Raw genomic sequence first — 56,205 nt, forward strand, 5'->3', positions numbered from 1 at the left:
GGTCAGGATTTCGTATCCGGGATCGGCGTTTTCGTGCGCGACCTTGTTCGCTTCCTCATAGGACAGAAACGACGTGGCTTCCTTAATTTCCGGTGCCATGCCGATATCGCCGTCCTCCGCGGTGCAGAGGAATTTCTCGCCGGTCTTCACGACGTAGACGGTCGTCATGTCTCCCTCCATGGCTTGCAGGGGAACTTCCAGTCTAGCAGGCCTGAAGAACCGCACGCGGTTCGCGGAGTCGTCAAAAAGCGCTCCCGAACGACCTGACAGCCTGAACGTGCGGGCGGCCCGTCACCGATCGCCGCGAGCCGGCTGTTGCGTCGAATTCGCCAGCAGGTCCCGCAGCTTCTCCAGCGACCACGGCTTGCTCAGATGATGATCGAAGCCGGCGGCAAGCGCCTGGCTGCGGTCCGAATCCGACGAATAGCCGGTCAGCGCGACGAGTATCGTCCCGTTCAGTTCAGGGTTCGCGCGAATTCTGCGTGCCACCTCGAAGCCGTCCATCACGGGCATCGCCACGTCGACGATGGCGAGTTCCGGCCTGGTTCGCGAGATCAGCTCGATGGCCGCGCGACCATTGTCGACCGCCGACACGCGATAATCCTCGAGGTCGAGCAGCACGCACAGAACGTGCAACGCGTCGACGTTGTCGTCCACCAGCACGATGCGCAGCGGTCTCGACTCGCTACCTTTGTCGATGGATTCGCCAGGCGCCGCTCGCGGCGGCGTTCGCCGTATCGGCAAACGCAACGTGACCCGGGTGCAGACCGGAACAAAGGCCTGCCACCTCGAGCCAGCGGAAGCACCGGCTGTCGGCTACCCCCTCCACCAGACTGATGCCAGCGCTTCCCGCGCAGCATAAAGCCAGCGCCTCGCGTGCAATCGCGTTAAGCAGGTCTTCACGCGAACCGGTTTGCGCGCGCGCGAGCCGCAACAGCGACTGGTTCTCGCGCGCGTAATCCGTCTTTTTGGCTGGACGGCTCGCTAATTCGTCGGCACCGGGAGCCATGACGTGGCCTAGCGCGCCGCGCTCAAGCGTCTGGCGTCCGCGATGCCGACCGCGGCGCGCAAATCGTCCGGATGAACCATCAATTCGCGCACCTCGCGCAGCGTCGCGTACTGGTCGAGCACGGTCCGCCATCTCGGCGACTCGAGCAACTGACGCCACACCGGTTCCAGGTCCGCGCAATCGGCGTCGCGGCCGTGCGCCAGTGCGCCCGCGAAATCGAGGCTGGCGTGGGCCGACAGCAACTGCATCCGGCTCGCGGGACTCAGCACCCGCGGCGCCGCTTCGACCGGTGCGTCGCAGCAATAGAGCACGGTCCTGCGCAGACCGGCCCGGTCGCTCGTCAGCGCGGCCAGCGACGCGCCGCTCAGACGCACCGTCCCCTGCTGCGTGCGGAACGAGTAGACGGTGTGCGGATCCGCGTGCGCGAGCAGCGTCAGTCCGCGCACGAGCCGCGGCAGATCGGTGGTGGCCGCGTCGACCGAGGCCTTCGCTTCGACCAGCAGGCACACGTCCCACGCCGCCGCGTCGGCCGGGGGTCTCGCCTGACGCAGCAGCACCACGTCCCATTCGGTTTTCGCGCGCTCGTGGCTTGCGGGTATCGCGGCCGGCACGCGCATCGAGTTCACGACACGGTACGTGGCGGCCCCACCCTGCGCATCGTTGAGGCGCTGTGCGAGTGCTTCGAGCGCATCGGCGGCCGACGCTTCGACCGCGGCGCCGCGCTGCTTCGAACTCAAGCCTCGCGCGACGGCGGTCGAGCTTCCCGGGCGCGGCCCCTGGCGATCCCACAGCGTCTGGTAGTCACGCACGCGCTCGTCGAAGGTGAGCGCGTGAAGCCGCTGCAAGCGCTGCAACGCGGCACTCGGCAGCAATTGCGCGAGGCCGCGTTGCAGCGCCGCGTCGTGCGCGATTTCCGGCATATCGATGCAAGCCTGCACCGCTTCGGCCAGTTCGGGCCACGCTTCGGCGAACGCCAGCGCGTGCAGGCGCGCCAGCGCGTCGCGTTGCGGGCCGGGTAGCAGCCGCTGCTGTTTGGCCGGATGAGCGATCGCATTGACGGCCGCGTAGATCAGCCGGCGATCGACGCTCGCGTGCGCGGCCAGCGACGCGTACTCGCGCACCACCGCGCTGCGATGCCTCAGCAGCATCGCCTGAAACACCGGGTCGCCGGCTTCCTCGCGCATCGCCTCCCGAATCATCCGCGCGAGCGCCTCGATGAAGAAGCGCTGGTTCGCCGCATCCGGCTCTTCGCCACGCGCGCACGCCTCGCGAGCCCGCTCGATCGCGAGCGCGAGCACGGTGGCCGGACTCGCCTGCTGCGTCGGTACGCAGACGGCCGCGAGCGCCGGCAGGCGAAACCGACGCGCGACAGCGTCGAGCGTCTCGTCGAGCAACGAAGGCGTTGGCGTCACGGACATAGCGATATGTCGATAAGTTAGCTAAGTAACTGTACCTGAACGTTCGATGCGGCGCGCGAACCGGGAGCGGCCGCCCCGTCAAAACGCCATTGCCATAAACTTGCTGAAAAATGGCTCTGGAGAGTTGCTATAAACATTACAAAAAGAGCGATAAATCGAACGGCTAATTACATTTACCCGACATTAAACATGCACTGAGAATTCAGCACGAAAATTGCTGTCCGGATTAACACGGAGAAAAGCGGCTTGAACCATGCAGACGCTTAATGCTCGGCGTACACTGGCCGGCAAGCGCTTGCCATAAGGCGCAAGGGCGACGATGCCGCCCGCGGTCGAACGCGGGTTTGTGGAGACTCAGGAGAACAACCAATGAGCTGGACCCGGGAACAGAGAAACGTCACGATCGCCGCCTATCTAGGCTGGACCCTCGACGCATTCGATTTCTTTCTGATGGTGTTCGTATTGAAAGATATCGCGCAGGAATTCAATACGGACATTCCGTCGGTCGCGGTCGCGATCATGCTGACCTTGATGATGCGCCCGCTCGGCGCATTGATTTTCGGCTGGCTCGCCGACAAGTACGGCCGCCGTCCGACGCTGATGGTCAACATCGCGTGCTTCTCGTTGCTCGAACTGCTGTCCGGTCTGTCGCCCAACCTGATGACGCTGCTCGTGCTGCGCGCGCTGTTCGGTATCGCGATGGGCGGCGAATGGGGTGTGGGTGGCGCGCTGACCATGGAAACCGTGCCGCCGAAATCGCGCGGCATCGTCTCGGGTCTGCTGCAAGCCGGTTATCCGAGCGGCTACCTGCTCGCGTCGATCGTGTTCGGCGTGTTCTATCAATACATCGGCTGGCGCGGCATGTTCTTCGTCGGCGTGCTGCCCGCGCTGCTCGTGCTGTACATTCGCGCGCACGTGCCGGAGTCGCCCGCGTTCCAGACGCTCGAAAAGAAGGTCCGTCCTGGCCTCGTCGCAACGCTCAGGCAGAACATCGGCCTGTCGCTCTACGCGATCGTCCTGATGACGGCGTTCAACTTCTTCTCGCACGGCTCGCAGGATCTGTATCCGACCTTCCTGCGCGTACAGCACAAGTTCGACGCGCACACGGTGTCGCTGATCACGATCACGCTGAACATCGGCGCGATCTGCGGCGGTCTGTTCTTCGGCTGGGTGTCGGAGAAGATCGGCCGCAAGCGCGCGATCTTCATCGCCGCGCTGATCGCGCTGCCGGTGCTGCCGGTGTGGGCCTTCTCGACCACGCCGGTGCTGCTCGCGCTCGGCGCGTTCCTGATGCAGATCTCGGTGCAAGGGGCCTGGGGCGTGATTCCGGTGCACCTGAACGAAATCTCGCCCGATGAAATCCGCGCGACCTTCCCCGGTCTCGTGTATCAGCTGGGCAATCTGATCGCCTCGGTCAACGGTCCGCTGCAATCGAAAGTCGCCGAACTGCACAACAACGACTACGCGCTCGTGATGGCGGTCGTGATCGGCATCGTCGTGATCGTGATCTGCGCGCTGATTCCGTTCAGCCGCGAGCGCCGCGGCATCGATATGACGCAGTCCGCGCGTGAAGCCGCCGGCGCGGGCTCGACGGGCGGCGCGGTCGGAGGACAGCGCGTTTGACGGCTCGAGCGTTCGACCCGAGCGCCTGTCGTGCCGATGCGTTCTGACGCACGACGCTAATTTGCTTCGACGCGTCGAAGCCGGGTGAACCCGGTCGAGCGCGAGGCCAGATTGCATCGCAACGCAATGCGAGGCCGTTCCGATTCGTTCGGAACGGCCTTTTTGTTTTCCGTGGGGCATCACGCGCCGCGCATTGCAAGCACAACGCGCAAGCACAAATTTCGTCAGATCTTCTAGAGGAGTTAGTCCAGCCTGTCCACTTGATCGCACCGACCCTCCTTTCTTATCCTAAAAAAAACGGTCGTTTCAAATATCAACTTGAATCGCTTGTTTGCGAGCCGGCAACGCCGGCAACTGGGAGACGCAACATGGCAGTTCGCACAACAGGCCGGCATGCCGGCGATACGAAGTCGCGCATTCTCGACGCCGCGGAGACGCTGTTCATCGAATGCGGCTATGAGGCGATGTCGCTGCGCCAGATCACTTCGCGCGCCGAAGTCAATCTCGCGGCGGTCAACTATCACTTCGGCAGCAAGGAATCGCTGATTCACTCGATGCTGTCGCGCCGGCTCGATCAGCTGAACCAGGAGCGCCTGAAGCTGCTCGACCGCTTCGACGCGATGCTCGGCGCGCGCCTGACCTGCGAGCACGTGCTCGGCGCGATGTTCATTCCGGCGCTGCGTCTGTCGCGCGATCCGCGGGTCGGCGGCAAAGCGTTTCTTCGTCTGCTCGGGCGCGCCTACACCGATCCGTCGGCGTTCATCCGTGACTTTCTGAACGCGCATTACGAGTCGGTGGCCATGCGCTTCTTCGACGCGTTCCAGCGCGCGCTGCCGCATCTGCCGCGCGAGGAGCTCGGCTGGCGGCTGCACTTCGCGATCGGCGCGCTGTCGGGCGTACTCGCCGGCACCGATACCGACAGCCTGATTGCCGAGTTCTCGCAAGGCAAGTCGATGAACGATCTGCAACTGATCGCGCGTCTTGCGTCGCTGATGGTCGCCGCGCTGAAGGCGCCGCTGCCGGACGGCACACAACTGGCCGCGTTCGCCGCGGTGCTCGGCGATGCGTCCGACTGCGCCGCGGAAGGCACGCTCGCCGGTGCGCCACACGACACCAGCGAGGCAACCTCGTGCGCGATGACATGCGATACGTGGGGCGCGACGCACCGCGGCACGTCGGACGGCGAAAGCCGTGGCGGCAATCTCGAGGCGGCGCCCGTGAGCTATCGGCATGTGCTGCAACGCAGCGCCTGACGACGTGGCCCGGCGATTGCATCACCGCAGGCAAGGCAGACAAGGCAGACAACCGATCGACAGAACGTGAGCCGGCCGCGCCCGCGGATACATTCGCACGCAGATGCGATTTTTGATGCGATCGGAGCAAGGGCTAAAGCCTCAACTCCGATCGACCAAGGAGGAAACGTCATGCCGTGGTTCATCCTGGCGCTCGTCATCGCCGCCTTCGCCCTCGTCTACGTTCAGGCCCGCGCTTCGTGGTGGCTCGCCGCGCTGATCGTCTGGATCGCGGCCGCGCACCTGAGCGGCGCGGCTGGCCCGCTGCTGACGACCCTGCTCGCGATCGTGTTCGTCCCACCCGCCCTCGTGCTGACGCTCAAGCCGCTGCGCCGCGCATGGCTCGCGAAACCGGTGCTCGACACGTTCCGCAAGATCCTGCCGCAGATGTCGCCGACCGAGCGCGATGCGATCGAGGCCGGCACGGTCTGGTGGGACGCCGAGCTGTTCTCGGGCCGCCCGCATTGGGACACGCTGCTCGGCTACGGCCCGGCCACGCTCAGCGCCGAAGAGCAGGCGTTTCTCGAGGTCGAATGCGAGCAGCTGTGCGACCTCGCGAACGACTGGGACACCACGATGGTCTGGCAGGACCTGTCGCCGCAAACGTGGCAGTTCATCAAGCAGCACGGCTTTCTCGGCATGATCATTCCGCAGCAGTACGGCGGCAAACAGTTCTCCGCGTACGCGCATTCGCAGGTCATCATGAAGCTCGCGACGCGCTGCTCGGCCGCGGCCGTGTCGGTGATGGTGCCGAACTCGCTCGGCCCCGCCGAGCTGCTGATGCACTACGGCACCGACGCGCAGAAGAACCACTACCTGCCGCGTCTCGCGCGCGGCGAGGAGATCCCCTGCTTCGCGCTGACGAGCCCGTATGCCGGTTCCGACGCCGCCGCGATTCCCGACGTCGGCATCGTCTGCCAGGGCATCCACGAGGGCCGCGAGACGCTCGGCTTTCGTGTTACGTGGGACAAGCGCTACATCACGCTCGGGCCGATCGCGACCGTGCTAGGCCTCGCGTTCCGCGCGCTCGATCCCGACCATCTGCTCGGCGCGAACGACGAGCCCGGCATCACCTGCGCGCTGATTCCGACCGACCACCCCGGCGTCGACATCGGCCGCCGTCACTGGCCGTTGAACGCCGTGTTCCAGAACGGCCCGAACTCGGGCAAGGACGTGTTCATTCCGCTCGACTGGGTGATCGGCGGACGCGCGCAGGTCGGCAACGGCTGGCGCATGCTGATGGAGTGCCTGGCGGCGGGCCGCGCGATCTCGCTGCCGTCGTCGAACGTCGGGATGGCGAAGCTCGCGGTGCGCGGGACCGGCGCGTATGCCGCGATTCGCCGCCAGTTCCGCACCGCCGTCGGCAACTTCGAGGGCGTGCAGGAAGCGCTCGGCCGCATGGGCGGCAACCTGTACGTGATGGACGCCGCGCGCCGCCTGTCCGCGCAGGCGGTCGATCTGGGCGAAAAGCCGTCCGTGATTTCGGCGATCGCCAAGTATCACATCACCGAGCGTGCGCGCATGGTCATCAACGACGGCATGGACGTGGTCGCCGGCAAGGGTATCTGCATGGGGCCGTCGAACTTTCTGGCGCGCGCTTATCAACAGGTGCCGATCTCGATCACCGTCGAAGGCGCGAATATCCTGACGCGCTGCCTGATCATCTTCGGCCAGGGCGCGATTCGCTGCCATCCGTACGTGTTGAAGGAAATGACGGCGACGCACGAGCCAGATCAGGCGAAGGCCTTGCGCGAATTCGACGCGGCGTTCTTCGGTCACGTGAATTTCACCGTGTCGAACGTGCTGCGCAGCGCCGTGTATGGGATCACCGGCGGCGCGCTGATCGCGAAGCCGCACCGTGCATACGCGCCGCTCCATGCATACTATCGCGCGGCGACCCGACTGTCGACCGTGTTCGCATTGCTCGCCGATGTGTCGATGCTCGTGCTCGGCGGCGATCTGAAGCGCCGCGAACGCATCTCGGCACGCCTCGGCGACGTGCTGTCGCAGCTGTTCCTGATCTCGGCGACATTGAAGCGTTTCGAGGACGAAGGCCGTCAGCAGGCCGACCTGCCGCTCGTGCGCTGGGGCGTCGAAGATGCGCTATACAAGGCGCAGCACGCGCTCGACGGCGTGCTCGCGAACTACCCGAACCGCGCCGCCGCGACGCTCGTGCGGCTGCTCGCGTTCCCGTTCGGCCTGCCGCATGGCGAGCCGTCGGACCGCCTCGGCAGCGAAATCGCCGAGCTGATGCAAACGCCCGGCGCCGCGCGCGAGCGGCTCGTCGCCGACTCGTACGTGCCGCATCCGGACGTCGACGCGCTCGGCTACGGCGAGCTCGTGTTCGCGCTGAATCCGCAGTTCACGCTAATCGAGCAGAAGCTGCGCGACGCCGTCAAGCAGGGGCTGCTCGAACCGCTGCCGCAAAGCCTGCCGCAGCTCGCCGCCTGGACCGACGCGGCGCAACGCCAGGGGCTCATCGACGCGGACGAGCGGCGCGTGCTCGACGACTACGCGCGCTACGGCGCGCACGTCGTCAAGGTCGACGATTTCCCCGCCGATTTCGACATGCTCGCGAATTTGCAGCAGCGCAAGCAGGCGCTCGAAAAGGCGCTGGAGCAGGCGGCCTGATGCGCGCGCGCTCACGCAGAATAAACTACCGACGCGGCGTGGCAAACCGTACCCGAGTCACACAACTCAAGGCACACTGACACACGTCCGACGCCCCTGAAAAAAACCAGAGGCTGGCGGCGGCGCGTCCAGCGGAGCAACCGATAACATGAACGACTCCTACCTGAAGTTCGTCAACTCGCCGTTCGGCGGCCGCCTCGCGCGCTCGCTCGGACTGCCGAATCCCGAGGTGCTGCGGCGCTATCGCGCGGACCGGCCCGAGTTCGACGGTCTGATCGCGATCGGCGCGGGCCGCGAGCCGCGCCTGTTCGACGCGCTCGCGAGTCTGATCGCCAGCATCGGCATGACGAGCGTCGCGCACGAAAGCGCCGGGCTCTGGGTGCCGCTCGCCAATCGCCACGGCTTGATGACCGGCCGCTTCGAGCCGGCCGAAGCCGCTTCGCCGGGCAAGCTCGCCGCGCTGCTGTTCGACGCGAGCGGTATCGACGACAGCAGTCAGCTCGAAGCGCTGCACGGCTTTTTCCACGACACGCTGCGCTCGCTCGGCAAGTGCGGGCGCATCGTCGTGCTGGGCCGGCCGCCCGAGGCCTGCGCGGGCCCGCGTCAATGGACCGCCCAGCGCGCGCTCGAAGGGCTCGTGCGCTCGCTCGGCAAGGAAGCGCGGCGCGGCATCACCGCGAATCTCGTGTACGTCGAGGACGGCTCTGAAAGTGCCGTCGACGCGACGCTGCGCTTTTTCCTGTCGCCGCGCTCGGCCTATGTGTCGGGTCAGGTGGTGCGAATCTCGGCCAATCGCGACGGCGCGAGCCCGCACGACCCTCTCCCGTTCGACTGGCGCCAGCCGCTCGCCGGCCGGCGCGCGCTCGTCACGGGCGCCGCGCGCGGCATCGGCGCGGCCATCGCGAGCGTGCTCGCGGCCGAGGGCGCGCAGGTGATCGGCCTCGACATTCCGTCCGCGCGCGACGCGCTCGACGCGACCATGCGACAGCTGAACGGCAGCGCGCTCGCGTTCGACATCGCCGCGCCCGAGGCGCCCGCGCAGATCGTCGCCGCGCTCGACGAGCTCGGCGTCGACATCGTCGTGCACAACGCCGGCATTACGAAGGACAAGACCATCGCGAAGATGACCGGCGCCGCGTGGCAAAGCGTGATCGACATCAACCTGAGCGCGCAGGAGCGCATCGACGACGCGCTGCTCGCGGGCGGCATCCTGCGCGACGGCGGGCGCATCGTCGCGGTGTCGTCGATCAGCGGCATCGCGGGCAATCCCGGCCAGACCAATTACGCGACGTCGAAGGCCGGCGTGATCGGACGGGTGCAGAGCATGGCGCCGCAACTGCGCGCGCGCGGCATCACGATCAACGCGGTCGCGCCCGGCTTCATCGAAACGCAGATGACCGCGAAGATTCCGCTCGCGATCCGCGAGGCCGGCCGCCGCATGAACTCGATGAGCCAGGGCGGCCAGCCGGTCGACGTCGCGCAAACCATCGCGTGGCTCGCGCATCCGGGCTCGGCCGGCGTGACGGGCCAGGTCGTGCGCGTGTGCGGTCAAAGCCTGATCGGCGCCTGAACGGGAGCATGGGCATGGACGAACCGCGTGATCCGTTCGGCAGCCGTCATCTCGCGCCCGCGCCGGGCGGCGACGGCGCGCGGCCGAAAACCGTCGTCATCGACACGCTGCCCGCGCCGGCGAAGCTGTACGGGCGCGCGCTGACGGGCATCGTCAAGCGCGGCCGCGACTCGCGGCTGCCGCCGTTGCGGCTCGTGCGCCCCGCCGTCGCGCTCGAGCCCGGCCCCGTGTGGCGCTATGCGCGCGTATGCGGCTTCATCCCCGAGCACGGCGTGCCGCTCACCTACCCGCATCTGCTGGCGTTTCCGTTGCATCTGCTGATGCTGACCGACCCCGCGTTTCCATGGCCCGCGCTCGGCCTCGTGCATCTGGCCAATCACGTGCGGCTGCGCCGGCCGCTCGCGTACAAGGACCTGTTGCGCATCGAGGTCGAATTCGGCGCGCTGCTGCGTCACGACAAGGGCCAGGCGTTCGTCGTGCATACCCGCATCTATCGACGCGGCGAGGCGGTGTGGGACGGCGACAGCGTTTATCTGAAGCGCGCGGTGCCGGCGCTCGGCTATCCGCTCGAAGCGCTGACGCTCGGCCCCGAGCGGTTGCAGCGGATCGCGCGCTGGCAGCTCGCGCCGCAACTGGGCCGCGATTACGCGAGCGTGTCGGGCGACTACAACCCGATCCACATGAGTGCGTTGTCGGCGAAGGCGTTCGGCTTTCCGCGCGCGATCGCGCACGGCATGTGGACGCTTGCGCGCGCCGCGTCGTCGCTGCAGCCGCCCAAGCCGCTCGCCGAAGCGACGCTCGCCGCCGAGTTCAAGGTGCCGATGCTGCTGCCGGGCGAAGCGTCGCTGTGGAGCGCGTCGCCGTCGTTGATCGAGCGCGATCTCGAGGTGCGCGATATTGCCGGGGAGAAGCCGCATTTGCGCGGGCGCATGCAGTGGCGGCTGCTGTGAGGTGTGAGCGCGCCGTTCGCAGCGTGTGCAGCGTGTGCATCGACCAATAATCTGGGAACGACCCAAAGGAGCCGAGCATGTCCCACCCGCAACCCGCCGTGCGCCGCGTCGCCATCGTCGGGGGCAACCGGATTCCGTTTGCCCGCTCGAACACCGCGTATGCGAGCGCATCGAATCAGGACATGCTGACGTTCACGCTGCAAGGGCTGATCGATCGCTACGACCTGCACGGCGTGCGTCTGGGCGAAGTCGCGGCGGGCGCGGTGATCAAGCACTCGCGCGACTTCAACCTGACGCGCGAGTCCGTGCTGTCCACCACGCTCGCGAAGGAAACCCCCGCCTACGACGTGCAGCAGGCCTGCGGCACCGGCCTCGAAGCCGCGCTCCTCGTCGCCGGCAAGATCGCGCTCGGGCAGATCGACGCGGGCATCGCGGGCGGCGTCGATACCACCTCCGACGCGCCGATCGGCGTCAACGAGCGCATGCGCAAGATCCTGCTCGAAGCGAATCGCGGCAGGAGCACGGGCGAGCGTATCGCCGCGTTCAGCAGGCTGCGGCCCGGCATGTTCTTCAAGCCGCTGTTGCCGCGCAACGTCGAGCCGCGCACGGGGCTGTCGATGGGCGAGCATTGCGAGCTGATGGCCAAGCGCTGGAACATTTCGCGCGAGGCGCAGGACGTGCTCGCGTTCGAGAGCCATCGCAAGCTCGCCGATGCTTACGCGCGCGGCTTCGTCAACGATCTGATGACGCCGTACAAAGGCCTCGCGCGCGACAACAACCTGCGCGCCGACCTGTCGCTCGAAAAGCTGTCGAGTCTGAAGCCGGTGTTCGACCGCGACGCCGGCACGCTGACCGCCGGCAATTCGACGCCGCTGACCGACGGCGCGTCCGCGGTGCTGCTCGCGAGCGAAGCGTGGGCGGCCGAGCGCGGCCTGTCGGTGCTCGCGTATCTGAGCTGGTCGGAAACCGCGGCGGTCGACTTTTTCGACAAGCGGGAAGGCCTGTTGATGGCGCCCGCCTACGCGGTGCCGCGCATGCTCGCGCGCGCCGGACTCGCGTTGCAGGACTTCGATTTCTATGAGATCCACGAAGCGTTCGCGGCCCAGGTGTTGTGCACGCTCGCGGCATGGCAGGATGACGAATATTGCCGCACGCAGCTTGGCCTCGCCGGCGCGCTCGGCGCGATCGATCGCGCGAAGCTCAACGTGAATGGCGGCTCGCTCGCGACCGGCCATCCGTTCGCGGCGACGGGCGGACGGATCGTCGCCGCGCTCGCGAAGATGCTCGCGCAGCTCGACAAGCCGGCCGGCAGCGCACGCGGGCTGATCTCGATCTGCGCGGCGGGCGGCCAGGGGGTCGTCGCGATCGTGGAACGCTAGCGCGGCAGCGGATACCAACACTTCAGGAGACAACCGATGACCGAGCCCACCCAAGCGCCGTTGCACGTGCCGGACGCAGGCAGCGCGCGCGCACCGAACACCGACGGCATCTGGTACGCGTCCTACCCGGACGACGTGCCGCGCGACATCGACGTCACGCAATACGAGTCGATCGATCAGTTCTTCGACGAATGCACCGCGCAGTTCCGCGAGCGCGTTGCGTATGTGAGCGTCGGCGCGAACCTGACGTACGGCGAGCTGGGCCGCAAGGCAAGCGCGTTCGCGGCGTACCTGCAAAGCATCGGCGTGAAACCGGGCGAGCGCGTCGCGATCATGCTGCCGAACACGTTCCAGTATCCGGTCGCGCTGTTCGGCACGATCAAGGCGGGCGCGGTGGTCGTCAACGTGAATCCGCTCTACACGGTGCGCGAACTCGCGCATCAGCTAAAGGACAGCGGCGCGCAGACCATCGTCGTGTTCGAGAACTTCGCGAAGACGCTCGAAGATGCGCTGCCCGGCACCAAGGTGCGCAACGTGATCGTGACCGGCCTCGGCGATCTGCTCGCGGACGGCGCGAACCTGAAGGGACACCTGCTCAACTTCATGCTGCGTCATGTGAAGAAGATGGTGCCCGCCTTCAGGCTGCCGCAGGCGGTGCCGCTCCTGAAAGCGCTTTCGGCCGGTTATTCGCTGCCGCACACGCCGGTGCGCGCGAGCCACCAAGACATCGCGTTCCTGCAATACACGGGCGGCACGACCGGCGTCGCGAAAGGCGCGATGCTCACGCACCGGAACATCATCGCCAATCTGTTGCAGGCGAAGGCGTGGGCCGCGGGGCAGTTGTCCGGCGAAGTCGAAACGGTGCTCACGCCGCTGCCGCTTTATCACATCTACTCGCTGACCGTGAACGCGCTGATCTTCATGGGGCTCGGCGGGCGCAACATCCTGATCGCGAATCCGCGCGACATGAAGCGCGTGATGATGATCATCCGTCACGAAAAATTCACCAGCATGACCGCGGTCAACACGCTCTATAACGCGTTCCTCGACAACGAGGAATTCTGCCAGCGCGACTTTTCCGACCTGAAACTCGCGATGGCGGGCGGCATGGCGACGCAGAAAGCCGTCGCCGAGCGCTTCAAGGCGGTGACGGGCAAGCCGATCGTCGAGGGCTACGGGCTCACCGAGTGTTCGCCGATCGTATCGATGAATCCGGTCGATCTGACCAACCTGCGCGACTTCGAAGGCTCGATCGGTTTGCCCGCGCCGTCCACGCAGGTGCGCTTCAGGAAAGACGACGGCCGCTGGGCCAATATCGGCGAGGCGGGCGAACTGTGCGTGAAGGGTCCGCAGGTGATGAAGGGCTACTGGAACCGCCCCGAGGAAACCGCCAGGGTGATCGACGACGACGGCTGGCTCGCGACCGGCGACATCGGCGTGATGGACTCGCGCGGCTTTATCCGTCTGATCGATCGCAAGAAGGACATGATCCTCGTGTCGGGCTTCAACGTGTATCCGAACGAAATCGAGGACGTGATCGCCGCGCATCCGGACGTGCGCGAAGTCGCCGCGATCGGTGTGCCCGATGCCGTGCAGGGCGAGCGCGTGAAGGTCTTCATCGTGCGGCGCACGCCGACACTGACTGCCGAGCAGGTGATCGCGTACTGCCGCAAGAATCTGACTGGCTACAAGGTGCCGAAGCTCATCGAGTTCCGCGACGAGCTGCCGCAAACCAACGTCGGCAAAATTCTGCGCCGCGCGTTGCGCGACGAGGAACTCGCGAAGCAGAAGTCTGCCTGACGGGAATAAGCGTTGCTTCGAAGCGTTATTGCTGTGTTGCTTCGCTTTTTCCTTTCTGCCTTGCACGTTGCATGAGCGGCTGCGTCACTTTCTGGAGAAATTCATGAAGCATCGCCTGTCCGCCCGTTCGCATCGCCGGCGGCAATGCTTGCTGCCGGGTGCGCTGCTCGTCGCGACCACCCTGCTGTCGATGCCGGCGGCCTTCGCGCAGAATGACGACCGCCCGCCCCCGCTCGACGCCGCGAGCGTCGTCAAGCCGCCCACCACGCCGGCCGCTCAGGTCGGCAAGCTGACGCTCGACCGGCAGGTCAAATGGCTGCGCGCCGCCCAGCAAAGCGGCGCGCTCGAACAACTCGACGACGCGCAACTGGTCGCGCTGTTCCAGTCGCTGGATCCGCTGACGCTGCCGCGCTATATCAAGGAGGGGCCGAACGGCTATCCATCGTACGAGTTCACGATGTCGCGCTCCGAACGCATTCGCGGCATATGGCCCAACAAATCCGATCACATGCTCGTGCGGGTCGCGCACGACCCGCTGCGCATCTACGCGAAGTGGCTGCCCGACGGCGCGCACGCGGGACAGGAAATCATCTACGACGAATCGAAGCGCAGCGACGAAACGTACGGCCACCTCGGCGGCGTCATGAGCGTGATTCCCTTGTGGACCTCGCTGACCGGCGTGCTCGCACGCTCGCAATCGAATCACACCGTACGCGATCTCGGCACCGAGTACGTCGCCGATCAATACCTGAGCGAAGGAAAAAAATACGCCGAGGCCGGCTTGCCGCGTTCGACGCAGATCGAAGTGAAGACGATCGACGGCGTGCGCGTCGTCGCGTTCACGTTCGAAACGCCGGTCGGCCAGCCGCAGTTCTACGCGAAAAAGGAAACGCTCGGGCTCGATCTGCGGCATCCGTTCTTTCGCAGCGTCGAGTCTTACGACAACGACGGCAAGCTGTTCGAGCAGATCGTGTTCGAGAGCATCACGCCGAAGACCTTCGACGCTTCGACCTTCGATCCGAAGAACAAGAACTATAAGTTCTAGCCGCGCGGCGTCAGCGCGAAGGCCACGTGGGCGGGTTGAGCATGCAGCCCCGCGCGCGCTTCGTGCCGATGCTCGACGAAGCGGCCCGTGCGAAGCGCGAGGTGTTGCAGGACGAAGTAATCGGACGCGCGCGTGAAGCCGATCAGTGCGGGCGGCGCGTGCGGGGTGCGGCCATCGCCTAGCAGCGGCGCGAGTGTGGTGAACCAGAGCGCGCCGGCATCGTCGCCGGTTTCGAAGGTCGGCAAGCGAAGATGCGCGGCATAGCGTGCGAACGACGCGCCGCATTCGAGCGTCGAGTCGACGATCGCGAACGCGCGTGCATCGTCGGCGCACGCGGCGGCTTGCGCGAGCCACGGCCATGCGCCGCCCGCGGCCGTCGCGAGCCATGCGCCGGTGAGCATGAAAGTGCGTCGATCCATTGATCGTGTGCGTCCCTTTTCGTTGCGGTTCGGTTTGCGGTTCGGTTTGCCTTGCCAGTACGCACGTGTCGCTCACGTGTACCCTCGCCGGTCGCGCCATGCCGCCGGCCAGATGCCCTGCTTGCCCGGCGCGAGAATGCCGTTCGGGTCGAGCGTATCTTTCAGCGTTTCCGCGAAGCGCAGCAACGCGCCGTCGTTGAAGCTGTATTGCGCGGCCGCGAAATCCATGTACGCGAGATGCGCGCGATATTCGCCGTAGCCGGCCGCGCGCGCATCGCTCATCAGCGAGCGCAGCAGCGCGCCGGCCTGCTCCACCTGGTTCGCGTCGTCACGATCGAAGATCGCCGCGAAAATGTGATGCAGATGCCGCGCACCCGCCGTGAAGCCGCCGTAGTAATCGAAGCCGTATTCCGCGGCGCGCGCTTTCACCATCGTGTACTGGCGCATCGCGTCGCGCCCCGTCGCCGGACAGATCGGCGCGAAGTCGACGTGCGCGCCCGCGCCGCCGCGCCAGTCGAGCATGCGAAACGCGGTCATGGCGGGAATGCCGGCCATGTTGCGGTCGCCGCCGCCGGTCGGCTGCGCATCGCCCGCATAACGCGCCGCCGCGAGCCGCGCCTCGGGCACCCGCGCGAATGCGCGCTCGATCAACGCGTAGCGCGCGTCGATCAACTCGGGCGTGCCGTACAGCGCGAAATGCAGGTTCCAGCGCCCGACGCCGAGTTTGTCGAGCATCGCCTGCACCGCGCTCTCGGGCATCGCGCCCGTGCCGTCGTACCACTGTCGGCGTGGCGACAGGCTCGCCGCGCGCCGCAAGCCGCCCTCGATCACCGCGTGATTACGGATCGTGCCGTCGAGCCGCAGCGGCCGCAGCGTCTCGACGATCGCCTCCAGATCGGCCTCGCGTCGAAACTGGATTTCGCCGAGCAGGTACGCGGGCGGCGCGGGCATCAGCCACACACCGAGCTTCGTGACGATGCCGTAGTTCGACTGCATGAACATCGCATCGAACGACGGTCCGTAGCCCGGCTGATACAACTGCCACGCAGTGCCGATCTCGATGCCGCCCATGCCGGTGCGCAGCACGTCGCCGTTGGCGAGCACCACCTCCATGCCGCATTGCGCGGCCGCGTGGTCGCCGTAGTCGGTATAGCCGAAGCCGCGCTCGAGCGTGTTGCCGACCACGCTGCCCCAGCCGGCGGCCGGTGGATCGACCCACAGCTTGTAGCCTTTGTCGCGCAGATGCGCGTACAGATCGAAGTAGCTGACGCCGGGTTCGACGAGCGCATAGGCGAGGGTTTCGTCGACTTCGAGAATGCGGTTCATGCGCTGCAAGTCGAGCACGACCGAGCCGGTCAGACGCGGCGCGGCGCCGCCGTACGCGAAGTTGCGCCCGGTCGACACGGTCCACAGCGGAATCCGGTATTGATTGGCGACGCGCAGCACCGCGCGGATTTCATCGACCGACGCGGGCAGCAGCGCGGCGCTGGCGGCAAACGCGGCTCGCTCGCCAGGCGCGAACGGATCGACATAGGCGGCGAGGCCGGCGGCGGAACTCAGCACATGCGCGTCACCGACGATCGCGCGCCAGCCGGCGAGTGCGCGGTCGAACTGTGCGGCGGACAGGTTGGGCGGCAGCGTCTGGGGCAAGGCGTCTCCTTGTCGGGCGACCGGCTGCGGGCGACCGGCATCGGGCAACCGGCTGCGGACGGCTGCGGACGGGCGGCTGCGGGTGGCGCGTGCGGCCCGCGCAGGCAGCAATTCACGCGTCGCCGCTGACGGCCTTTACGACACGCTACCGCCTGCTACTGCTGCCACGTCTCAGGCTTTCCACCGAGTGCGCTGCACACGTCCATCGCGATCTCGCGCAACTTGCCTTCCGCGATCGCGCCGGACAGCGCGTAACCCAGGCCGTCGCTGATCCAGTAGAAGGTGCGGCGATTGCCATCGCGAAACAGGCGGAACATGGTTTCGTCGCGCGTGACGCCGGTCACGTACAGCGTCAGGCGCGCACCGGCCTGGTTCTCGTACATGAACTGCGCGGCCGGTCCGGCCTCGCCCGGCAACAGCCGGCCGCCCACCAGCGAATAACCATACTCCTGCAGAGACGGCACCGACAGCGGCCGGTTCAGCCGCTTCGACAGCCACGAGATCAGATGCTCCTCTTCGCTCGCGGCGACTTCGACCGGATGACGCCGCTCCGGCGAGTACACCGCGTATGCGATATCCGCGCGCTGCGCAAATCCGGCCGGTTGGCCGCCGGAACCGCTCCACGCGGCGCCGGTCAGCCGCGGCGCGAGCGGACCGAGCGCCAGCGCGAGCCCGGCACCGGCCGCGAGCCAGCAGGCGGCGAGACCCACGCGCTGCCACCATGGCCGCGTACGCCGTACGACGATGAAAGCGGGCTCCTCCGCATCCGTGGACTGGCTGCCTGCATAGGATCGCTCGACGCGCTCGGCGGCTTGCTGTTCATCGTCCCACTCCCCTGCTTGCGCTTGCCGCGCATCCCCGACCGGCACGCCGCACAGCGCCCGCAGCGCCGCCTTCTGCGCGCGCCACGCGGCGACGCGCGCGGCGGCCTGCGGATGCTCGCGAAGCTGCCTTTCGATCGCGGCGCGCCGCTCTTCCGGCAATTCGCCATCGACATAGGCCGACAGCGCGCGCGGATCGAGCTCGTCGGGCAAGCCAGAATCGAAATCGTCGTTGTTCATTATCGGTTTCTCACCACTTTCAGCGGCGCGACCTTGTGGGCCGCCCGCGGCGCAGCGGGCTGCGGTCCGTGCATCGGCCCCGGCGGCTCCTCGCCCAGCAACGCGCGCATGTGCTCGCGCGCCCGCGACAGCCGCGACATCACCGTACCGATCGGCACCCCCAGCGCGCTCGACGCCTCCTGGTACGTCAGCTCCTCGACACATACCAGCAGCAGCACCTCACGCTGCTCGAGCGGCAGGCAGTACAGCGCGCGCTGCACGTCGCGCAGCATCAGACCGTCGACCTCGCCGCGCGGCGCCTCGAGATTGCGCCACGGCGCGCTTTCCTCGTCGACGGCGATTTCGCGGCGCCCGCGCAACTGGTCGATGTACAGATGCCGCAGGATCGTCAGCAGCCACGCGCGCAGGTTGCTGTTCGGCCGGAACGCCGACCAGCGCGCGAGTGCACGCTCCGCCGTATCCTGCACCAGATCGTCGGCCCAGGCGCGGTCACCCGTCAGTGCGCGCGCATAGCGGCGCAGCTGGGGCAGCCACGCGATCACTTCCGCTTCGAATGTCACCCGGTGTGCCAGGCTCGGTCGCGGCGTTAGTAGCCGCCGCCGCTGCTGTTGCTGTTGCTGCTCGAGCCCGACGCGGCGTTGTCGGGATCGGCCGCGTGCGCGAAGGAGCCGCACGCGAGCGCGAGCAGGACGAAGAGCGCTGACAGAATACGGGATGCTTTCATGGTGAGCCTCCTGGCAGATGCCCGGCATGCGGTCGATCGACCGGCGCGGCGGGCGGCAGGCCGCGTCATGCGGTACTGCCATACTGGACTTAACGCCGCGATCGCCTGGTTTATTCCACCGCGGTCGCGGCGCTTTTCGCTGCGGTGTTTCGACGGGCTTCTTTTGCGGCACTTCGACGCCGTCGCGGTACGCAACACGCCCCTATGTTCTTCCTTTTCCGCCAACCCTGCCGGCAATGCCTGGAGAGACCGGAAGAAGTCGCCATTGACCAGCAGATTCGTAACTCAACGTTACAGTGCCGCGTTATCGGATGCTTATGTGCTCACAAGTCGTTATAGTGGACAAAATTCGCCCCGTCGACGCGTTCTGCCCCCGCATAGGGCAGAAAGGGTAAAATCGCAGCGAACCACCGTCTATCTAACCTGAATTGTCCATGGCTTCCGCAGAATCGCATCCGCAAAACGACTTCATGAACGCTGCGCGCAAGGAACGAAAGCGCGTCGAGATCTATCTGGTCAACGGCATCCGCCTGACCGGATGCATCGAGTCGTTCGATCAGTACCTGGTGATGCTGCGCACGCCGGTTGGCCTGCAAGGCATCTACAAGCGCGCGATCTCCACGATCCAGCTCGACACCGGCACGCGGCCGGCGCCGCGCGCCGGCCGAACGTCGCATGGCGAACATGGCGCGCGCGGTCCGCATGGTTCGCGCGAACATCGCGAGCCGCGCGAGGGGCGTGAATCGTATGGCGCGCCGTCGGCAGAACGTGCGCCGGGCGAGCGCGGCGGCAACTCCGAGGGTCCGGTGGTCGTCACGCGGCGGCGGCGTCTGTTCGGCACCGGCGGCGAAGGCGGCAATCATGGTGGCAACAACCACGGCGGCGGCAGCGCCGGCGGCAATCACGAATAAATACGACGAAGCGGTAACGGCCGCGCCTCGCTACTCCGTGGACGGATCGAGGCGCCGCAGAATTTTCTCCAGTTGGATCAGCTGCCGCTCGGTCAGCTCGAATCTCCCCTTGACTGCCAGCAAGCGGCGCCGCCAGTAGCCGGCGTCGAACAGGTGCAGCGCAGGTTGCCGCGTCGCCCAATCGAGATGTTCCAGTTCGGCTTCCACGACGTGGGCTGCAAGCACGCGTCGCGTACCCGCCGGCTTTTTCCCGTTCATGTGATTCGCTGTGTGATGGATCGGTGGAGGTGTCGTTCGCGGCCCGGGCGCGGTTCAAGCTCGGTTCAAGCGCGGCCGGGACACTCGGAGAACGAATCGATGCGGGCCGGTTTCAAACGATACGCGTGCGCCATTCGGCCGACGTTCGCCGACAGCTGCGATGGGCTATGCTGAATGATTGAAGTTCGAATCGATGGAGCGAGCCATGACCAGCAAAAGCCAGCATGCCTCCCGCCCTGCGCGAACGCGCCGGACGCCGCCGACGTCCGCCGATACGCGGCTCGACGAAGCGCTGATGGAAAGCTTTCCCGCCAGCGATCCGATCGCCGTCGACGTGACCGAGCCGTCTCGCGAGCGGATGCGCAAAACTCAGACGGATATGCGTAAGCGGCATTGAAGTCACGCCGTCTTGCGTCGCACGACGACGACGCGCAACGGCGCGGCAACGAGCCGTGCTGGCTCGCGAAAATGCCCGGCGGAAGTGCCGAAGCGCCCGGCGGCTAAAGTGCGTTGCGCCGGTTGGCGGGGCGCAGAAAGCACCCGTCAAACATAACGACCGTAACGCCCGCGAACGAGCCGGATGGCGCATCGATTTACGCGCCATCCCGCCCCTCTACGACGCTCACACCGTCGTGCTCAATGCACCGGCAAGCCGCTTTCGAGCTGACGCTGCAGATCGCGCACCTGACGCTGCGCGACGCGCAACTGATCCTGCGCGGCTGCCTTCTGCTGTGCCAATTCGGTCGCCTCGGCGCGCTTCTGCTCCTGCTGGCTCGCGACGATGCTCTGCTGCTGACGCGCGATATCGAGGTCGGCCTGGAGCCGGCCGGCGCGCTCTTGCGACAACGCGATCATGCGCTGCGTGAACGCCTTCTGCGCTTCGAGTTGCGTACGGCGAATCTCGACTCCCGACAACTGCATCGTCTGCCGCGCGAAGTCCTTGTAGATCAGCTCGGCGCGCGCGGCGTCCTGCGTCTTGATTACGCGCCAGAAGTTTTTCTGCTGGAACAGCGCGACGTAGTAGGTCATCTCCTTGCCGTAGAACAGCATGCTCGCGCCGTAGCTGCCGTTATACGTGGTGCGCAACTCGCTCAGATCCGAGCCGTGAATCATCTGCTGCAATTCAGCCACGTTCCCGGTGGCGGATTGCCGGGTTTCATCCGGCGTCAGTGCAGTGGTCTCCGTCTGGCCGGCCTGCGACGTGTCGGGCAACGCGCTCGTCGTACCCGGCTGTGACGCGACCGGGCTGCTTGCGTCACCGTTCTGCAGAGTCTGTGCATCCGCGCCCCGAAGGGCCCCCAATACGATGCATGCGGCCAGAGCAATCTCTCGTAGCTTTGACTTTCGGTCCATTTGATACCTGTTGAACAGATTTTGTTTTAGTAGAAACCGGGGAATTATTACTTACTTTCGCGGGTTTCGGGCTTTTCGTCGAAAATTTGCCACTTGTGCGTTGACTCCCATGGAACATGGCACAAGCGTAGTGCCGCCTGACCGGCGCGGCGCCACGCGGCAATCTGCTCGAGTCGCCGCCGCGGATCGAGACGTCCGCCGCGGTATGCACGTAACCGTGCAGTTCGGGGCCGTGACGTCGACGCCGTCCGACGAAGTCGCGCAACGATTCGCACCCCGTCGTCAAGGACATCACGATCGGCCAATTGATCGAAGTGGCCAACGACGTCACGGAGGCGTCGAAGGCGCCGCGATGCCCGTGACGGTCCATCTCGCGCCGCATGGGAGCGCGCTGATTGGCAGCAACCGGCTCGCCAGCAATATCGCCGCTACCGTATTTGCCTCGGCAATCCTGCCGACAATTCTCACCCGCCCTCATATGTGCAACGCGCGGCTATCAGCGACAAGCTGAGTGGTTCGCTCTCCTATCGGTCGCTGCCGAGTGGCTCACGCAGCGTATTCGGTACCGCGTCTGTCGATGCGACGAGCAACGCGGTCCGCCCGCACAACGCGCAAGCCGGCGCGCGCATCAACTGGAGGAGGCTCGAAGTCAACAGCCTGATCACGCACGGCTTCAGGTATCTGCGCTCGCTCGCGCCGCATCTGTCGTTCGAGGGTGCCCGCGGCCGTCTGCACGCGGCACGCCGTCGCGGTTGTGGTCGATCGTGGTCGGCTGCCGCGTTTCGGATGCGCGCTACTGCAGCCTCGATCTTTCCGCCGCGAAAGCGCCCGGCAATGCGCCGGTGGCGAGCGCATCGACGCGACGTTCCCCGACCAGCCGAATTGACAAGCTTGCGATGCGTCGCGCGCTGATTAGAAGCTCCACTATCGGACCTCTTTAGCGTGGGCAAAGCCGCGCCGGTATGGGGTTCCGTGGATTTAGAGCGGTGATTCCCCGCAACAATCCCCGTTTCTCATTGGAGTCTGGAATTTACCTCTTGAGCAGCGCCTTCTCATTTTTCTTCGCCTCAGCCGGGCAGACGCCTTCCGCGATCAGCCGCCACGCGGCCAGGTGCTTTTCTCGTGCTTCCTCAACCCCGACATATGGATACTGTCCAAAGGTAACTTCTTTGCGCTTGCCTTCGAAGTTGTACCCATAGCACCACGTTTTAGAGCCGCTGGCGCTTACCCTCAGAAATAGGCCGCAGCCATCCGCAACTTTGTAAGGCTTCTCCTTCGGCTGGAGAGCATCGACCTTGGCAACGCTCAGCGTGTAGTTCTTCGCGTCGCTCGTGTAGTTGATCCGTCTCTGGACTGGCTCCACGGCCACTAGATTCATCAGAACCTCGCGCGGCGTTCCGTCCATGAACTGCTGCTCGAATCCGTCCAGATCGTCCTCATCGAACACGCAGAATATCGGCTCAAATTTGAACCCTGAAGTTCCGTACTTTGCCGCTGAGTGATTCAGTATCGCGTTCTGGTGCCTTCCTTGTTCCATCTTGTTCTTGTGGCCGCGCAAACGCTGGCTCATGTTAACCGACTGCCCTATGTAAATTCTGTCGTTTGGGCTGGTGATCCGATAGATTCCGACTTCGCCCCTGACCCGCTTCGTTGCCATCTCATATCCCCGAAATTTGACTTCGGGGATTTTCTTGTCTCGCGGTGTCCTCTACGGTTCACGGCAAGTAAATTGGTGTCAAATCGAGCCGCGCGAACACTTTGGACGCGGGCCGATGGTCGCGCGCCGCGACAAGCGGGTGTCTAGGTGTGTACGGAAAGGAGCGCGGACCGAAGAAAAAGGCCGCTGCGCCCTTTCGAGACGCGCGGCCTTGGTTCGGTACTCAGGTGATGCTGCGGTGACGAAAGGTCACTCTTGGTGAGGTCTCAGCGGCATCCGAGCTTCTGGAGTCGGCGCGGCAGAGTCGGCATCTGCTTACCGAACATTGCATCCACTTTCGCTACCGCAGCGGCGAACTCCTTCTTGCGTTTCTCCTTCTCCAAACGCTCAGCCTCGCGTTCAGCCGCCTGCTGCTGTTCAAGCAGAATTTTCATGGCGCTATTGAAGGACATAGCTTTCGCGCTCCCCAAGAATCTCTTCGATCATGTACTGATGGTCTCGCGCGATCCGCATGTTGATGACGTCCGGGTGATCGCTCCCTAGCTCGCGGGTCTTCTCGTGGATCGCTTCTTCAATCGACACGATGCGGTCGCCGTGCTGATCGTAGAAGTACGAACCCGCGCCGATCAGCAGCAGGATCATGTTCCGTGCATCGCGCTTGTCGGCTTCGGTCGCGTCAATGCTGCGCGCGATGTCCGCGTAAGCGAGGATCAATTTGTTCCGGGTGATGGGCAACGTAACTTTCATTTCTCTCTCCAGTTCTTCACTAAGCGCGCCCACAGTCGCCGCGCGGCTGTTACGCAAGGTTCGATCAAGGCCATGACCCGGAACGCGCCCCACGCGGCGAACAGAAGGTCGCGAACATCGTTTGTCTGTTGCGGCTCCATTCAGGCGGCCACCAGTTCGGTGCGCTTGAATTCCTGCTCGGTGTCATACGACAGCAGCTTCAAGGACGCCGCGCGGAACTCTGGCCACTCCGCTACGAACTCCACCCGGTTGTCGTATTTGCCCTTATTCGTGAAACGCGAGGTAAGCCGCTCAAGGCGTACATTAATCTCCCCTGTTTCGATGAGGAATGAAATGATCGCTAGGAAACCAAGGATGTGAGAGCGCTGATGCTTGACATAGCCATAAGTGGCCAACTGCCCCAAGCTCGTGTCCATGTCGCCGCGTCCGCTGAAGCTCAAGGCGAAAGGCATGATTGCCGTTCCATCGGGCGTGACGAACGTGCCTGAGAAAAGACGCATGCGGCCAACATCGTCACGGAGCGTCGTGCTTACAAGCTTCGTTTCTTCGAAGTCGGGCTTGACACGCGCTGCGCTCTTCTCGAAGCACAACGCGCGGTAGAGATTAGCGAACAGGAGTTTTTCGGCAGATTGTCTGGAGACTTTCATAATGATTAGTAAACCTGAATTAATTTCATGGAGAGCCGCGCCGTTTGAATCGATCAGCGCGGCTGTAGAGGCTGGGGATTAGCCGCGCGGCTTAAATTTCCACTCAGCCGGTCGGCCCAGCTTCATCAGGTCTTCATCCGTCGCAGGACGTTCGTCCATACCGAATCGAGCGCGAACGATGTCACCCGCATCGCCGATGGCCTCAGCAATGCGAAGTCGTGCGAGTTTGGCGCGAGCCGCTTCCACGCGCGCGAGGTCTTCAGCGCCGAGGATCGGGCGGGCTGTGTCCTGCCCATTGGCCAGAGCTTGAATCCGGTGGACACGCTCTTCCTGCGACATACGGTGGTTGCTGAGCGATGAGGAAGTCAAGGGCTTCTCGCCGCTGCCCGTGATCTCGTCCACCTCGCGCCCGATCTTCGCGACCACGCGACCGATCACGGCCATGAACTTAGGGTCGTTCACGAGCGCTGCGAGTTCGGGGTTTTGTTCCGCCTCTTCCGAGTCGCGGATTGTGTTGAGCGTTTTGAGTGCGTCGGTCGTGACCTTTGCGACCTGAGCAAGCCGCGCGAATCGTTTCTGTGCGGCGATGCCGATGGTGGAAGGGATCACGCCTTGCCGCCCGCGAACGCTGGGCGTGACGGCGTCAACACCGGCGCGGCGTTGATTGGCGGGAAGTTTTTCGTGACGAACGATGGTTGCCATCTTTGATACTCCTAGTTTGAAACGTAGTCCTAAGTGACTGCGTGTTAAAAAAATCAGCGTTTGCTCTTTGCTTCCTTCATTGCCGCGTGCTGCGCTTTCGCTCGCTCCAACCGGTCCCTGAAGTAAATGTCATAGATGCGGAACGCGTCTTCAAGGCTGTAATACTCTTCCAACTCGCGCAGCGTCGCTTTGTCCTCTGCTACCAGCGCGCTCAGCACCGGGTCTTCGCCGTCCAACTCCTGCGGCTCTGAGTCAGATCGCAGATAAGACGGAACCCGAATGCGCTTGCGACCCTTCAAGAAGCCGCAGTTGAAATCGAACGCGACTTTGATAAGACCGTTAAGAACAAGGCGCGGCTTAACGATGGTTCGAGTATCTCGTACCAGAGTGTTCACGGACATCTCATCGTTAAGCGGGACAAAGCCCCGTTCAGAATCGAACGCCTCCATCCCGGCCAACGCTTCCAAGGGGTGCGGGTCCGCATCTCGCGCAACGAAGACAGCAAACGCCGCTGCTGCCGACATTTGCTTGATCCGATAGCCGACACCGAACGATGTGAACTCCTTCGTCTTCATCGCCATGACGTTACCCCTTCGTGCCGGTGGAGTAACTGACCAGCAGGTCATTCATCGTGCGATGAAGCTGTCTGTTCACCTCATCCGCAACCGCTTTCGGATCGCTCGCGCCGTTAATGTTTATGGTGACTGCCGGGAGTTCTGCCGCTGTGCGAACACGGTCGCCGGGTGCCTGTTGCGCCACCACACCTTCCGCGTATTTGTTCATCAGGTCGAGCGCGCGCGTACGGTCGCGGAGTTCCGCTTGCAGCTGACCACGCTGAATGTTGTAGCTCGCTGCCAGTTCCTTCGTGGCCGGTGACTTCGATGCCTCATCCAGCGCCTGTAGCTTGTACTTGGTCGCGTTGATCCCGTTGACTAGGCCGACCTCAGTCTGACGAGCCGCCCAGCCTGCGTCACCGCGCGTTACGCCGCCGCGCTGAATCTGCGACAGCGGCACGCCCAAATAGTCTGCGAGTGTCTGCTGAACCGAACGATTATTCATTTTGGCGCGGCTCTCACCGATGCCGCCGTATGCGGCGCGAACTTTCGCGACATAGTTTGGATCGCTATTGCCGTTATATCCGCGTAGTGCCGCGTCCTGATTGCCGTTGTTCCGCTTCAGGAACTCCGCATAGATGCGTGCGCCGGTGTCGATGTTCGTCGCCGGGTCGCGGTAGTCCTTCAGGCCGTACGCTTTCTGATTGCCGCGTGTGATCTGCATCAAGCCGCCTGCGCCGGTCGGGCTGACTGCGTTCGTATCGCCATGCGATTCGGTCATCATGATGGCGTGGATCAGCTGGGGGTCGAGGTTGTACTTGGCCGCTGACGCCTTGATGAATCCGGCGTACTTGTCCGATGTCCAATTGCCCGTTCCGCCGCCGCTTAAGGGCGCTGCACCGCTCGATCCCGGCAAGCCGCCCGCTGCCCCGATTTCGCCAGCCCACGCCGCCCACGCCTGCTGGATATTGACCGCAGACGAGAACTTGTCCACGCTCGCGCCGAACAGCGCAAGGATTTGCTCCCACTGCGCTTTTTGCTGGGCGTTGGCGAGCGCTGCGGCGTCCGCTGCATCGACCTGCTTCTGTGCCGCGCTCTGCGCCTTCTTTTCTTCTTCCTTCTTCTGCTGGTCCTGCTTCGTCTGTTCCGGCGTTTTCTTGGGCGGCGGCGCATCCGGGTCGATGCCTGCCTCCAGCATCGCGCTCCTGCCTTGTAGTTCAGCCGCCTTATTGAACCAGTGACCAATCGTTTGCAGCGCGTTGATGACGTGATCGGCGGCTTCAAACTTGAACTCGCTCAGCGACTCGCTCAGATCACCGACGAATTTGTTCACACGGTCGGCGGCTTCCTGCGCCTGCACGTGGTCCTTGATTTGGTCGGGCGACATTGCCATCGATGTGATGTTCGCGCCGCCCTTGACCATCGCGTCCGTCACTTTGTAATCGAAGCCGAACTGCTGACCGATTCCCTGCGCGCGTCCCTGATTGTTTTTCATCCACTCAGCCGCCTGCCCAAACGCTGCGTTGGGGCCGGTCTTGGTCGGGTCGATGCCCATCGTGGCGAACGCGAAGCGCTCCTTGCCCATCGGGTCGGCATACGCGCGCTTCCACACGTCGCCAAACTTCGCCATCGTGTCTTGCGTCATCTCGCGAGTAACGCGGCCATTTGAATTCGCCGCCATGTTACGTTGGATGTTTTCGAGGCTCAGCGTACCGATGCCGGTCTTGTTGGACAGGTCGGACATAGCGTTCATGTCCTTTACGCCCTTGGCCGCAATCGCGAGGGTCGCCAACACTGCCGCGCCTGCAACGCTCGCCGCGCCGCCCAACGCGCCGAAGCGTGTGATAACGCGCGCCATCGGGCCTTCGAGACCGCCGAACGAATTTGCGAGACCGTCGAGCGCGCCTTTCAACTCGCCGGTCAGCCCCTTTGCGGTCTTCTTCCCGCCTTCCTCCACCTTATCCATCTGCTTGTGAAGCTTTTCGAGCCGCGAGATGGAATCGGATAGGTCTACAGAATATTGGAGTGTGAATTTGTCGAGTTCTGACATGACGTTATGCTCCTTGTTCTGCGTGTTGGTCCATCGTTTGGAGCAGCGGCACGATCAGCAGCGCCGCCTCTGAAACGAACGTTGTGGCGAGTTCCTTGCCAGCGTGTTCGAAGAAGGCCGCTTTCTCTTCCCTGAGCTCAAGGTCAACTTCGTTGAAGGCAAGCACCGCATAGAAAACGCTTTCGACGTTCTTCCACGATTCGAGCGCGGCGTTGATCGCTTTCTCTGTGTCGAGCCGCTGCCCGTTGACTTCAGCGTGGGCGAGTACGTCGAGCGCGTAGCCGGTCCGCTCAGCGCTGTTGCTGGCCTGCTTGTAATCGACACGGTAACGGCGGTTCAACTCGAAGCCGGTCATTGCCGGGAATGTGTGCAGCGTGACGGTACGCTCGCCGCTGGACGTCTGCACGGTGATGGTGTTATTCGGTTGGTTCATGATTAGTTGTCTCGATTGACGTCTGAAAAGAAGAAGGTGAACTGCGCGTTGTTCGGGTGCAGGTGGCGGCAAATGAGCGAGCCGCCCGAAAGGTCTGCCGTGCTGCCGTCAGGAAAGCGGACACCTAGCGCGACGCGGTCAGCGCCCGCTGTACTGGTCACGGACCTTCCGGGTGTAACGTTGTGTACGGAAGGGACGAGTTCACGCAGCGCGTTGGCGGCATCGCTTCCCGGAACGAGGTTCAACGAGACCACTGCGCCTTGCGACAGCCGCGCGCCATCTGGATCGATCACGGCCACTTCGACGGTGCAAAGGTCGGCGGCTGACATCGCATAGTCGTGTGAGAATTCGGTGATCGTGATGCCGCGCGGATACGTGAGCGAAGCAGTCAAGCGCGCTTCCAGACCTTCGCCGCCCAGGTGATTCACGCCCGGTTCGCCGTTCGTGCTGCGCTCCAAAACGTGCTGCGGAATGCCGTAACGTGCGCCGTGATAGTTCGCGACGCGTTTGCCGCCCATCTCTCTGACTTCCTTGAACACCTCGGTCGCGGTCGCTTTAAGCGCCATGCCCATAGCATTTGCCGCTGCGAGAACATCGGGGTATTCGATTGTGACGAGACCATCGCGGGTGACGCCTTTGCGCGCTGCGGCGATGGCTAATCTGATCGGTGCTTCTCGCACGGTCGCTCTCCTTATTGGTAGATGTGACCGAACAGGGTCGTGTTGCTGTACGATTCCGGTTGCTGCGGACGGTCCCAGTTTTCCGCGCGCCGATCCGCGCGCTGCTCCTTCTCTCGCTGCTCCACGAGCGCGGCCCAAGCTGCTTCGTCACCGCTCGTATCGACTGCATAGACTTCAGGCTTGTAACCGGCCAGCGCGACGCGCAGACTCATCGCCGCGTCACGAGCCGCAACCGACAGTTCCTCACAACGCTTCGCCCACTCGATCTTCAAGCGCTGCTCTCCGATCTGCTCACACACTTGGCGATAGTCGCGCTCGAAGCCGCGCGTGGTTTCGTATGCGGTGGCGAATTCGCCCAGCGCGTCCACGTGGCCGCTGATGACGTTTCCGAATGCTGCGATTGCGGCTTCCAGCGCGCTGTAGCCGAACGCACGAACACAGGCGTACAAGCGACGGTCGCTTGCGCTGATGAGGTGATTCACGATGCCCTTCGTTGCGGCGTCTTGCGGTTGCAGCGTGAAGTCATCGTTGCCTTTGATGTAGATAGCGTGATTCATGTGGTGATGTGCTCCGGTTGAATTAGGTTCGAGTTATTCGAACGGTACGAGTTGTTCGTACTTTACGGAGCTACAGTGTTCGAATACACGCATTGTTACTTCGTCATCCAAACAAATCGGAAAATCAATCGAAGGTAACAACGCAGCCATGAGCGGTCGGCGTGCGGAGTGCGCCGCACCCTGTCTCTCGGCGGTCGAGCGCCGTCAGTTCAAAACGCGCGATGTTCTTCGCGGCCATTCGGACGGCTTCCATACGGCTGTGCGCGTCGGGGAAAACGTAGCGCACGCCTTCGGTAACGGAATGGGACGCTCTACGTGCGCCAGCCGCTGTCAGTGCGTGCATGAGTGCGGCAGCCGTGAGATTGTGTTGATACCCGATATGATCGAAGGCCGCGCGAATCGCGAGAGTGGAAACGGTCATTTCGTTGGTGCCCGTTTTACGGCGCATCACCGCAGCCTCAAGCGCACGCGGCAATACTTGCCGTGCTGGCGGGTTGTTGATGTAGCTGCTGGTGCCTTGGTCCCTGTCCATCGCTCGCTCCGTGTCGGACTAAAGCCCGTAGCGTATTGCCGCGATGTGTACTGCGCCGCGCTATTTGGAGCGCGTTAATACACTCGGATTGTTGGCCGCGTGGACGGTTTTCTGGCTTAGACGTTCCGGTGCAGAGCCGCTAGTTTGCGGCAGAGAGGTTGAGGGGATGGGCCGTGCGATGAATTGACGGGGCGCGGCGCGAATTCCCCGCATTAAACCACGCATCGGGTCAGCTGCATCTCATGCGACCATCTGAAATTTATGTTCGGCACGTCGATTTCAGAGGCGCAGAGATTGGTCACTGCGGTTGCGACTGCGATAATGAGCTTCGGACCGTTCTGACCCATCTTAAAAGGTGCTGCAATGAGTTCTGTAGCAACGACCGTGAATATCGTGCTTGGCGTCTTCAATGCGTACATGCTGGTGCGCTCTCGCCGCGTGTCGCTGATGGTGGTGCCGACGATTCCGCTTGAAAGCTCGACGGCGGACCCTGACTCGTATGAGATACGTATCCAAGTGGTTAACTTGAGTCAATTCCCTGTGTATGTGAACGAGGTCGGGGTGATGCCAAGAGACCCGGCTGATGCCGCCATCAAGTTCCTCGCACCGGACGGCCTGCCCTTTCCGTTTGAGTTGAAGCCGCGTCAATCTGTGCGACTGCTCCCTGCGGAAAATAACTTCATGCGCGTGGGCGCTGGGCGCTTTCGTTACGCGTATGCACGCACGGCATGCGGTCGGACGCGAACCGGCACGAGTCCGTCGCTACAGCAGCAGGAATTGAACGTGCTTGAACACAGCGGCGGGACCAGTTACGAACTTGAGAGACTGCGCAGGCGTCACAAGTGGGAGCAGATCGCTAGTGATGCGCGATCCGCCTTCTAGGGATTGAACTTCAGGCGGTGGATTCGGTGGACGTCTCAGCCGCAACATCCGGCTCAGGTGCCGATGCTTTCGCCGCGCAAGCTTCAGCTACGCGGGCCGCGTACGCCTGTGCCTGAAGAGCGGCGTTCTGCTCTGCGGCGAACGCTTCGAGCATCCGATTGCCGTCCGTGTGGTGGACGACCTTCGTACCGTTGGTCGGGCCGTTGTAGTCGCCGCGTTGTTTCATCGTGTCCATCTGTATGTACTCCTTTCGTGGTTGGGTAAGTGTGTGATGCTGTTTAACGCCGAATGACGGACATGAACCAATCCATGCCGCGCCGTGCGCGCTCCGTCTCTTCCTGCTTACGTGCTGCCCTCTCCTGCTCGGTCTTCGCGCTCCAGCCGCGCGCGCGGTGCGTGCTGAGTTCGGTAAGCGGATCGGTGTGGCGATTGCTGAAAAATGTTCCGGCTGGTTCCTTCGGTGCGGCTGGGGTCGAAGCTTGATCGGTCTGCTGTTGGCCTTCTGCTGGCTTCCCTGCGCCGAAGAACGTTGCTGTTTCTGCCGGGTCTTTCGGCTCTGCCGGGACCGTGTTACGTCTGCCGATTCCCATCACTTTTCTCCTTGATCCGTCAGCACTCGCGCCTGGCCGCTGAGTTCGTTTGCAACCTTAGCTTCGTTCGGCAGCAGGCGATTCCCTTCTGATCGCGGCCATCGGCCTGCGAATAGGACGAACAGCACGAAGGCATCGACGTTGTTTGTGCTCTCCGCGTATTCCTGCCACTCTTCGCTTGCGTCATCCAATGTCACCAAGCCTAGAACGATGTCGCCCAGATAGGCACGTTGCGCACCGGTCGCTGCGTTCAGTTCGGCGGTCCAATCGCGCGTCGTGCCGTGGATCTTCAGCGCCGCGTTGATGAAGTGTTGCTCGCGGTCGATCTGGTAGAAGTCGCTGAAGCCGGTAACGTCCAGCAGCTTTGCGTCGTCAGCGGAGCGTGTGCGTTCGCTCTCTGGCAGACGGTCTTCGCTTCCGTACATGGCATAGAAGTCGGCCAGCGCGAAGTTGACCTTGCCTGCTTTCTTCGTCGTCGCGTAAAGCCAGCGGTTGGCGACGCGCCGCCCGAAGTCGCTGACCGTGCTGTCGTATTCGTGTTCTATCTGGCTCGTGCGCATCTGTCTGTAGGTCGGTCTCGGTTCGGCTCGTCGGCGGCTTGTAGCGGGTCTAGGTCGGAATTCGCCCGGTGCGGCGGTCGTATTACGGGGTGCTAGCTGGGGATTTCCGCCTGATCCCTGTCAAGGCCGCGCCGCGCTTGAGATTAGAGGTTCCGACTTAGACCGGCGACTGCTGATTAGTGGGTCGTCGTGCTGTCGCCGCGCATTGCGATACGCCGCGAATAGAAGTCTGCGAGCGACTTGTCGATGAGCTTCGTTTGGCCCTTCTCATCCAGTTCGGTGATGCCGAGCAAAACGTTGAGTTCCTTGATTGCGTTCAGCCGCGTGCTGTCGCGAACGGTCGCGGACTCCACCAACTTGAGCAGCGCGTTGAGCGCCTTGTTGCCGTCCCAAAGGTCATCCGGTTTCTTGTCCTTCAGGCGCGGCTCGAAGCGCTTGCGGAAATATGGGTTGGCCTCTGCTGCGAGGGATAGCTCAGCGACGTTATGAAGCCGCGCGCCGTACTTGATCATCTCGAAGGCCGTGATGATCGCAACTTCCTTATCGACGCCTTTAATGCGCAATTCGATGAAGTCGTCAAACGGGATTGCGAATTGCTCCGCCCACTCTTCGCTCGCGAAGTCTGCCGGGTCGTAGGTGAATTGTTGGCGTTGGGGTTCCATGATTCGATCTAGCCGCGCTGCCGCGTGGTGATATTTAGTTACCCGTATTATCCGACGACGATGGTGTACGGTGTCGTCTTCTCAGTTCGGAGCGTCCGGGTATGAATCGCGGAACGACTCCGACGAATATAGAACCTTGGGAAAGCCGCGCCGCGCAAGGCGCTGGTGGATTCAGGTTGTGGGTTATATATTGATTCGCTTCAGGTCTATAAACGCATTTAGTGTACGTTTATCATAGTAGTAGACGTAGTAGCGCGGCAACGTCGTCGGAGAGCGTATAAAGTGACGTAGCGTATATAGCTATACCGCCTATATGCAACCAATTTATAACCAAGAACCGAAGGCCCAATAAACGCCGATATTTCGTTTCTATTCAATAGCTTATAAAAGTTATCGAATATAACCTGCCACGCGCCCGAATCGTAACCAAGGAACGGAATTCAGCAGCACAAAAACAAAAGGCCCGCCGAAGCGAGCCCAAAGGTCATCCAACGAAGCAAAAATATTCAGAAGCCGCCGCCCGCCTCTTCATACGACGCGCGATTCTTCTCATAGTCAGCCGGTACAGTAGCCTCGAACATCTTTCTGAGCTTCGCGTTTCGCAACTCCACGCCTTCAGACATCCGCGCATCGGCAATGCGTTCATCGCTGACGTACACAACACGCGTCTTCCCTGCAAGCTTCACGACGCCCGGAACACGGTGCCAGCCGCGAGCCTTTAGCAATCGCGACAACTGCCGAGTCTTCGGAGCGCTCCCGCGCGGCATATCCCGTTCAAACGCTTTCGTCAGCAGGTCAGTCGTTAAGATCTCGCGGCTAATCCCATGCTCTTCCCCGCTCGTCACATAGGCATCGAAGAAGTCGCCGCCGATAAGCGCTTCTTCCTGCGCAATCACCTCACCACGCCATTCCGTGATCGGTGCCCGCATACCGTGGAAGAAGTCTTGATGAATCTTGCACTCTTCGAAGTACTTCCGAAGCGCGCCCGCATGTTCTTCTATAGCCTTATGGAGTCGCGTGAAATACTCGCGGATTGATCCCACGACCGCCTCCAGATCGCTGATGTGCCCCCAAGGCGTGAAGATGATCAACCAGCGGCGATCACTGTCGTCAATCGGTACAGCGTCCGCGTGATTCGTCAGGGCGACATAGTTCGTTGCGTTCGGCAAGTCGATCCCGTTCGCGCGCTTCGCCACCACACGCACCGCCTCATTCGTGATCAGCGGCTTTACCCCGTCAGCGACGGCAAACCGATTTTCGCCGGCCATCTTAAGCTCTTCGATCACGCGCACCGCCGCGCCATACGCATACGCGTTGTAATCGGAGCAGACCTCTTTAGTGGAAGCCTCTTTTACGTTTTGAGCGCCAAGCAGCGCCTCCATCATCTTTTTGAAGATCACCGTCTTGCCGTCGCCTTGAATGCCCTTTATCAGCGGTGCGATGCCAATGATCTTTCCCGGCGCGCGGATATTCAGCGCGATCCACGATTCCAACATAGGCGTGTAGACATGCTCAGCGCGCGGCTTCTTGTATTCGCCGGTCAGCAGCGTCAGGTGATAGCGGATGGTCTCGACGGCGGCCAGCCCTTCATCCGAATAACTCGCCGCAGTCTTCGGGATGGAAGATGGAATGAACTCGTTGACGAGCGTTTGCCCTTGAAACGTGAACACCGGCTCTCTTCCCGCCACGTACGCCATGCCGTCCGCATGTTTGAAGCGAATTTTCTTCCGCACGAAGTCGAATGCCTTGCCGCCTTCAACGCCACCTTCACAGGCAAATAGCGCATCGAATCCTTGCTTGCTATAGGTGGTCAATTCTCCAGGTCGGGCGACCCGGTCACGCGCCGCAAGGTAGTACCAACCCTCAGACCACTGCGTTTTACGCGCAGCAGCGCCAGCGGCATCGCCCGCGCCCCTCGACGCCTTTTCGGACACTTCCTCGCCGCTCTTCGATTCGCTGGCGGACTCCGCTTCATTGGGCGAGTGTTCCGGTTCAGGCGCGGCGCGGCTGCGGTCGATGTGGTAGCGCCGGTTCGATGAGTCTTCGGGTAGCTCCCATTGCATACGTTCCTCATACTCCGCAGCGGCCTTCAGCTGCTCCACCTTGTCACACGCCCACTGCGCGGCCTTCTGCGCGTCCTCGTCCATTTGCTCTTCGATGCCGGATTCACGCAGCAAGGTGCTCCAGCCGCCTGTGCCGTCGTCTTTCGATCCAAGGGAGCACGAGCCGCCGCTGTGGTAGCACTTCGCAGTGTACTTGTAGTGTTGTCTGGAACGCGGGCCACTCACCCGGAAGCAGTCTGCCGCGCCGCAAACGAGGCACGCGCCGCGATAGTCGTCTGTGTCGCTTTCGTAGCAGTCGCCATTCGCCTTCATCGCTTCCAGCACGCGGCGAAACGCTTCATCATCGTAATCGTTGCCGCTGCGCGAACCGTTGAAACTACGCTTCTCGATCTTGAGCGGGTTAATCTCGACGCCGATGCGCGCAGCCAGCCCTTCGAGAGTGTGCAGCGCGCTCCAATTCTCTTCGATGAGTCGAACCCGGAACCCTTCGCCGTCAGCGCCGGGATACAGTAAATCGCCCCACAGCAGCGCGTTGGTTTCGTCGTCGCGCTTGTGCTTTCCGTCCGCGTCCTTGATTGCCTTTCGCTTCAGGTTCCGTGAGCACGGCGCGCGAACGATTCGCACAGGGCTGGTCAATTCATCCACCGTGCCGCGCGCAGCGAAGTGCCCAACAATCGCCTTCATCGCACCAGCGGCAAACTCCTCATCGGTGCAAGGATTTTCGAGCAGGTAGCCGACCTGAAAATTATCAGGCGAAGTTTCCAGAACGAATGTAGGCGTGCCAAGCGCGGTGCGCAGCGTTTCGATGGTCGTCGCCTGCTCTTTATCGGCGTGCACAGCCTTGTTTGCGCCAGACGTTGCGCCGGTGCCCACGTCATCGAAGTGCACCATCAGGAGCGCTTTAAAGCCGTCCTTAAGGTCAACTTCATACCACTCCTTTTCTCCCTTCTCCTTCTTTACGCGACCGCACGCGGCGATGCACGTGTAAAGGTTTTCTTCGTCAGCTTTGCTTAGATCACGCGACTCGCTCCACGGCCACATAGCGAATCCGCCGACGCCTGGATTGGGTTTGTTTCGGAATCCAATGCGCCCATCCGAACCTTCCGGGATTCGTGCCGCTAGATTTTTAAAGAACCGGTCGCGCTGCGATTTGAGGTCCGCGTGACCGTTGATTTCGTTGGTTTTTTCGGATACCATACAATCTATTCCTTGCAGTTGCACCGGCTGGCACCGGTGTTGTTTGATTAAGTCCTTGGCTAAGCCGCTCTGATCGAAAGGTCACAGCGGCTTTTCTTTTGCTCAGACCGTCTTCACGCCGTTGCGAACGCCTGAAGGCCGCATAGCTGCGATCACCGACAGATCGCCGCCCTCAGCCGCATACGCCATTACACGGCGGATGTATTCAGAAATGCTCATGCCCGCAGCTACGACAGCGGCTTCACCCTTCACCTTTGTTTCGCGATGCATGGTCACGTTCATCCGAACTGCTTCCATGTTCAACCCTCCACCTCATTCAATCGATCAACCGCGAGCCGCAGCCAAGCAATAACGTTCTCACCAACCCACCAACACGCCAAAGCAGTAACAAGCGAGTTCATCGCTATGTAGTCCTAATGTACGCGTCACGAGCGCGGCGCAGCGGTAGAATAAACACCGAAGCGCTCGCGTCCCGTATCAACGCGTTTGTTTCGCTCAGAAGGCCCGCTCTCGCTTCCCGGCGCTGCGGGCCTTCGCCTTTATCGGCTGTCGAACAACCGATGCAGCTATCGTAGCTAAACGCCGTGTACGAAATAGCTCAACGAAAAGCGCGGCGGCACCTACAGATTCAGCCGCGCCCCTTCTACGCGCCCAATCGGAACAATCGCGATGTGCGTCGGCTTTATGGCCGTCACCAGATATTCAAAGTCGCGCTCAAGCCCACGATCAAATACGCTCCCACCGGGCCATGCTTCATGGCTGTCCTGAGACGCCAACGATAGGTCGGTGACGCGATGCACAAATATCTCCGTCAGCACCGCAACGGTGTTAATCGTCAAATCAGCAATAACCCACTCGCCATCAAATCGAGCCGCTGACGTGGTGCCTTCGTAGTGCCGCGCCTCAACGCAGTTCAAGTGTCCGAGGATGACCGGCAAGCGTTCGAGCTTCTTCAGGAAGCGCTCATCAGACAGTAGGTGCGGCGGGCAATACGTGTTGAATGTCTTGCGCTCGTCCGCGCCTTGCAAGCCCAGTTCGAAGCCGGTCGCGTACAGCACACCTGCCCGGAACAGGCGGCAATCCGTGATCACCACATTTCCATCGGGCCTAATTTGCATCCCCATCACGCCGCTCCAGACTCAGCAGCAACCGGATGCGCCGCCAGCCACGCGTCCGGTCCAACGCGCATCCATTCACGAATATCCTCAGCCTTCCACAGCCGCAACGTTGGATTCGTGATGAAGGGCTTCGGGAAGCGGCCAGCCTTCACCGCCCGGTACACGGTCGTGTCGGCCATCCCGATCGCCTTGCGGAACTGCGAGAGCCGCAGCAGGGCCACGCCACGCGGCAAGACGTCGTCCGTCGCACGTTGAATCGAATGGTGAGCGCTATTTTGAAGCGCCGCGAACGTAAGCAAATCGTTCATCTTTAGTAGTCCTTTCTTTGATCAACGCGGCGATCAACAAAAAGAAAACGCACGCGCCCTTAGTTAGTCAAGGTGCAGCGTGCGTTTAGCTACCACTGAATCCGGTCTTTCCGGTCCGACTCCAACGTCTTCCGGCTTGGCGCTAATTATCCGGGACTTCAGTGAACAAAATCTAGATGCATCCGTTATAAGCGACGCACGGTTTATGACCGGATGTAATTAAGCCGCCTGCGGTCGGCGCGGCTTCAGCACAGAAACTTTCTCGCTCGCCGCCACCGTGTCGATCAGGTCGGCGTAAAACTGGAGCGCTTCGCGGCGCTCATCTTCCAACTCATGGTGGAAGTAAGCTGCGGATACGCCGCCCTCAGTGTGCGCAAGGAGCAGGTCCACCACATCGCGCCTGTGCTTGCGTTCGAGCAAGATCGTTGCGCCCGTACCGCGCAGACCGTGCGGCGTAAAGTCGGACGGCACGCCTTCGAGCCGCTTGAAGAAGAAAGTCATCGTTGCAGGCGAAGTCGGCACGGCGAGCTTAGATGATGTCGTAAAGACCCAGCGGCCAGCGCCGGTTAGCGCGTATTGGGCGTCGAGCACGGCGACAGCCTGACGGCTCAGGAACACGCGGTGGGGCTTACGCATCTTCGTCCGCTCAGCCGGGATAGTCCAGACGGCCTTGTCCAAGTCGAACTCCGTCCACTCCGCTCTAAGCGCCTCAAGCTTGCGGCAGAGGGTCAGCGCGATTATCCGGGCAGCGGCGATGGTCGAAGGATGGGCCGCGCCGTCCACCTGCCCTGCGACCGCGCGCCAGAACGCGCCAAGCTCCGTTTCGTTGAGGTGGCGGTGATGCTTCGATGGCGGCACCTTGATCGCGCCGCGCAACGCCGCAGCCGGGTTCGCACCGGTCTCCACGCGCAGCGTAAGAATCGCGTGATCGAAGATTTGTTTGATCAGCGCGCGGACCTTTTCAGCAGTGACCGGAATCTTGCTGAGCGTCTGCATGATCTCAAGCACATCATGCGGCCTAACATCGATCAGCGCCTTACGTCCAATCGACGGCCAGACGAAACGCTCTAACAGTGATCGCTGCTTTCGTTGGTAAGCTGGTGCCGCGTCGCCTAGTTGTTCGTTCAACCACTTTTCGGAGAACGCCATGAACAGTCCTTCGTCGGTCGCCGCCGCGCGCTTCTTCTCTTCGCGTTCGGCCTTCTTCGCTGCGGCTGGGTCCACGCCAGCGGCGAGTTGCTGACGGGCGGCGAAGTGCAGTTCACGCGCGGCCTTGATGCCGACTTCGGGGAACTGCCCAAACGTGACCTCTCCGCGCTTACCGGTCGGCGCGGTGTATCCGTAGCACCACGTTCGCGTTCCAGCCGAAGAGACACGAACGAACAGCCCGCCGCCGTCCGTGAGCTTGTACGGCTTCTCTTGGCCGCGCGCGGCGTTGAGCTTCGCTGCCGTGAGTGTGTAGTTAGTTGACCGCATTGTCAGTTCCTTTCGTTTATCTTACTCAGTAAGGTTCCATGGAGAGCCGCCCGCAATCCCCGTTTAAATCCCCGCGTTTTCCCCGCGTTGGAAGCCATTGTAAACGATTTGAAAGCGTTGGAGTTTTTGGCTCAGAAACCTTGTAACGCTTTGATTTTACAGGCGTTTAATGTATTAATCCGGGCAAGCTAACTGGAAGAAATTGGAAGCGGTTGGACGATTAGAAGCTCCACTATCAAACGGCGCGTGCACTTTCGCGTATTCTGCGCTGACGATGCAAACGGCACGCCGCTGGCAGCGTCCCGCATCGAAGGCCAGGTGCCGCACATCCGGCCTCGATGCCCATAATGCCGCGCGACCACGATCGCGCTGTCTCATACCAAGGAGGAAGGCAATGACACAATTCACCCAACGTGCTCGCGCGCTCGCGCTGCGCACGGCTCGTCACGCTGCACTCGCCGGCGCCCTGCTCGCCAGCGCCGTGACCGCGATGGCGCAGACCGAGACGCCGATCGGCACGTGGCAAACCATCGACGATCACACGGGCCAACCGAAGGCGCTCGTGCAGATCACACAAGACGGCAATGGCGAACTGAACGGCAAGGTTATCAAGGGCCTCGGCGCGAACGACCAGCCGGACCGCCGCTGCACCGCATGCACCGACTCGCGCAAGGATCAGCCGGTTCTCGGCATGACCATCATCAACAGCATGAAGAAGGATGGCGACGCGTGGGATCACGGCCAGATTCTCGATCCGGAAAACGGCAAGGTCTACAAGTGCAAGATGCATCTCGAAGATGGCGGCAACAAGCTCGTGGTGCGAGGCTATATTGGCGTCGCGCTACTCGGCCGCTCGCAGACATGGATACGGCAGCAGTGAGGATCGACGTGCGGCGCATGCGTGGCGCCTCGCACGTCGCTTGAAAGAGCGCATCGTGCTGCAACGATGGCGCGCCCGGCACCGGGAGGTGCAAGATAAAAAACGGCCGGCGATTACGAATCGCGCGGCCGTTTTCATTGTGGCGAGCTCTTTGTGATGGTCATGCCGCCTGCTTGAACGATGCAGCATAAGCGAACGCCGACGCGGGCACCGACGTGGCCGGTGCCGGATTGTATACGGCGGGCGGAACACGAAACGCCGCGGGCGCGCGCGGTGCTGCGGCGCGCTTGGGCTGCGCGCTCGCATGCGTGCGCATACGCGCTTCCATCAATCTGCAGAGATCCTCACTCGCGGTGCCGAGCAGTTGCTCCGTGACGTGCTTGAGTACGCCCGATTCGTGCCACGACATGAAGCGACGATGACAGGTCTGATACGACGGATAGCGGCGCGGCATGGCGGACCAGGTGGAGCCGCTATACATGACCCAAAGCACGCCGTTGAGCACCGAGCGGGTATTGGCAAGCGGACGCCCACGCATTTCGGTACGAGGCCGGAGTTCGGGCAGCAGTGGCGCAACGCGCTGCCATTCTTCATCGGTGATTTCGCGATACGGGTTCATGCTTCCTCCTTTGTCAGAACAACGACAAAAGATAGCTAGTCATCCGTGCGCGGCATATAAGACCACTCCGAATCCTGAAATGTGTCGCCCGTCGAGGCTCAGGTCAACGACGTGTCGACGATCCGGCGCGGCGTGTCGAGATACTCCTTCGACTGCATCTCGACGATGCGCGACACCGTACGCGTGAATTCGTTGGCCATCGGACCATCGACGTACAACTGCTCCGGCGGCACCTCAGCCGATATCAGCAGCTTGACCTTGTGGTCGTAGAACACGTCGATCAGCCATGTGAAGCGGCGCGCTTCCGACGCCATGCGCACCGACATCTGCGGCACGTCCGACAGGATCACCGCGTGAAAGCGGGTCGCGAGTTCGAGGTAGTCGTTCTGCGAGCGCGGGCCGCCGCACAACGTGGCGAAGTCGAACCAGACGACGCCGTCCGCGCGGCGCAGCGCCTTCAGCTCGCGCTTCTCGATATGCAGCAGCGGGCTTTCGTCGGGTACCGCGGCGAGGCGCGCGAAGGCGTCGCGTAGCGCCTTGCCGGCGGCGGCGTCCAGCGGCGTGTGATAGACCTCCACCTGCGCGAGCGTGCGCTGGCGGTAGTCGATCCCCGCGTCGACGTTGATCACGTCGAGCTTCTGCTTGATCAGCTCGATCGCGGGCAGCATGCGGTCGCGATGCAGGCCGTCCGGATACAGCGTATCCGGCGCGTAGTTGGAGGTCATCACGAACTGCACGCCGCTCTCGAAGAGCTTGTCGAGCAGTCGATACAGAATCATCGCGTCGGCGATATCCGACACGTGGAATTCGTCGAAACAGATCAGCCGATAGCGCTTCGCGATGCGGCGCGCGAGTTCGTCGAGCGGATCGGCCGTGCCTTTGAGTTCTTCGAGCTCGCGATGCACTTCGCGCATGAACTCGTGGAAATGCAGGCGCGTTTTTCGATGCAACGGCACGATCATGTAGAAGCTGTCCATCAGGAAGCTCTTGCCGCGGCCTACGCCGCCCCACATGTACACGCCGCGCGGCAGATCCGGGTGAATCAGCAGCTTCTTGAACGCGTTCGAGCGGCGCGACTTGTATTCGCTCCACTCTTCGTAGCACCGCTGCAGGCGGTCGACCGCCGCACGCTGCGCCGGATCGGATTGATAACCGCGTGTCTGCAGTTCTTTTTCGTAGTATTCGGTGACGTTCATCGTGTTGCTGCAAAAAGAAAGGCGGGAGGGAGTGAACCCCGCCCGCCTTTGGTGATGCCAAGATTGCGTTTCGGTCAGGCGTGCGTGCTTACATGTTCAGCGCGCGCTTGTCGACGGCGAGTGCCGCTTCGCGCATGACTTCCGACAGCGACGGGTGCGGATGGCAAATACGGCCGATGTCTTCCGACGCCGCCTTGAACTCCATCGCCACCACGGCTTCCGCGATCAGGTCCGATGCGTTCGCCGAGATGATGTGCACGCCGAGCAGTTCGTCGGTCTTCGCGTCGGCGATCATCTTGACGAAACCGTCCGCCTTGTTGATGCCGAGCGCGCGGCCGTTCGCCATGAACGGGAACTGGCCGGACTTGATCTCGCGGCCTTCGGCCTTCAACTGCTGCTCGGTCTTGCCGACCCACGCGATTTCCGGCTCGGTGTAGATCACCCACGGAACGCAGTTGTAGTCGATGTGCGGCTTCTGGCCGTCGATCACTTCCGCGACCATCACGCCTTCGTCTTCAGCCTTGTGCGCGAGCATTGGGCCACGCACCACGTCGCCGATCGCGTACACGTTCGGCACGGCCGTCGCGCAGTGGTCGTCCACGTCGATGAAGCCGCGCTCGTTGGCCTTCAGGCCGATCGATTCGAGACCGAGGTTGTCGGTGTTCGGCACGCGGCCGACCGACACGATCAGGCGGTCGGCTTCGAGCGTCTGCGCATTGCCGTCCTTGTCCGTGTAGGCGATCGTCACGCCGTTCGCGCTCGTCTTCACTTCGCCGACCTTCACGCCGACGTGGATGTCGAGACCCTGCTTCTTGAACTGCTTGGCCGCTTCCTTCGACAGCGCCTGGTCAGCCGCGCCGAGGAATTCCGGCAGCGCTTCGAGCACGGTCACGTCGGCGCCGAGGCGGCGCCACACCGAACCGAGTTCCAGACCGATCACGCCCGCGCCGATTACGGCGAGCTTCTTCGGTGCCGTGTCGAACGAGAGTGCGCCTTCGTTGTCGGCGATCAGCTTGTTGTCGACCGGAATACCCGGCAGATGACGCGCCTTCGAACCCGTCGCGATGATCACGTTCTTTGCGGTGACGACTTCGGTTTCGCCTTCGCCGCTCACTTCGATCTGCACGCCGGCGTCGGTTTTGCCGGTGAACTTGCCATGGCCCTTGAGCCACGTGATCTTGTTCTTGCGGAACAGGAATTCGATGCCCTTGGTCATCTTCTCGACGATGCCGTCCTTGCGGGACATCATCTTCGAGATATCGACCGACACGTCGCCCACCGAGATGCCGTGGTCGGCGAGGTGATGCGACGCGTTTTCAAACTCTTCCGACGACGCGAGCAGCGCCTTCGACGGAATGCAGCCGACGTTCAGGCAGGTGCCGCCGAGCTTCAGCGCGCCGGCCGGGTTCTTCCACTTTTCGATACATGCGACGGTCTTGCCGAGCTGCGCTGCGCGGATGGCGGCGATATAACCGCCAGGGCCTGCGCCGATCACGACGACGTCAAATTCTTTGGACATGACAATCCCTTTGATGGCGGAACGGCGCCGGGCCACCTGACGTGACGCGCGCCGTTCCTGTACTGCGAAATGCTAAAGACGTACCGACTAGATGGCGCCGGCTTGCGATTTCACAAGCCGGCGCGCTCCGAGGATGCTTACAGGTCGAGCAGCAGGCGAGCCGGATCTTCCAGCGCGTCCTTCATGGCGACCAGCGACAGCACGGCTTCGCGGCCGTCGATGATGCGGTGGTCGTACGACAGCGCGAGGTAGTTCATCGGGCGGATCACGATCTGGCCGTTTTCGACCACAGCGCGTTCCTTGGTGGCGTGCACGCCGAGAATCGCGGACTGCGGCGGGTTGATGATCGGGGTCGACAGCATCGAGCCGAACACGCCGCCGTTCGAGATCGAGAACGTACCGCCGGTCATTTCTTCGATCGACAGCTTGCCGTCCTTCGCCTTCTGACCGAATTCGGCGATTTTCTTCTCGATGTCGGCGAGGCTCAGCTGATCCGCATTGCGCAGGATCGGCACCACCAGACCGCGCGGCGAACCGACGGCGATACCGATGTCGAAGTAGCCGTGATAGACGATGTCATTACCGTCGATCGACGCGTTCACGAGCGGGAACTTCTTCAGCGCGTGAACCGCAGCCTTCACGAAGAACGACATGAAGCCGAGCTTCACGCCGTGTTCCTTCTCGAACCTGTCCTTGTACTTGTTGCGCAGATCCATGACCGGCGCCATGTTCACTTCGTTGAACGTCGTGAGGATGGCGTTGGTCTGCTGCGACTCGAGCAGACGCTCGGCAATACGTGCGCGCAGACGCGACATCGGTACGCGCTGTTCCGGACGGTCCTTCAGCCACTGGTCGGCCGATGCCGGAGCCTTGACGTCCGGCAGCGACGGCTTCGCAGCCTTCGGAGCGGCAGCCGGAGCCGGTGCGGCCTTGGCAGCGGGAGCGCCGGCGGAGAGCACGTCGCCCTTCGTGATGCGGCCGTCGCGGCCCGTGCCGGCGACGTCGCCAGCAGCCAGCCCCTTCTCGGCCATCAGCTTGCCGGCAGCCGGCGAAGCAGCGGTGTTCGAGCCCGTTGCGGCAGCAGCCTGAGCAGCGGCCGGCGCGGCAGCCGCAGCCGCGACCGGAGCCGGCTTCACTTCGGCTTCGACAGCGGCGGCGCCTGCGGTGCCTTCGGTGTCGATCTTCGCGATCACCTGATCAGCCGTGACCGTGTCGCCATCGTTCGAGATGACTTGCGCGAGCACGCCTGCTGCCGGTGCCGGCACTTCGAGCACGACCTTGTCGGTCTCGATTTCGATGAGGATTTCGTCCTGAGCGACAGCCTCGCCGGGCTTCTTCTTCCACTGCAGCATGGTCGCTTCCGAGACCGACTCGGAGAGCTGGGGAACCTTGACTTCAACAATAGCCATTATGAGTATCCTGAATACGTATCGGGTGACGGCGCTTCTTCACGACCGCCTGCGAACCGGGAGCGCCGCGCCTGAACTACATGGGAAAGGTTCGGCGCGGCGCGGGAAAGCGCACTGCGCTTTCCCGGCTCGTCTGTTTCTTTACTTAGCGATCGACGCGCTCTTGAGGCGGCCGAAAGCGCCTTCGATCAGCGCCTTCTGCTGCTCGTAGTGCTTTGCGTAGTAGCCGACTGCAGGCGAAGCCGAAGCCGGACGGCCGCTGTACGCCAGCTTCTGCCCTTCCTTCATGCCTTCCTTCAGGTGGTGCTCGATGTAGAACCACGGGCCCTGATTCTGCGGCTCGTCCTGCACCCACACCACTTCGGTCGCGTTGTCGTACTTCTTCATTTCCGCTTCGAACTGCTTGTGCGCGAACGGATAGAGCTGTTCGATACGGATGATCGCGACGTCGTTCACCTTCGCTTCACGGCGATGCGCGACCAGATCGAAGTACACGCGGCCCGAGCAGGCGATCACGCGCTTGACCTTCTTCGCGTCGATGGCTTCGTCCACTTCGCCGATGACCGGCTGGAACGAACCCTTCGCGAGTTCCGACAGATCCGACACGGCTTCCTTGTGACGCAGCAGCGACTTCGGCGTGAAGACGATCAGCGGCTTGCGGAACAGGCGGATCATCTGGCGACGCAGGAGGTGGAAGACCTGCGCCGGCGTGGTCGGCTGAACGACCTGCATGTTGTGGTCTGCGCACAGTTGCAGGAAACGCTCGATACGCGCCGACGAGTGCTCCGGACCCTGGCCTTCGTAGCCGTGCGGCAGCAGCATGGTCAGGCCCGACACGCGGCCCCACTTCACTTCGCCCGACGAGATGAACTGGTCGATCACGACCTGCGCGCCGTTCACGAAGTCGCCGAACTGCGCTTCCCACGCGACGAACGTGTTCGGTTCAGCGGTCGAGTAACCGTATTCGAAGCCGAGCACCGCTTCTTCCGACAGCACCGAGTCGATCACCGTGAACTTCGCCTGACCTTCGGCGATGTTCTGCAGCGGCACGTAGGTGCCGTCGTTCCAGCGCTCGCGGTTCTGGTCGTGCAGCACCGCGTGACGGTGCGTGAACGTGCCGCGGCCCGAATCCTGACCGGTCAGGCGCACTGCATAACCGGACGCGACCAGCGATGCGAACGCGAGGTGCTCGCCCATGCCCCAGTCGAGCTTCGCTTCGCCGCGGCCCATGGCGCGACGGTCGTTGATCACGCGCTCGACGAGCGGGTGAACCTTGAAGTTTTCCGGAACCGTGGTGATGCGCTCGGCGAGGCGCTTCAGTTCGGCGAGCGGCACGGCCGTGTCGGCTGCGTCGGTCCATTTGCGGTTCAGGAACGGCACCCAGTCCACCGCGTACTTGCTCTTGTAGTTCGACAGCACCGGATCGACCGTGTGATGGCCTTCGTCCATCGCCTTGCGGAAGGCCTTGACGAATTCGTCGCCTTCGTCGGACTTGATGACGCCCTGCTGCACAAGCTTTTCAGCGTACAGCGCGCGCGTGCCCGGGTGCTTCGAGATCGTCTTGTACATCAGCGGCTGCGTGACGGCCGGGGTGTCCTGCTCGTTGTGGCCCAGCTTGCGGAAGCAGACGATGTCGACGACGACGTCCTTATGGAACTGCATGCGGAAGTCGATCGCCATCTGGATGGCCAGCACGACCGCCTCGGGATCATCACCGTTCACGTGCAGCACCGGCGCTTCGATCATCTTGACGACGTCCGAGCAGTACAACGTGGAGCGCGAGTCGCGCGGGTCCGACGTCGTGAAGCCGATCTGGTTGTTGATGACGATGTGCAGCGTGCCGTGCGTGCCGTAACCGCGCGTTTGCGCGAGGTTCAGCGTTTCCATCACGACGCCCTGGCCAGCGAAGGCCGCGTCGCCATGGATCTGCACCGGCAGCACCTGGATGCCGTTTTCGTCGCCGCGGCGGTCCATACGCGCCTTAGCCGAACCCTCGACCACCGGGTTGACGATTTCGAGGTGCGACGGGTTGAACGCGAGCGACAGGTGAACCGGGCCGCCTTCGGTCGCGACGTCCGACGAGAAGCCCTTGTGGTACTTCACGTCGCCAGCCGGCAGATCGTCGACGTGCTTGCCTTCGAATTCGGCGAACAGGTCAGCCGGCATCTTGCCGAGGGTGTTGACCAGCACGTTCAGACGGCCGCGGTGAGCCATCGCGATGACGATTTCCTGAACGCCGCGCAGACCGCCGTGACGCACGACTTCGTCCATCGCCGCGATGAAGCTCTCGCCGCCTTCGAGCGAGAAGCGCTTCTGGCCGACGTACTTGGTGTGCAGGAAACGCTCGAGGCCTTCGGCGGCCGTCAGGCGGTTCAGGATGTGCTTCTTCTTGTCGTTGCTGAAGCTCGGCGTCGAACGGATCGATTCGAGCCGCTCCTTCCACCAGCGCTTCTGTTCCGGATCGCTGATGTACATGTACTCGGCGCCGATCGTGCCGCAGTACGTGTCGCGCAGGGCTTTGACGATCTCGCGCAGCGTCGCGCGCTCGAACCCGAAGTACAGATTCGTTGCGCTGAACTCCTGGTCCATGTCGGCTTCGGTGAAGTCGTAGAACGCGGGTTCAAGTTCGGGGATCGCGGGACGTTCGCGGCGCTTCAGAGGATCGAGATTGGCCCATTGCGAGCCGAGGAAGCGATATGCGCCGATGAGGGACTGGACGTAGACCTGTTTGCGGGCGGTTGCGAGATCTTCGCCGCCGGCCGTTGCGCGCGGCAGGAAGGCATTGGCCTTGGCGCGCTGGGCAAACGATTCGACGATCGGGCCGTGGGCCACGTCGTTGGCGTTGCTGCCATCCGATGCGGGCACGTTTTGCAACGCATCGAAATAGCTGCGCCAGGTCTCGGGCACTGACGCCGGATTATCGAGATACGCTTCGTACATTTCTTCAACGTACGGAGCATTGCCGCCGAACAGATAAGAGTTCGACTGGAATTGCTTCATCATTTTTACGCTCACCTTTCTTCGAGCTTCTCGAGAAATAGCGGGTTACAGAACCTTCCGCGACACGGCCTGACCGTTTAGCGGATTGCGCGAATCAAGTCTTGCTTGGAAGGACCTAAAACTTTGCACCCGGGAGCATAGCACAGAACGAATAGTCCAGATAGCGGACTGCACACGCGCAAAGCCTGTGATGGCGGGCGTTTCGCGGGTTGCTGGGCACCTCTTCACAGCGTGCAACAGTGTTCTGTAGGAAATGAAGGAGTACGGCACATAGGTGTGCTCACGTGCACTGCCCCGTCAGGAGCAGACATGATGCGGCGCGACAAATTTTGATGCGCCAAAAACAAGGAAGCCACCCGAAGGTGGCTTCTGTTTCCCGCTATCCGGACAGGTTCGAGTCCTGCTTACTCGCCCGCAACCTTGTTGCGGCTGGCGCTGCGGCGCTCGTGTTCCTTCAGGTAGCGCTTGCGCAGACGGATCGACTTCGGCGTGACTTCGACCAGTTCGTCGTCGTCGATGAATTCGACCGCGTATTCGAGCGACAGTTGAACCGGCGGCACGAGACGCACGGCTTCGTCGGTACCCGACGCGCGCACGTTCGTGAGCTGCTTGCCCTTGATCGGGTTCACGACGAGGTCGTTGTCGCGGCTGTGAATGCCGATGATCATGCCTTCATACAGCGCTTCGCCGGGCGATACGAACATGCGGCCGCGATCCTGCAGCTTCCACAGTGCGTACGCGACTGCCGCGCCATCGTCCTGCGAGATCAGCACGCCGTTGCGACGCTCGCCGACCGCGCCTTCCTTGACCGGCTGGTACGAATCGAACGTGTGGCTCATCAGACCCGTACCGCGCGTGAGCGTTAGGAATTCCGACTGGAAGCCGATCAGACCACGTGCCGAAATACGGTACTCGAGACGCGTACGGCCACGGCCGTCCGACGCCATGTCGAGCATTTCGCCCTTGCGGCGGCCGAGCTCTTCCATCACGCCGCCCTGGTGCGTGTCTTCCATGTCGACCGTCAGGTTTTCGTACGGCTCGTGCTTCTCACCGTCGACTTCCTGCATCACGACGCGCGGACGCGACACGGCCAGCTCGTAGCCTTCGCGACGCATGTTTTCGACCAGAATGGTCAGGTGCAGTTCGCCGCGCCCCGCCACTTCGAAGGTGGTTTCGTCGCCGGTATCGCGCACGCGCAGCGCGACGTTGTGATTCAGTTCCTTCATCAGGCGGTCGCGAATCTGACGGCTGGTGACGAACTTGCCTTCGCGGCCCGCGAGCGGCGACGAATTGACGAGGAAGTTCATCGTCAGCGTGGGTTCGTCGACGGTGATCATCGGCAGCGCTTCCGGCTGTTCCGGCGAGCAGATCGTCACGCCGATGCCAACTTCCTCGATACCGTTGATCAGCACGATGTCGCCCGCTTCAGCCGAGTCGACCTGCACGCGGTCGAGGCCCTTGAACGACAGCACCTGGTTGATCTTGCGATTGAGGATTTCGCCATCCGGACCCGAGCGCACCGCGACGGCCATGCCCGGCTTGATGCGACCGCGCGTGATACGGCCAATGCCGATACGGCCGACGTACGACGAGTAGTCGAGCGACGTGATCTGCAGTTGCAGCGGACCTTCCGGATCGGCGGGGCGCACCGGCACGTGCTGGAGGATCGCCTCGAACAGCGGACGCATGTCGCCGTCGCGCACATCAGGCGTGAGACCCGCGAAGCCGTTCAGGCCCGACGCGTAGACGATCGGGAAGTCGAGCTGCTCTTCGCTTGCGCCGAGCTTGTCGAACAGGTCGAAGGTCTGGTTGATCACCCAGTCGATCCGCGCACCCGGACGGTCGACCTTGTTGACCACGACGATCGGCTTCAGGCCGAGCGCGAGCGCCTTCTTCGTGACGAAGCGGGTTTGCGGCATCGGGCCTTCCACCGCGTCGACGAGCAGCAGCACCGAGTCGACCATCGACAGCACGCGCTCCACTTCGCCGCCGAAGTCGGCGTGTCCCGGCGTGTCGACGATGTTGATATGCGTACCTTCGTACTCCACCGCGCAGTTCTTCGACAGGATCGTGATGCCGCGCTCTTTTTCGATGTCGTTCGAGTCCATCACGCGCTCGGCGATCTGCTGGTTCTCGCGGAACGTGGCGGTCTGACGGAGGAGCTGGTCGACGAGCGTGGTCTTGCCGTGGTCGACGTGAGCAATGATGGCGATGTTGCGTAGGGCGCGGGTCATAGGGAACCTGAAGACGGTTGAGTGCGCCGCTTGCTTATGCTGCTGGTTGAAGAGCCGAACCACGACAACAAGCCCAAAGCGCACTTTTGGGAACCCAAAATTATAGCACGCGCGGATGATCCTTTCTGGTATTCACCGATAGACCGTGCCCTCACCCCAGCTTCACGGGCTACGCGAACCCCGTCTGGCCCCACCCTACGCCAATCCGTACGGCTTGTTGCTTGAGCGCGAAATAATCCTTGCCTAAGCTGTATTAACGCTTGTCGTGTCAATCAACAGCCAGCTATACTAATGCCTAGTCAACCATTGCATTCGCACGAGAATCATGACGGAACCGTCCAACGAACCCACGCCGGACATCTGCGAGTACCAGCTCGGCGAAAGCGTCGGTTATCTCATCTCGCGGGTAAAGTCGACGCTGTCGAACCTGGTTACGCAGCGCAGCATGGCCGAACTCGGCATCACCAGCCAGCAAGGCAGCATCCTCTTCATGGTGGCAAGCGGCAAATGTCTGCTCGCGGCCGAGTTGGCGCGTGAATACGGTATCGACGCAAGCGCCGTCACGCGCCTGATCGACCGTCTCGAAAAGCGCGGCCTGCTCACCCGGGTTCGCAGCAACGAAGACCGGCGCGTCGTGCGCCTCGCGTTGACGCCGGAAGGCCATGCGATCGCGGCCCGCATGCCGGCCATCTTCAATGGCGTGCTTGATAGCCTGCTGAACGGGTTCACCCCGGAGGAAGTGGGCTTCCTGAAGAGCATGCTGCGCCGCGTGCTCGTCAATTCCGGCGAACACACGGGACTTTCCCGCGATGCCGCAGGCCAGCCCGATAGCAAATCGTAATAGCTTGCTTGCTGCGTCCACCAATACATTCCACTCAAAGAAGAGTCGAGCGATGAAATCCCTTTCCCTGTCCGCGCCCGCGATGTCGAGCCGGGCCGCTGTCGCCGCCGCGGTGACGGCGCTCGCCCTCACGGGGTGCGCGAACTACTTCGGCGTCAAAAGCGACAAGCAGATCGCCTCGCCGACGCAGTACGAGTCGACGCAGAGTCTGCCCAACGAGGGCGGACAATGGCCATCGCTCGACTGGGCCAACCAGTTCGGCGACCCGCAACTGCCGAAGCTGATCGCCGAAGCGCTCGAGGGCAGCCCGTCGATCGCGCAGGCGCAGGCGCGGCTCGCGAAGGCTTCGTCGTATATCGAAAGCTCGCGCGCAGCGCTGTTCCCAAAGGCCGAACTCAGCTATTCGTGGACCCGCGAGCTCTACTCGGCGAACGCCCTCTTCCCGCCTCCGTTCGGCGGCACCTGGTATAGCGAGAACAACGTGCTCGCGAGCGCATCCTGGGATCTCGATCTGTGGGGCAAGAACCGTCAGCGGCTCGGCCAGGCCGTGTCGCAGCAGAAGGCCGCCGAGGCCGACATGCAGCAGGCACGCGTGACGCTCGCCGCGTCGGTTGCAAGCACCTACAACCAGCTCGCGCAGTTGTATGCGTTCCGCGACATCGCCGCGCGTGAGATCGCAAACCGCCAGGACGTCGGCCGCATCACCAACGACCGCGTGACGGCCGGCCTCGACACCAACGTCGAGAAGCAAACCGCCGCCGGCAACATCGCGACGAGCCAGTCGAACCTGACCGACCTCGACGGCCAGATCACCGTCGTGCGCTACCAGTTGGGCGCGCTGCTCGGCAAAGGCCCGGACCGCGGCCTGCAGATCGACAAGCCGGTGCTGACCGGCGGCGACGTGGTCGCGTTGCCGGACAACATCCCGGCCGACCTCGTGGCGCGCCGCGCCGACATCGTCGCCGCGCGCTGGCAGGTCGAAGCCGCGATGCACGACGTGAAGGAAGCGAAGGCCGAGTTCTACCCGGACGTGAATCTCGCGGCCGGCTTCGGTTTCGACGCGTTCGGCTGGGGCCGTTTCCTGACCGCTTCGAGCCGTCAGATCCAGTTCGGCCCGGCGATCCATCTGCCGATCTTCGACGCCGGCGCGTTGCGCGCGCAACTGAAGGGCCGCTACGCCGACTTCGAGGGCGACGTCGCGAACTACAACCAGACGCTGATCAACGCGCTGCAGGACGTGTCGACACAGGTGTCGTCAATCCGCTCGATCGACCGTCAGGAGGGCGACGCCCAGCGCGCGCTCGACGCGTCGAGCAAGGCGTACCAGCTCGCCGTGATCCGCTACAAGGCCGGCCTGTCGCCGCAGCTGCAGGTGCTCACCGCCGACGAGAACCGCCTTGCCGCCGAGCAGACGGTCACAGGTCTGCAGATGCGCCGCCGCAGTCTGCAGATCGGTCTGATCAAGGCACTGGGCGGCGGCTTCGACGCGACCCGGACCGGTCTCGTCGTGCCGACCGATGCGCCCGCATCGGCCAGCGCCGCGAACCACGCCACGAGCACTGCCGCGAACTGAGCGAGCCCGCCCGCGCCAACGCACACGCATACACACGAACACCCGAATAAACGACGACGTTCAAAAGAACCCGGAGCACATCAATGAGCACCCCCCAGCAGCCCGCCACTCCGCCGCAAGCGGCGAACAACGGCAAACGCAAGCGCATGATGACGCTGCTCGTCATCGTGATCCTGATTGCCGCGGTCGCGTATGGCCTGTACTACTTCCTCGTCGCGCGCTTCCATGAAGACACCGACGACGCCTACGTGAGCGGCAACGTCGTGCAGATCACGCCGCAGGTGACCGGCACCGTGATCGCCGTCAACGCGGACGACACCCAGGTCGTCAAGGCCGGCGACCCGCTCGTCGTGCTCGACCCGGCCGACGCGCGCGTCGCGCTCGAACAGGCCGAGGCCAATCTCGCGCAGGTGGTGCGCCAGGTGCGCGGCCTGTTCGCCGACGACAGCCAGTATGAAGCGCGGGTCGCGGCGAGCCAGGCCGACCTGTCGCGTGCCCAGGACGACCTGAAGCGCCGTATGACGGTCGCGCAGACCGGCGCGGTATCGCAGGAAGAAATCTCGCACGCACGCGACGCCGTGAAGAGCGCACAGGCCGCGCTCGACGCCGCCAAGCAGCAACTCGCGGCGAACCGAGCGCTGACGGCGAACACCACGATCGCCGATCACCCGAACGTGCAGGCCGCCGCCGCGAAGCTGCGCGACGCGTATCTGAACCACGCTCGCAATACGCTGCCCGCACCGGTCACCGGCTATGTCGCGAAGCGCTCGGTGCAAGTCGGCCAGCGCGTATCACCGGGCACGCCGCTGATGGCGATCGTGCCGCTGCATGACGTGTGGGTCGACGCGAACTTCAAGGAAGTGCAACTGAAGCACATGCGCATCGGCCAGCCGGTCGAACTGACGGCCGACGTCTACGGCTCGTCGGTGCCGTATCACGGCAAGGTGGTCGGCTTCTCGGCCGGCACGGGTTCGGCGTTCTCGCTGCTGCCCGCGCAGAATGCGACCGGCAACTGGATCAAGGTCGTGCAGCGTCTGCCGGTGCGTATTTCGCTGGATCCGCAGGAACTCGAGAAGCATCCGCTGCGTATCGGTCTGTCGATGCAGGCCGACGTGAACATCAAGGACGACACCGGTGGCCAGCTCGGCCAGGCGCCGACCACGGCTTACCAGACCAACGTCTTTGACAAGTACGGCGCGGAGGCCGACGCGGAAATCGCCCGCATCATTTCGGAAAACGCCGGCGCGAACGCGAACGGCGGCGCGCAGAAATCGAACGCGGCGAGCGCCGCGGCGGCCGCGAAACCGGCGGCGCATAAGAGCTAAGGCTCGGCCCGACGATTCATAGAAGGCTCTTTTAATGGCTCAGGCTCAGGCGCAAGTCCCTCACCCGCCACTCGAGGGCGCGCAACTGGTGATCGGCACCATCGCGGTGTCGCTCGCCGTGTTCATGAACGTGCTCGACACGTCGATCGCGAACGTGTCGATTCCGTCAATTTCGGGCGACCTCGGCGTATCGTCAGACCAGGGCACGTGGGTGATCACGTCGTTCGCGGTGGCCAACGCGATCTCGGTGCCGCTGACCGGCTGGCTCACCGACCGCATCGGCCAGGTGCGGCTGTTCATGGCGTCGATCGTGCTGTTCGTGCTGTCGTCGTGGATGTGCGGACTGTCGCCGAACCTGCCGTTCCTGCTCGCGTCGCGCGTGCTGCAAGGCGCGGTGGCCGGGCCGATGATCCCCCTGTCGCAGACGCTGCTGCTCGCAAGCTACCCGCGCGCGAAGGCGCCGATGGCGCTATCGATGTGGGCGATGACCACGCTGATCGCGCCGGTTGCCGGTCCGATTCTCGGCGGCTGGATTTCCGACAACATCTCGTGGCCGTGGATTTTCTACGTCAATATTCCGGTCGGCGCGATCGCGGCCGCCGCGACATGGATGATCTTCCGCAACCGCGATTCGGTCATCAGGAAGGCGCCAATCGACGGCGTCGGTCTTGGTCTTCTGATCGTCTGGGTCGGCTCGCTCCAGGTGATGCTCGACAAGGGCAAGGACCTCGACTGGTTCTCGTCGACGACGGTCGTCGTGCTCGCACTCGTCGCGGTGATCGCGCTCGCGTTCTTCATCGTGTGGGAGCTGACGGCCGAGCATCCTGTGGTCGACCTGTCGCTGTTCAGCCGGCGAAATTTCAGCGGCGGCACGATCGCCCTGTCGATCGGCTATGGCCTTTACTTCGGCAATCTCGTGCTGCTGCCGCTGTGGCTGCAGACCGATATCGGCTACACGGCGACCGAAGCCGGACTGGTGATGGCACCCGTCGGTGTGTTCGCGATCCTGTTGTCGCCGCTGACCGGCAAGGTGCTGCCGCGCACCGATCCGCGCTATATCGCGACGCTGTCGTTCCTGATTTTCGCGTTGTGTTTCTGGATGCGCTCGCGTTATACGACGGGCGTCGATACGTACTCGCTGATGCTGCCCACGCTGATTCAGGGCATCGGCATGGCGGGCTTCTTCATTCCGCTCGTGTCGATCACGCTGTCGGGCTTGCCGGGCCATCGAATTCCGGCGGCCTCGGGGCTGTCGAACTTCGTACGGATCATGTGCGGCGGTATCGGCACGTCGATCTTCCAGACCGCATGGGATCACCGCACGATCATGCATCACGCGCAACTGACCGAACAGGCGAATGCTTACAACCCGGCGTTTGGTCAATCGATTCATCAGATGGGCGCGGCAGGCCTGGATCAGCAGCAGACCTATGGTCTCTTCAACACCATGGTCACGCAGCAGGCCGCGCAGCTCGGCGTGAACGATCTATTCTTCATTTCGGCCGGTATTTTTGTCGCGCTGATCGCGCTGATCTGGATCACGCGGCCGGAACGGGCAGGCGGCGATGCGGGGGCGGCAGCGGCCGCGGCGCACTGAGCGCATAGTTGGCGGTGTTGCTTTGGTTCGACATCGCTACACCCGATGGCATGAAAAAGCGGGATCGCTCGATAGCGATCCCGCTTTTTCATTGTCCGCGCCGGACTGGCAAAACGGCAACGCCTAGCTCTCCGTCGTGACGATCAGACGTTCGGGTGCAAGCACGCCTTCGCCCGGTTTCGCGACTCCGAGAAGCCGCCCCTGCGCCGAATATACCCGCACGCGCGGGGCACTCATTGCGTCGGCGGCGATCGTCAACGACGACAGCTTAAGACGCTGGCCGTGCAGGAAGCGGCGCGTGTCGTCATCGTTGAGACAAACCTGCGGGAACGTCGACAGCAACGCGTCGACCGGTTGCAGCCATGCGTCGCGTTCGGACTGGGTCGCATCGGACAACGCGTCGAGCGTGACCGAATGTTCGAGCGTCAGCGCACCGACGCCCGTGCGCCGCAGCGCGACCAGATGCGCGCCGCAGCCGAGCGTCTCGCCGATATCCTCGGCAAGCGTGCGCACATACGTGCCCTTGCTGCACGTCACGCGAAACGTCACATCGGGCAACGCGCACGCAAGCAGCTCGAGCGTGTGAATCGTCACCTGCCGCCCTTCCCGCTCGACCGTCTGTCCGGCGCGCGCGTATTCGTACAGCGGCTTGCCGTCGCGCTTGAGGGCCGAGTACATCGGCGGAATCTGGACGATCTCGCCGACGAATCTCGGCAAGGCCGCCCGCACCGCCGCTTCGTCACAGTCGACGGCGCGGACGTCGAGCGCCTCGCCTTCGGCATCGCCGGTCGTCGTGCGGATGCCGAGGCGCATCGTCGCCTCGTAAGTCTTGTCGGCTTCGAGCAGATCTTGCGAGAACTTGGTGGCCTCGCCGAAACACAGCGGCAACAGGCCGGTTGCGAGCGGGTCGAGCGTGCCGGTGTGGCCCGCCTTTTTCGCCAGATAGAGACGTTTCACGCGAACCAGCGCGTCGTTGCTCGACAGGCCGAGCGGCTTGTCGAGCAACAGCACGCCGTCGAGCGCGCGACGCGGCACGCGGGGGCGTTGGGGTGCGGTCATGTCGAGTGAGGCAGATCGTTCTGGAATTGCGAAAGACGGCGCCGTGCGCTACATGGAACGCCACGGCATGGCAGATGCTCAGTCGTCTTTCGCGCGCGTGGAATTTGCCTCGTCGATCAGACGCGACATCTCGACGGCGCGCTCGATCGTCTTGTCGTAGTGGAAATGCAGCGTCGGCACCGTATGGATATGCAGGCGCTTGAACAGCAGATTGCGCAGATGGCCGGCCGCGTGCGTCAGCGCTTCGAGCGTCTGCTGCGGGTCGCCGGTCAGCGTCGTGAAGTAGACCTTCGCGTGCGCGTAGTCGGGCGTCAGCTCGACGCTCTGGAACGTGACGATGCCGATGCGCGGATCTTTGACCTCGCGCAGCAGCTCGGCCAGGTCGCGCTGGATCTGATCGGCGATCTGCACGTTGCGATTGGGAGTAGTACGTTTCTTAGGCATG

55 protein-coding genes (1 of these 55 only partly in view) are annotated in these 56,205 nt (G+C 63.0%); 16 read left to right on the forward strand and 39 right to left on the reverse strand.

Annotation, left to right across the window (positions count from 1 at the left end; translation table 11 throughout):
• From EVC45_RS02290 to EVC45_RS02300, 4 genes are all read right to left on the reverse strand, one after another.
• Positions 1-168 carry the 5' portion of a hypothetical protein gene (locus EVC45_RS02290; protein WP_129956416.1) on the reverse strand. Its footprint begins 21 nt before the window's first position, so only the first 168 of its 189 coding nucleotides appear in the window; it begins with the start codon at positions 166-168; its stop codon lies beyond the left edge, outside the window.
• A 123-nt stretch (positions 169-291) separates the two neighbouring features.
• Positions 292-663, reverse strand: a complete 372-nt coding sequence (locus EVC45_RS46560) for a response regulator (RefSeq protein WP_248295012.1) — start codon at positions 661-663, stop codon at positions 292-294.
• A gap of 22 nt (positions 664-685) precedes the next feature.
• Positions 686-1,009: a hypothetical protein gene (locus EVC45_RS46565; protein WP_248295013.1), complete on the reverse strand. Its 324-nt coding sequence runs from the start codon at positions 1,007-1,009 to the stop codon at positions 686-688.
• A gap of 8 nt (positions 1,010-1,017) precedes the next feature.
• Positions 1,018-2,427: a 3-deoxy-D-arabino-heptulosonate 7-phosphate synthase gene (locus EVC45_RS02300; protein ID WP_129956417.1), complete on the reverse strand. Its 1,410-nt coding sequence runs from the start codon at positions 2,425-2,427 to the stop codon at positions 1,018-1,020.
• Between the two features lie 369 nt (positions 2,428-2,796).
• On the opposite strand from EVC45_RS02300, the gene EVC45_RS02305 reads away from it, so the two are divergent.
• The 8 genes from EVC45_RS02305 (at position 2,797) to EVC45_RS02340 (ending at position 14,717) form a co-directional block, all read left to right on the forward strand.
• The gene (locus tag EVC45_RS02305) at positions 2,797-4,050 is read left to right on the forward strand and encodes an MFS transporter (RefSeq protein WP_129956418.1); all 1,254 of its coding nucleotides are present in this window, start codon (positions 2,797-2,799) and stop codon (positions 4,048-4,050) included.
• A 368-nt stretch (positions 4,051-4,418) separates the two neighbouring features.
• Positions 4,419-5,303: a TetR/AcrR family transcriptional regulator gene (locus EVC45_RS02310; RefSeq protein ID WP_129956419.1), complete on the forward strand. Its 885-nt coding sequence runs from the start codon at positions 4,419-4,421 to the stop codon at positions 5,301-5,303.
• 171 nt (positions 5,304-5,474) lie between these two features.
• Complete coding sequence (locus EVC45_RS02315) at positions 5,475-7,973, forward strand: acyl-CoA dehydrogenase (protein WP_129956420.1); 2,499 nt, start codon at positions 5,475-5,477, stop codon at positions 7,971-7,973.
• A 148-nt stretch (positions 7,974-8,121) separates the two neighbouring features.
• Positions 8,122-9,543, forward strand: coding sequence for a 3-oxoacyl-ACP reductase (locus tag EVC45_RS02320; RefSeq protein ID WP_129956421.1), 1,422 nt, complete (start codon positions 8,122-8,124; stop codon positions 9,541-9,543).
• A 14-nt stretch (positions 9,544-9,557) separates the two neighbouring features.
• A complete protein-coding gene (locus tag EVC45_RS02325; RefSeq protein WP_129956422.1) occupies positions 9,558-10,493 on the forward strand; it encodes a MaoC/PaaZ C-terminal domain-containing protein in 936 nt (311 codons plus the stop codon).
• Positions 10,494-10,570: 77 nt separating this feature from the next.
• On the forward strand, positions 10,571-11,872 hold the full coding sequence (locus tag EVC45_RS02330; RefSeq protein ID WP_129956423.1) for an acetyl-CoA C-acetyltransferase: 1,302 nt from the start codon (positions 10,571-10,573) through the stop codon (positions 11,870-11,872).
• Between the two features lie 36 nt (positions 11,873-11,908).
• Positions 11,909-13,672, forward strand: coding sequence for an AMP-binding protein (locus EVC45_RS02335; RefSeq protein WP_129956424.1), 1,764 nt, complete (start codon positions 11,909-11,911; stop codon positions 13,670-13,672).
• A gap of 103 nt (positions 13,673-13,775) precedes the next feature.
• Positions 13,776-14,717: a DUF1571 domain-containing protein gene (locus tag EVC45_RS02340; RefSeq protein ID WP_129956425.1), complete on the forward strand. Its 942-nt coding sequence runs from the start codon at positions 13,776-13,778 to the stop codon at positions 14,715-14,717.
• Here EVC45_RS02340 and EVC45_RS02345 read toward each other — a convergent pair.
• The 5 genes from EVC45_RS02345 to EVC45_RS45460 form a co-directional block, all read right to left on the reverse strand.
• Positions 14,714-15,136: a hypothetical protein gene (locus tag EVC45_RS02345; RefSeq protein WP_129956426.1), complete on the reverse strand. Its 423-nt coding sequence runs from the start codon at positions 15,134-15,136 to the stop codon at positions 14,714-14,716. The genes EVC45_RS02340 and EVC45_RS02345 overlap by 4 nt on opposite strands.
• Positions 15,137-15,208: 72 nt before the next feature.
• Positions 15,209-16,786, reverse strand: coding sequence for an FAD-binding protein (locus EVC45_RS02350; RefSeq protein WP_129956427.1), 1,578 nt, complete (start codon positions 16,784-16,786; stop codon positions 15,209-15,211).
• A gap of 155 nt (positions 16,787-16,941) precedes the next feature.
• On the reverse strand, positions 16,942-17,847 hold the full coding sequence (locus EVC45_RS02355; RefSeq protein WP_129956428.1) for an anti-sigma factor: 906 nt from the start codon (positions 17,845-17,847) through the stop codon (positions 16,942-16,944).
• Positions 17,847-18,407, reverse strand: coding sequence for an RNA polymerase sigma factor (locus tag EVC45_RS02360; RefSeq protein ID WP_129956429.1), 561 nt, complete (start codon positions 18,405-18,407; stop codon positions 17,847-17,849). The genes EVC45_RS02355 and EVC45_RS02360 overlap by 1 nt, the downstream gene beginning before the upstream one ends.
• A gap of 26 nt (positions 18,408-18,433) precedes the next feature.
• Positions 18,434-18,571 (reverse strand): hypothetical protein, encoded by a 138-nt coding sequence (locus tag EVC45_RS45460; protein WP_168991384.1) that lies wholly within the window; start codon positions 18,569-18,571, stop codon positions 18,434-18,436.
• A gap of 434 nt (positions 18,572-19,005) precedes the next feature.
• On the opposite strand from EVC45_RS45460, the gene hfq reads away from it, so the two are divergent.
• The gene (gene hfq / locus EVC45_RS02365; protein ID WP_129956430.1) at positions 19,006-19,482 is read left to right on the forward strand and encodes an RNA chaperone Hfq; all 477 of its coding nucleotides are present in this window, start codon (positions 19,006-19,008) and stop codon (positions 19,480-19,482) included.
• Positions 19,483-19,512: 30 nt separating this feature from the next.
• Here hfq and EVC45_RS02370 read toward each other — a convergent pair whose 3' ends face one another.
• Positions 19,513-19,740: a hypothetical protein gene (locus EVC45_RS02370; RefSeq protein WP_129956431.1), complete on the reverse strand. Its 228-nt coding sequence runs from the start codon at positions 19,738-19,740 to the stop codon at positions 19,513-19,515.
• Positions 19,741-19,945: 205 nt separating this feature from the next.
• On the opposite strand from EVC45_RS02370, the gene EVC45_RS02375 reads away from it, so the two are divergent.
• Positions 19,946-20,137, forward strand: coding sequence for a hypothetical protein (locus tag EVC45_RS02375; protein ID WP_129956432.1), 192 nt, complete (start codon positions 19,946-19,948; stop codon positions 20,135-20,137).
• A 239-nt stretch (positions 20,138-20,376) separates the two neighbouring features.
• Here the strand turns inward: EVC45_RS02375 and EVC45_RS02380 are convergent, their stop codons facing one another.
• The 12 genes from EVC45_RS02380 to EVC45_RS02430 all read right to left on the reverse strand — a co-directional run bounded on the left by EVC45_RS02380 (position 20,377) and on the right by EVC45_RS02430 (position 29,652).
• Entirely contained in the window at positions 20,377-21,093 is a 717-nt protein-coding gene (locus EVC45_RS02380; protein ID WP_129956433.1) for a DUF2968 domain-containing protein, read from the reverse strand.
• A gap of 1,030 nt (positions 21,094-22,123) precedes the next feature.
• Entirely contained in the window at positions 22,124-22,750 is a 627-nt protein-coding gene (locus EVC45_RS02385) for an integrase arm-type DNA-binding domain-containing protein (protein ID WP_129956434.1), read from the reverse strand.
• A 266-nt stretch (positions 22,751-23,016) separates the two neighbouring features.
• Positions 23,017-23,184, reverse strand: coding sequence for a hypothetical protein (locus tag EVC45_RS45465; RefSeq protein WP_168991385.1), 168 nt, complete (start codon positions 23,182-23,184; stop codon positions 23,017-23,019).
• A 4-nt stretch (positions 23,185-23,188) separates the two neighbouring features.
• The gene (locus tag EVC45_RS02390) at positions 23,189-23,497 is read right to left on the reverse strand and encodes a hypothetical protein (RefSeq protein ID WP_129956435.1); all 309 of its coding nucleotides are present in this window, start codon (positions 23,495-23,497) and stop codon (positions 23,189-23,191) included.
• 140 nt (positions 23,498-23,637) lie between these two features.
• Complete coding sequence (locus EVC45_RS02395; RefSeq protein ID WP_129956436.1) at positions 23,638-24,144, reverse strand: hypothetical protein; 507 nt, start codon at positions 24,142-24,144, stop codon at positions 23,638-23,640.
• Between the two features lie 78 nt (positions 24,145-24,222).
• A complete protein-coding gene (locus EVC45_RS02400) occupies positions 24,223-24,846 on the reverse strand; it encodes a hypothetical protein (RefSeq protein WP_129956437.1) in 624 nt (207 codons plus the stop codon).
• Between the two features lie 53 nt (positions 24,847-24,899).
• Complete coding sequence (locus tag EVC45_RS02405) at positions 24,900-25,427, reverse strand: hypothetical protein (protein ID WP_129956438.1); 528 nt, start codon at positions 25,425-25,427, stop codon at positions 24,900-24,902.
• Between the two features lie 4 nt (positions 25,428-25,431).
• Positions 25,432-27,450, reverse strand: a complete 2,019-nt coding sequence (locus tag EVC45_RS02410) for a lytic transglycosylase domain-containing protein (protein ID WP_129956439.1) — start codon at positions 27,448-27,450, stop codon at positions 25,432-25,434.
• Between the two features lie 4 nt (positions 27,451-27,454).
• Entirely contained in the window at positions 27,455-27,883 is a 429-nt protein-coding gene (locus EVC45_RS02415) for a hypothetical protein (protein WP_129956440.1), read from the reverse strand.
• 2 nt (positions 27,884-27,885) lie between these two features.
• Positions 27,886-28,563: a hypothetical protein gene (locus EVC45_RS02420; RefSeq protein ID WP_129956441.1), complete on the reverse strand. Its 678-nt coding sequence runs from the start codon at positions 28,561-28,563 to the stop codon at positions 27,886-27,888.
• 11 nt (positions 28,564-28,574) lie between these two features.
• Positions 28,575-29,120, reverse strand: a complete 546-nt coding sequence (locus EVC45_RS02425) for a hypothetical protein (protein WP_129956442.1) — start codon at positions 29,118-29,120, stop codon at positions 28,575-28,577.
• A 124-nt stretch (positions 29,121-29,244) separates the two neighbouring features.
• Complete coding sequence (locus EVC45_RS02430; RefSeq protein WP_129956443.1) at positions 29,245-29,652, reverse strand: hypothetical protein; 408 nt, start codon at positions 29,650-29,652, stop codon at positions 29,245-29,247.
• Positions 29,653-30,015: 363 nt separating this feature from the next.
• Between EVC45_RS02430 and EVC45_RS02435 the strand changes: the two genes are divergently transcribed.
• A complete protein-coding gene (locus EVC45_RS02435; protein WP_129956444.1) occupies positions 30,016-30,534 on the forward strand; it encodes a hypothetical protein in 519 nt (172 codons plus the stop codon).
• Between the two features lie 10 nt (positions 30,535-30,544).
• Here the strand turns inward: EVC45_RS02435 and EVC45_RS02440 are convergent, their stop codons facing one another.
• From EVC45_RS02440 to EVC45_RS02480, 9 genes are all read right to left on the reverse strand, one after another.
• A complete protein-coding gene (locus tag EVC45_RS02440) occupies positions 30,545-30,769 on the reverse strand; it encodes a hypothetical protein (protein WP_129956445.1) in 225 nt (74 codons plus the stop codon).
• A 43-nt stretch (positions 30,770-30,812) separates the two neighbouring features.
• Positions 30,813-31,124, reverse strand: coding sequence for a hypothetical protein (locus EVC45_RS02445; RefSeq protein WP_129956446.1), 312 nt, complete (start codon positions 31,122-31,124; stop codon positions 30,813-30,815).
• The gene (locus EVC45_RS02450) at positions 31,124-31,684 is read right to left on the reverse strand and encodes a hypothetical protein (protein WP_129956447.1); all 561 of its coding nucleotides are present in this window, start codon (positions 31,682-31,684) and stop codon (positions 31,124-31,126) included. Before EVC45_RS02450 ends, EVC45_RS02445 begins: the two co-directional genes overlap by 1 nt.
• A gap of 176 nt (positions 31,685-31,860) precedes the next feature.
• Positions 31,861-32,346 (reverse strand): hypothetical protein, encoded by a 486-nt coding sequence (locus EVC45_RS02455; RefSeq protein ID WP_129956448.1) that lies wholly within the window; start codon positions 32,344-32,346, stop codon positions 31,861-31,863.
• A 506-nt stretch (positions 32,347-32,852) separates the two neighbouring features.
• Entirely contained in the window at positions 32,853-35,606 is a 2,754-nt protein-coding gene (locus tag EVC45_RS02460; RefSeq protein ID WP_129956449.1) for a primase-helicase family protein, read from the reverse strand.
• 102 nt (positions 35,607-35,708) lie between these two features.
• Positions 35,709-35,903 carry a hypothetical protein gene (locus tag EVC45_RS02465; RefSeq protein WP_129956450.1) on the reverse strand — a complete coding sequence of 65 codons (195 nt, stop codon included), beginning with the start codon at positions 35,901-35,903 and terminating at the stop codon, positions 35,709-35,711.
• A gap of 323 nt (positions 35,904-36,226) precedes the next feature.
• Positions 36,227-36,730: a DUF2213 domain-containing protein gene (locus EVC45_RS02470; protein ID WP_129956451.1), complete on the reverse strand. Its 504-nt coding sequence runs from the start codon at positions 36,728-36,730 to the stop codon at positions 36,227-36,229.
• A complete protein-coding gene (locus tag EVC45_RS02475; RefSeq protein WP_129956452.1) occupies positions 36,730-37,032 on the reverse strand; it encodes an AlpA family transcriptional regulator in 303 nt (100 codons plus the stop codon). The genes EVC45_RS02470 and EVC45_RS02475 overlap by 1 nt, the downstream gene beginning before the upstream one ends.
• Positions 37,033-37,251: 219 nt before the next feature.
• Positions 37,252-38,508 carry an integrase arm-type DNA-binding domain-containing protein gene (locus EVC45_RS02480; RefSeq protein ID WP_129956453.1) on the reverse strand — a complete coding sequence of 419 codons (1,257 nt, stop codon included), beginning with the start codon at positions 38,506-38,508 and terminating at the stop codon, positions 37,252-37,254.
• 394 nt (positions 38,509-38,902) lie between these two features.
• Between EVC45_RS02480 and EVC45_RS02485 the strand changes: the two genes are divergently transcribed.
• Positions 38,903-39,388 carry a DUF2147 domain-containing protein gene (locus EVC45_RS02485; protein ID WP_129956454.1) on the forward strand — a complete coding sequence of 162 codons (486 nt, stop codon included), beginning with the start codon at positions 38,903-38,905 and terminating at the stop codon, positions 39,386-39,388.
• Between the two features lie 160 nt (positions 39,389-39,548).
• Here EVC45_RS02485 and EVC45_RS02490 read toward each other — a convergent pair whose 3' ends face one another.
• From EVC45_RS02490 to typA, 6 genes are all read right to left on the reverse strand, one after another.
• Complete coding sequence (locus EVC45_RS02490; protein ID WP_129956455.1) at positions 39,549-40,007, reverse strand: transposase; 459 nt, start codon at positions 40,005-40,007, stop codon at positions 39,549-39,551.
• 98 nt (positions 40,008-40,105) lie between these two features.
• The gene (gene zapE, locus EVC45_RS02495) at positions 40,106-41,203 is read right to left on the reverse strand and encodes a cell division protein ZapE (protein ID WP_129956456.1); all 1,098 of its coding nucleotides are present in this window, start codon (positions 41,201-41,203) and stop codon (positions 40,106-40,108) included.
• Positions 41,204-41,291: 88 nt separating this feature from the next.
• Positions 41,292-42,722, reverse strand: a complete 1,431-nt coding sequence (gene lpdA, locus EVC45_RS02500; RefSeq protein ID WP_129956457.1) for a dihydrolipoyl dehydrogenase — start codon at positions 42,720-42,722, stop codon at positions 41,292-41,294.
• 137 nt (positions 42,723-42,859) lie between these two features.
• Positions 42,860-44,131, reverse strand: a complete 1,272-nt coding sequence (odhB, locus tag EVC45_RS02505) for a 2-oxoglutarate dehydrogenase complex dihydrolipoyllysine-residue succinyltransferase (RefSeq protein ID WP_129956458.1) — start codon at positions 44,129-44,131, stop codon at positions 42,860-42,862.
• 141 nt (positions 44,132-44,272) lie between these two features.
• Positions 44,273-47,134: a 2-oxoglutarate dehydrogenase E1 component gene (locus EVC45_RS02510; protein WP_129956459.1), complete on the reverse strand. Its 2,862-nt coding sequence runs from the start codon at positions 47,132-47,134 to the stop codon at positions 44,273-44,275.
• A gap of 401 nt (positions 47,135-47,535) precedes the next feature.
• Complete coding sequence (typA, locus tag EVC45_RS02515; RefSeq protein WP_129956460.1) at positions 47,536-49,365, reverse strand: translational GTPase TypA; 1,830 nt, start codon at positions 49,363-49,365, stop codon at positions 47,536-47,538.
• 325 nt (positions 49,366-49,690) lie between these two features.
• Here typA and EVC45_RS02520 point away from each other — a divergent pair, with 325 nt between their 5' ends.
• The 4 genes from EVC45_RS02520 to EVC45_RS02535 all read left to right on the forward strand — a co-directional run bounded on the left by EVC45_RS02520 (position 49,691) and on the right by EVC45_RS02535 (position 54,701).
• The gene (locus tag EVC45_RS02520) at positions 49,691-50,206 is read left to right on the forward strand and encodes a MarR family winged helix-turn-helix transcriptional regulator (RefSeq protein WP_129956461.1); all 516 of its coding nucleotides are present in this window, start codon (positions 49,691-49,693) and stop codon (positions 50,204-50,206) included.
• 52 nt (positions 50,207-50,258) lie between these two features.
• Entirely contained in the window at positions 50,259-51,779 is a 1,521-nt protein-coding gene (locus EVC45_RS02525) for an efflux transporter outer membrane subunit (RefSeq protein ID WP_129956462.1), read from the forward strand.
• Between the two features lie 83 nt (positions 51,780-51,862).
• Positions 51,863-53,104: an EmrA/EmrK family multidrug efflux transporter periplasmic adaptor subunit gene (locus EVC45_RS02530; RefSeq protein ID WP_129956463.1), complete on the forward strand. Its 1,242-nt coding sequence runs from the start codon at positions 51,863-51,865 to the stop codon at positions 53,102-53,104.
• 34 nt (positions 53,105-53,138) lie between these two features.
• Positions 53,139-54,701, forward strand: coding sequence for a DHA2 family efflux MFS transporter permease subunit (locus tag EVC45_RS02535; protein ID WP_129956464.1), 1,563 nt, complete (start codon positions 53,139-53,141; stop codon positions 54,699-54,701).
• A 123-nt stretch (positions 54,702-54,824) separates the two neighbouring features.
• Here the strand turns inward: EVC45_RS02535 and truB are convergent, their stop codons facing one another.
• Together truB and rbfA are read right to left on the reverse strand one after the other, a co-directional pair.
• On the reverse strand, positions 54,825-55,760 hold the full coding sequence (truB, locus tag EVC45_RS02540; protein ID WP_129956465.1) for a tRNA pseudouridine(55) synthase TruB: 936 nt from the start codon (positions 55,758-55,760) through the stop codon (positions 54,825-54,827).
• A 78-nt stretch (positions 55,761-55,838) separates the two neighbouring features.
• Positions 55,839-56,204: a 30S ribosome-binding factor RbfA gene (rbfA, locus tag EVC45_RS02545; protein WP_008922231.1), complete on the reverse strand. Its 366-nt coding sequence runs from the start codon at positions 56,202-56,204 to the stop codon at positions 55,839-55,841.
• Position 56,205 lies beyond the last annotated feature (1 nt).

Origin of the sequence: Paraburkholderia sp. UYCP14C (assembly GCF_004197395.1) — a bacterium.
Taxonomy (GTDB): domain Bacteria; phylum Pseudomonadota; class Gammaproteobacteria; order Burkholderiales; family Burkholderiaceae; genus Paraburkholderia.

What these genes read in the sequence shown, in the direction of transcription:
- EVC45_RS46565 (WP_248295013.1), bottom strand. Translation starts at nt 1,009, where the DNA reads ATGGCTCCCGGTGCCGACGAATTAGCGAGCCGTCCAGCCAAAAAGACG.
- EVC45_RS02300 (WP_129956417.1), bottom strand. Translation starts at nt 2,427, where the DNA reads ATGTCCGTGACGCCAACGCCTTCGTTGCTCGACGAGACGCTCGACGCT.
- EVC45_RS02305 (WP_129956418.1), top strand. Translation starts at nt 2,797, where the DNA reads ATGAGCTGGACCCGGGAACAGAGAAACGTCACGATCGCCGCCTATCTA.
- EVC45_RS02310 (WP_129956419.1), top strand. Translation starts at nt 4,419, where the DNA reads ATGGCAGTTCGCACAACAGGCCGGCATGCCGGCGATACGAAGTCGCGC.
- EVC45_RS02315 (WP_129956420.1), top strand. Translation starts at nt 5,475, where the DNA reads ATGCCGTGGTTCATCCTGGCGCTCGTCATCGCCGCCTTCGCCCTCGTC.
- EVC45_RS02320 (WP_129956421.1), top strand. Translation starts at nt 8,122, where the DNA reads ATGAACGACTCCTACCTGAAGTTCGTCAACTCGCCGTTCGGCGGCCGC.
- EVC45_RS02325 (WP_129956422.1), top strand. Translation starts at nt 9,558, where the DNA reads ATGGACGAACCGCGTGATCCGTTCGGCAGCCGTCATCTCGCGCCCGCG.
- EVC45_RS02330 (WP_129956423.1), top strand. Translation starts at nt 10,571, where the DNA reads ATGTCCCACCCGCAACCCGCCGTGCGCCGCGTCGCCATCGTCGGGGGC.
- EVC45_RS02335 (WP_129956424.1), top strand. Translation starts at nt 11,909, where the DNA reads ATGACCGAGCCCACCCAAGCGCCGTTGCACGTGCCGGACGCAGGCAGC.
- EVC45_RS02340 (WP_129956425.1), top strand. Translation starts at nt 13,776, where the DNA reads ATGAAGCATCGCCTGTCCGCCCGTTCGCATCGCCGGCGGCAATGCTTG.
- EVC45_RS02345 (WP_129956426.1), bottom strand. Translation starts at nt 15,136, where the DNA reads ATGGATCGACGCACTTTCATGCTCACCGGCGCATGGCTCGCGACGGCC.
- EVC45_RS02355 (WP_129956428.1), bottom strand. Translation starts at nt 17,847, where the DNA reads ATGAACAACGACGATTTCGATTCTGGCTTGCCCGACGAGCTCGATCCG.
- EVC45_RS45460 (WP_168991384.1), bottom strand. Translation starts at nt 18,571, where the DNA reads ATGAAAGCATCCCGTATTCTGTCAGCGCTCTTCGTCCTGCTCGCGCTC.
- hfq (WP_129956430.1), top strand. Translation starts at nt 19,006, where the DNA reads ATGGCTTCCGCAGAATCGCATCCGCAAAACGACTTCATGAACGCTGCG.
- EVC45_RS02370 (WP_129956431.1), bottom strand. Translation starts at nt 19,740, where the DNA reads ATGAACGGGAAAAAGCCGGCGGGTACGCGACGCGTGCTTGCAGCCCAC.
- EVC45_RS02375 (WP_129956432.1), top strand. Translation starts at nt 19,946, where the DNA reads ATGACCAGCAAAAGCCAGCATGCCTCCCGCCCTGCGCGAACGCGCCGG.
- EVC45_RS02380 (WP_129956433.1), bottom strand. Translation starts at nt 21,093, where the DNA reads ATGGACCGAAAGTCAAAGCTACGAGAGATTGCTCTGGCCGCATGCATC.
- EVC45_RS02385 (WP_129956434.1), bottom strand. Translation starts at nt 22,750, where the DNA reads ATGGCAACGAAGCGGGTCAGGGGCGAAGTCGGAATCTATCGGATCACC.
- EVC45_RS45465 (WP_168991385.1), bottom strand. Translation starts at nt 23,184, where the DNA reads ATGAAAATTCTGCTTGAACAGCAGCAGGCGGCTGAACGCGAGGCTGAG.
- EVC45_RS02390 (WP_129956435.1), bottom strand. Translation starts at nt 23,497, where the DNA reads ATGAAAGTTACGTTGCCCATCACCCGGAACAAATTGATCCTCGCTTAC.
- EVC45_RS02395 (WP_129956436.1), bottom strand. Translation starts at nt 24,144, where the DNA reads ATGAAAGTCTCCAGACAATCTGCCGAAAAACTCCTGTTCGCTAATCTC.
- EVC45_RS02400 (WP_129956437.1), bottom strand. Translation starts at nt 24,846, where the DNA reads ATGGCAACCATCGTTCGTCACGAAAAACTTCCCGCCAATCAACGCCGC.
- EVC45_RS02405 (WP_129956438.1), bottom strand. Translation starts at nt 25,427, where the DNA reads ATGGCGATGAAGACGAAGGAGTTCACATCGTTCGGTGTCGGCTATCGG.
- EVC45_RS02410 (WP_129956439.1), bottom strand. Translation starts at nt 27,450, where the DNA reads ATGTCAGAACTCGACAAATTCACACTCCAATATTCTGTAGACCTATCC.
- EVC45_RS02415 (WP_129956440.1), bottom strand. Translation starts at nt 27,883, where the DNA reads ATGAACCAACCGAATAACACCATCACCGTGCAGACGTCCAGCGGCGAG.
- EVC45_RS02425 (WP_129956442.1), bottom strand. Translation starts at nt 29,120, where the DNA reads ATGAATCACGCTATCTACATCAAAGGCAACGATGACTTCACGCTGCAA.
- EVC45_RS02430 (WP_129956443.1), bottom strand. Translation starts at nt 29,652, where the DNA reads ATGGACAGGGACCAAGGCACCAGCAGCTACATCAACAACCCGCCAGCA.
- EVC45_RS02435 (WP_129956444.1), top strand. Translation starts at nt 30,016, where the DNA reads ATGAGTTCTGTAGCAACGACCGTGAATATCGTGCTTGGCGTCTTCAAT.
- EVC45_RS02440 (WP_129956445.1), bottom strand. Translation starts at nt 30,769, where the DNA reads ATGGACACGATGAAACAACGCGGCGACTACAACGGCCCGACCAACGGT.
- EVC45_RS02445 (WP_129956446.1), bottom strand. Translation starts at nt 31,124, where the DNA reads ATGGGAATCGGCAGACGTAACACGGTCCCGGCAGAGCCGAAAGACCCG.
- EVC45_RS02450 (WP_129956447.1), bottom strand. Translation starts at nt 31,684, where the DNA reads ATGCGCACGAGCCAGATAGAACACGAATACGACAGCACGGTCAGCGAC.
- EVC45_RS02455 (WP_129956448.1), bottom strand. Translation starts at nt 32,346, where the DNA reads ATGGAACCCCAACGCCAACAATTCACCTACGACCCGGCAGACTTCGCG.
- EVC45_RS02460 (WP_129956449.1), bottom strand. Translation starts at nt 35,606, where the DNA reads ATGGTATCCGAAAAAACCAACGAAATCAACGGTCACGCGGACCTCAAA.
- EVC45_RS02465 (WP_129956450.1), bottom strand. Translation starts at nt 35,903, where the DNA reads ATGGAAGCAGTTCGGATGAACGTGACCATGCATCGCGAAACAAAGGTG.
- EVC45_RS02470 (WP_129956451.1), bottom strand. Translation starts at nt 36,730, where the DNA reads ATGGGGATGCAAATTAGGCCCGATGGAAATGTGGTGATCACGGATTGC.
- EVC45_RS02475 (WP_129956452.1), bottom strand. Translation starts at nt 37,032, where the DNA reads ATGAACGATTTGCTTACGTTCGCGGCGCTTCAAAATAGCGCTCACCAT.
- EVC45_RS02480 (WP_129956453.1), bottom strand. Translation starts at nt 38,508, where the DNA reads ATGCGGTCAACTAACTACACACTCACGGCAGCGAAGCTCAACGCCGCG.
- EVC45_RS02485 (WP_129956454.1), top strand. Translation starts at nt 38,903, where the DNA reads ATGACACAATTCACCCAACGTGCTCGCGCGCTCGCGCTGCGCACGGCT.
- EVC45_RS02490 (WP_129956455.1), bottom strand. Translation starts at nt 40,007, where the DNA reads ATGAACCCGTATCGCGAAATCACCGATGAAGAATGGCAGCGCGTTGCG.
- zapE (WP_129956456.1), bottom strand. Translation starts at nt 41,203, where the DNA reads ATGAACGTCACCGAATACTACGAAAAAGAACTGCAGACACGCGGTTAT.
- lpdA (WP_129956457.1), bottom strand. Translation starts at nt 42,722, where the DNA reads ATGTCCAAAGAATTTGACGTCGTCGTGATCGGCGCAGGCCCTGGCGGT.
- odhB (WP_129956458.1), bottom strand. Translation starts at nt 44,131, where the DNA reads ATGGCTATTGTTGAAGTCAAGGTTCCCCAGCTCTCCGAGTCGGTCTCG.
- EVC45_RS02510 (WP_129956459.1), bottom strand. Translation starts at nt 47,134, where the DNA reads ATGATGAAGCAATTCCAGTCGAACTCTTATCTGTTCGGCGGCAATGCT.
- typA (WP_129956460.1), bottom strand. Translation starts at nt 49,365, where the DNA reads ATGACCCGCGCCCTACGCAACATCGCCATCATTGCTCACGTCGACCAC.
- EVC45_RS02520 (WP_129956461.1), top strand. Translation starts at nt 49,691, where the DNA reads ATGACGGAACCGTCCAACGAACCCACGCCGGACATCTGCGAGTACCAG.
- EVC45_RS02525 (WP_129956462.1), top strand. Translation starts at nt 50,259, where the DNA reads ATGAAATCCCTTTCCCTGTCCGCGCCCGCGATGTCGAGCCGGGCCGCT.
- EVC45_RS02530 (WP_129956463.1), top strand. Translation starts at nt 51,863, where the DNA reads ATGAGCACCCCCCAGCAGCCCGCCACTCCGCCGCAAGCGGCGAACAAC.
- EVC45_RS02535 (WP_129956464.1), top strand. Translation starts at nt 53,139, where the DNA reads ATGGCTCAGGCTCAGGCGCAAGTCCCTCACCCGCCACTCGAGGGCGCG.
- truB (WP_129956465.1), bottom strand. Translation starts at nt 55,760, where the DNA reads ATGACCGCACCCCAACGCCCCCGCGTGCCGCGTCGCGCGCTCGACGGC.
- rbfA (WP_008922231.1), bottom strand. Translation starts at nt 56,204, where the DNA reads ATGCCTAAGAAACGTACTACTCCCAATCGCAACGTGCAGATCGCCGAT.